Consider the following 57671-nt stretch of genomic DNA (forward strand, 5'->3'; position numbering starts at 1 on the left):
TTGTTTAAGATAACTAAGCATAGATACTGTTTATATAACTATAACAGTTCTTTATAACATAAAGATAAGTTAATTGGAAACATTTCAAGTTTTATAGTAAAATGGCATTACTCAACAATTATTGAAGACTTAAAAAGTCTAAGTCATTGTAAAATTACGAAGCAATTCAATAAAAATGCTATTTTTAATTTTGAATATCATTCTCCTTACAGTTGCTCGCAATAATATCAATCTTTATCTTATAATGCCGGTAAAATTCTTAATTTATCGGGTTGACTAATCAAATCTAAATATGTATTAAATATTAACAAATTAAGGATTGTTTTCTGATTAATAAAAAACTAAATTCAATAAATGAGGAATTTATAGAAGCCGTAAAGATGGTAATATATAGCAAGTTATAGCGCTTTTAGAGAACGGGGCTATTAATTTTTCAAGAGTGTACAGGAAATATAGCCTTTCATTATTCCACTATGAACAACAATTTCCAAATGACTCAATTATTAACTAGATAAAGGGGCGGATCCTAATATTACTAATAATAGATTTATGTGAAACCGCTTACATTTAACATGCACATCCTAAAGTTTGATAATATAAATACGCAAATGAAAGAATTTCTTGAAAAGAATAGTGAAAAATATGACATTCAAGTAACAGAGATAGAACCAACTATTTTTTCACTACAGTTGAAGAAGAAAATATAGAAACACTAACAAGTCTTTTAAAAGAACATAAAATTATTTTAGATATTAGACGCAGCAATTGTGACACTCCTTATGTATAAACAGTTAATAATAAAGAGAGGGTAAAAATACTTATTGAATACGGTATTCAGTTAATATAACAATATAAAGACTATGGTGAACATATTCCTTTAAATATAACACAATCCCGATATAATTTAAATTTCTTATAGAAATAAAATCTCCTATAAATCTTACAAATAAAAATAATCAAACTCCTTTAGATATAACATTATTAAGGGGCATAAAGATATGATAAACTTATTAAGCAGTACAAGTTTATTTAAAGTAAAATTATCTTGTAAAACACATGAGATAGTAATAAATGTTCTCTATACTTAACAATACTACACTAAATAAGGAAGTATTGGATCAGAAAGAGAATAGCCAGACTATGTAAGCCTTTGGCATTCCTTAAAACCAATGCTCTATGGTTTTAGAGCAAAAATTCTATATTAGTTTAGTTGTTGAACATACTACTACACACGAACAAGAGTAGACACTGTCTCACGTATTTATAAAACTGTTCTATTTCATTCCAGCAAAAGCGGAAACCTAGAAAAAACTTAATATAACATATTTGACAAAACAAGTTTTTATATGTTTTGCTAGATTTCAGCCTCCGCAGATATGATATTAGGATAACTTTTGTACTAGAATAATCTATATAACAAAAAAGCTAGAAACATTAATACTTCTAGCTTTAGATTTAGTATAAAAATAAGTTTAAATTCTATTCATCAAACATTTTTTTACGAGCAAATTTTCTTTGTCTTCTCGCTGCTTCTTGTGCTTTACGGACACGCTTTGCTGAAGGCGTTTCATAATAGCGCTGTTCTTTCATCTTACGAAAATAAAGCTCCCTTTGTAGCTTTTTCTTAAAATTCTTAAGCGTGTTATCACAATTACCGGCGTGAACATTCACTAGTATCACTAAATTACTCTCCTTATAAAGATATTGTGGTTTGAATTATATTGAACTATAATAAGTTACATGTCAAGGTTAAAAAATATGACCACCCAGGAAGAACATTATATCAAAAAATTAAGCTTCATACAATCTTTATTAGAATTATTACCTTTTAATGAATGGAATAATAAGCTCCTTGAAGAAGCAGAAGAAAAGTGTAGCTTTGCCAAAGCCTATAGCTTAATACTTTTTCCGGAAGGATTATCTGAAATAGTAGAATTCTTTGAGAACTATTTAGATAAAATTTTATTAGAAAACTTAAGCATAATAGAAGAACCAACAAAAATAAGAGAGAAAATATCTTTAGCTATAAAGATCAGAGTTAAATCGGTACTACCTATTATTCATAGTAAAAACGCTGCTTATTTTGCATTAAACCCAATACAAGGTACTCAGGTTGCATTCCGTAGCTGTGATGCTATTTGGCGTTATGCCGGCGATAAATCTTATGATTTTAATTACTATACTAAAAGAAGCTTATTACTCTCGATTTATGTCTCGTCTATTCTTTTTTATATTCAAGACGAATCAGAAAATTATATTGATACTGATAAATTTATTGCGAATTCTGTAGAAAATATAGTAAAAACTTGCTCACAAATGAAAAAACTACTCGCCCCTTCAAATATTCCCATAGTTAGGATCTTTACTTAAATATATTTTTGTGTAAAATAATTACCTGGTAGGTTTGAAATCAGTGTATGGTGATTTGTATTTTAGAATTTATTAAGTTGTATAGTAATGAAAGCTTTACCTAGTAGCATTAATAAAAAACTGTCGATTATTACCGTATCAAATTAGAAATGCTATGCAACTTTAAGCTAGCTATTCTTTCATTATAAATCAAAGTTAATTATTATTTAGTAACTCTTTACAAAGCATAAAAATAAGGTCAAGGATTATTTGTTGATAAACTTTTAAAACAAAAATATTAAGAAGCAAATGCTAAGTTTTAATTTGTGGTAAAATAATGTCTTCTTATCATGATAAATCTGCGGTTCTTGATTCTACTTCTTTGATAATTGTACTTGCTGGAGAAAAAGGACAAGAAAAAATTAACGTGCTACCTGCTACCATACACTATAGATTGAGTACTATAAATATTACAGCAATGGTAAATTCTTAATAGATAAATTGAAAGGAGCAAATACATAAGCTATACAAAATCTTATTCCCGTTTGATTAGGAGCATGCTTTTTTAAGCTAAGAAGTAAACTAAACAACTATGGATTATCACTTGGTGATAATCCTACCTTGCACTTACACTATCAAAAAATTATCTGGTATATACAGCAGACAAAGCTTGAGCTAGCTTGTAATTTAAAAGTTGTAGTATTGTTTTGATTCGCTAATTTTTATCAAGAAATATTTTAAAGGTCTTCAACACTTTATTTAAGAAACTTTTCTGATTCTTTTAATGATAACCACTGTGTTGGTTATTCAATATTTGTTGATGCTTTTGTTCAATAATTATCTTCAAGATTTTCTCTCCAATCCTTGTATCTTATTTCTTCAAAAGAAAGTTAATTATTTTTCTTATATTTTGAAAATATTTCTCCTATATCAGGAATAGGAGAGAACACAGCTTGGTTATCGTTATTAATTTTCTTCTTATTAAGAATATTAATTTTAGAAAGTTTTGTGGTTTTCATTTGTCTCCTAAAATTAAATAGTTTAGTACAAATTTATGTATTTATCTCTTTATCATTATCTATTATTATAAACCAAGCTATTATAATAATTTCTAAAATAATGACAAATACTAAATATTATACTGAAGTTAGTTCAAATGCTGATTTTGCAGCTATAGAACGAGCAATACTAAAATTGTGGCAAGACAATAATATATTCCAAAAATCTATTGATAATAGAACTAAAGAGGTCGCTTTTATCTTTTATGACGGTCCGCCTTTTGCAAACGGTTTACCGCATTACGGTCACTTGCTTACCGGCTTTATTAAAGACGTATATGCTAGATACCAAACCATAAAAGGTAAGAAAGTCGAGCGTCGTTTTGGCTGGGACTGTCATGGTCTTCCTGCAGAAATGCAATCAGAAAAAGAGCTTGGCATTTCAGGACGTCTTGCAATAACTAACTTTGGTATAGAGAAGTTTAATAGTCATTGTAGAGCTTCGGTAATGAAATACGCCGGTGAGTGGGAGCAATATGTCACTCGTCAAGCAAGATGGGTAGATTTTAAAAATTCTTATAAAACGATGGATAAGAATTTTATGGAATCTGTCCTTTGGGCTTTTAAGGAGCTATATAATAAGGGGTTATTGTACGAATCTATGCGGGTAATGCCTTATTCTTGGGCATGCGAAACACCACTTTCTAATTTTGAAACAAGGCTTGATAATTCTTATCGTGAGAGAGTTGATAAAGCAGTAACAGTGAGTTTCGTGTTAAGAGACAAACTACCACATGGTAAATATAAAGAATATCGTATATTTGCTTGGACCACAACACCTTGGACTCTTCCTTCAAATCTAGCCCTTGCAGTTGGTAGTGATATAGATTATGCATTATTAGCCCCTAACAATGATATTTGTTATATTATAGCTGCTTCATCAGTTTCTAAATATGCTAAAGAATTAGAATTAAAAGGTGATGAGCAATTTACTATTATTAAAGGCTCAGAGCTGCAAGGATTAAGCTACAAGCCTTTATTCAACTATTTCGAGAATCATCCAAATAGCTTTAAGATATTTGCTAGCGATTTTGTCGTTGAAGGTGAAGGCACAGGTGTTGTTCATATGGCTCCAGGATTTGGTGAAGATGACCAAATACTTTGTGAATCAAAAGGTATCAAACTAGTTTGTCCTATTGATAATAGAGGTAGGTTCACTAAAGAAATTCCTGATTTAGAAGGCTTGCAAGTATTTGATGCAAATGACAAAATAATAATCAAACTTAAAGAGCAAGGAAATTGGCTAAAAACCGAGCAGTATATTCATAATTATCCTCATTGCTGGCGTACCGATACACCTCTTATATATAAGGCTGTTCCATCATGGTACGTAAAAGTGACAAACTTTAAAGATAAAATGGTAGAGTTAAATCAGCAAATTAACTGGATACCTTTCCACGTTAAAGATCATTTATTTGGTAAGTGGCTTGAAAATGCTCGTGATTGGTCGATAAGTCGTAATAGATTTTGGGGCACCCCCTTGCCTGTATGGAAGTCCGATAATCCAAAATATCCACGCATAGATGTTTACGGCTCTATAGAGGAATTAGAGAAAGATTTTGGCGTTAAAGTTACTGATTTACATCGTCCGTTTATCGATGCACTTACTCGGGCAAATCCTGATGATCCAACCGGTAAATCAACAATGCGTAGAATAGAAGACGTGTTTGATTGCTGGTTTGAAAGCGGCTCAATGCCTTATTCGCAAGCTCACTACCCTTTTGAAAATAAAAAGTGGTTTGAGGATCATTTTCCCGCTGATTTTATAGTTGAGTATTCAGCACAAACACGTGGCTGGTTCTATACTTTAATGGTACTATCTACCGCTTTATTTGATAGTCCACCGTTTTTAAATTGTATATGCCATGGTGTGATTTTAGACTCTACTGGTCAAAAACTTTCAAAGCGTCTTAATAACTACGCTGATCCGCTAGAGTTATTTGATAAATATGGCTCTGATGCTTTAAGAGTTACTATGCTATCTTCAAACGTTGTTAAGGGTCAGGAGCTGTTAATTGATAAAGAGGGTAAGATGGTATTCGATACTCTGCGTTTATTCATCAAACCTATTTGGAATGCCTACCATTTCTTTACGATGTATGCTAATGCCGATTCACTTAAAGGCAAGTTTGATTTTACTTCTGAAAATGTGCTTGATATTTATATATTATCTAAGCTTAAAATAGCTGTACAAAAAATTGAAGAAAGTTTAGATAATTTTGATACACAAATGGCTTATCATAAAGTATCAGAGTTTTTTGAAGTTTTAAACAATTGGTATATAAGACGCAGCCGAGTAAGATTTTGGAAAAGTGAAAAAGATGCAGACAAACAAAATGCTTATAATACTCTATATTCATGTTTAGAGACCATGGCCATTGCGATGTCAGCACTAGTGCCTATACTTTCCGAAGCAATATATTTGGGGTTACGCAATATTGTCATCCCGTGGCTTGACTCCCAGATCTCAGAAGATAAACCTAGTAGGATACTAGATCCCGTAATCAAGTCACAGGATAACATAAAAGGATGCGGGCATGACAACTTATCCGTCCACCTATGTAACTATCCCGATCTCTCAAACTTTGAGGTAAATCATGAGCTAGTGGCTACTATGGATACTGTGCTTGATATTTGCAGTAATAGTCTATTTATTAGAAGTAATGCAAATGTACGAGTAAGACAACCACTTGCTAGTATAACTATAATCAGTAAACATAATGATAAACTTAAAAATTTTGAAGATTTAATTAAAGATGAAATTAATGTTAAGGCGATAATTTATCGTGATGATCTAGAGAATCATGCAACTAAAAAATTATCGATTAATTTTCCTATGCTCGGCAAACGTTTACCTTATAAAATGAAAGAGATTATAGCTGCTTCTAAAAAAGGCGAGTGGGAAGCTACTGCAAGTAATTTAGCTATATGCGGTGAAACCTTAAATAGTGAAGAATATAAGCTAGTTTTAGAGCCTTACCCACATATTAAAGGAGCAGCAAGTTTTGCGAATAATAGTAGTTTGTTAATACTTGATTTAGAGCTAACGCCTGAATTAATAGAAGAAGGAATAGCTCGAGATATTGTACGCTTCATACAACAAGCTCGTAAAGATGCTGATTTCTCTATAACTGAAAGGATTTTAATTGAGATAATAAGCGAGCCTAACTTATCTAAAATAATCAATATTTATGGAGATTATATTAAAGAACAAACTTTAAGCGAGTTTGCTAAAGACTTTACCCCAGATTATGTCAATGAAATAGAATTAGGAAACCATAAAATACAACTTAAGATCAAAAGATAGTAAATATATCTTATTATCAATTAAGATCTTAATAATTTAATTAGGTTATATTAATAGTACGTTAAATTAATTTAGGTAAATTATGTTGCAAAACTCCTACATAACTCTGAGGGGAAAAGGTTTTTAGATTAAAATTAATTAGCCAAACACTACTAAACCAAAATCAGAAGCCCAAATATAATAACTAACGAATATCTAGATAAATACATTAATGCAATCTATCCTGAAGAAGGTAATGCATTTTATATATTATTTAGTTCAAATAACCCTATGTTATAGCTTAACTTTTAATAATTTAATTTAAGAATCAATAGAACATTAGAAGGAATAGAACAAAATACAAAATATCAACAATCTTTATAAGCAAACCTTCTTTAAAGCAATAAACGAAAAAACTTGAAGTAATTAAAAATTTTGTTTAAACATATGGTTTTGATATAAGGCTAAATACCATCTTACACACCATTAAGTACCGCAATTAATGAAAAAACAGTAAAAATGTTTAAAATATCTTTTACTAAAAATGCTAATTTAGATGACTACAAGAGGTCAAAACATTATTAAATGCAGAGGCAAAAATTAACGATAATGAAGATCCATCATCCTTAACATCAGAACATGGACGTGCCACAGTAGTAAAATATTTACTTGAACACAGGGAACTATAATGTTAGAGGATGGGGAAAAGAAAATTGACATCGCGATGTATTGTTACTATTAATTCAGCTAACTAAGATTTCCAAATATAGTACCATGATTATCACATTTCATGGTACTATACGCTTTTTTATAAATAAATCTAAATCCATATAACTACAGAAGGAAATAATCATTTTAAGAACATAAATACAAAAAAGCTCTAGAAGCTTATAGCACAATAGATAAAAGTATTATTCTTATGCTCTATATTTATATAGTAGAGTGTTACTTTCAACAAGATAAATTTAAAGGTGACCCTGCAGTGCAGAGCGTAGTACAATAAATGAGCAAAGGCGAATTCTCCAAAATCTGATTGTATCAAGTCTTTCTAAAATATGCTGTAATAATTTTGCAAATTAAACGAGTATATCAAGCAAATTCCAATAATATCTGTCCTCTTACAACATTATCCTTTTCATTAACATAAATTTTAGCTATTTTACCGTCACTTTCAGCAAGAATCAGGTTTTCCATTTTCATAGCAGTTAAAACCATAATTTCTTGTCCTGCTATTACTTGCTGCCCTTCCATAACTTTTATTGATGCAATCTGACCACTTAGAGGAGCTTGTAATTCAGTACTTTCTTCTACTACTACTTTTGAGACCATCAACGCTTCAAGTTCTGATATACGAGGAGAGCGAACAAATGCTTTTACACTAATACCGGCATGTGATAATACATAACCGGTCCTGATATTCTCAATCCTCACATTTGTCTTTTTACCGTTAATTATAGCTGTAAAAAGTTCATTACCTAAATTCCAGTTACTACGAATATATATTCGGTCACTTTCGTGACGTATATTATAGCCATTTTCAACAGGTGTAATTAATACAGGGAATAGTTTATCATCAATAGTTACCACCCATCTAGTACCTATTTTATTAGCTTGATTATTAATATTGCCGGAAATTAAAGAAGCACGTCTTTGTTCAGATATATAAATGAAAATAGCTGTTGCTAGAAATACTGTTGTTACTTCTGAGGTTAGACTAGCTCCTGAAAAACCGTCAGGATATTCTTCTTGAATAAAGGCAGTAGAAATATCGCCGCTAACAAAACGCGGATGTAGCATTACTGCTTCTAAAAAACTGATATTATGAGCAATACCGTTAATTATATAAGAACTCAAAGCCGAACGCATTACCTCAATTGCTTGATCTCTTGTTTCACCGTAAGTACATAATTTTGCAATCATCGAATCATAAAACATACTTACTTCACTACCAAGCCCGATCCCTGTATCTATACGGATATTAGGACTCTTTGCAGGTTCGGAATAAGCTATAATCCTACCGCTAGAAGGTAAAAAACCTCGGCTTGGATTTTCAGCACAAATTCGGGATTCAAATGCCCAACCTTTTAATTTTACGTCATCTTGCGTAAAAGATAATTTTCTACCAGCAGCAATTTGTATCATTTCTTCAACAATATCTATACTGGTAATTAGCTCAGTAACAGGATGCTCCACTTGCAACCTAGTATTCATTTCTAAAAAATAGAAATTTTTATTGCTATCTACTATGAACTCAACAGTACCTGCCGAATAATATCCAACTTTTTGAGATAAAGATATTACCTGTCTATACATTTCTTGTCTTACATCTTCGGTAATAAAAGAGCTTGGTGCTTCTTCAATTACTTTTTGATGGTGACGCTGTATTGAACATTCACGCTCTCCAAGACATACACTATTACCGTATTGATCGGCCAGTAACTGAATTTCGATATGACGTGGAGTTTGAATTAACTTCTCAATAAATAATCTATCATCACTAAAACTATTGGCTGCTTCAAGTTTTGCCGACTCAAAAGCATTTGCCATTTCAGCAGGGTTATTCACCACTCTCATACCACGCCCGCCTCCACCGGCAGCCGCTTTTACTATTACCGGAAAACCTATTTCTTTGGCAATATCTACTGCCTGTTTAACATCTTTTATAGTCCCCATATAACCAGGAACGGTACTAACACCCGCCTCTATTGCAATTTTCTTTGCTTCGATTTTATCGCCCATTTTTTTAATGGTTGTAGCACTAGGACCTATTAAAACTACTCCTTCTCTTTTGAGAATATTGGCAAAATTTGAATTTTCCGATAGAAAACCGTAACCTGGATGTACTGCACTTGCCCCACTTTCACGAATCGCCGAAATAATATTTTTAATAGATAAATAACTTTCTGTTGCAGGAGAATCACCTATATAATAAGCCTCATCCGCATGCTGCACATACATTGAGTTTGTATCTGCTTCAGAATATACTGCAACCGACTTTATACCCATCTTTTTTAAGGTACGTATTATCCTAACTGCAATCTCGCTACGATTAGCAATTAAAATTTTATCAAATAATGGTTTATTCATAGTTTTTTATTATAAAATAAGCTTTATTCTTAACTTAGTAATAATCTAAATAATTAAACAACATAGTTATTAATGTAATACATTCCATATGTATTATTAATTTATAATTACTATTTTCTTTCAGGTATAGCATATATTTCTTCTAACATCGTCGAATATACATACATCTTGAACTTTCACAGGTATAAACCGGTGGCACTTCTGTTGGTGCTAAGTTTAATAGATCTAATAAGTTTATACTTCGTATGATATAAATAATTTTTACTTTCCACATAATAACCTTTGTGCTCTAAAGTTGGGCGTATGCGGAGTAGCAGGAGTGACTGAATTCATAGAGACTGTAGATGTATCCTTAATTTCTTTAATATTTCTAATAATTCTAGTGACTGCATGCATATGCAGTCACTAGAATTATTAATATTTTGATCTTTAGGAGTAGGAGTTGTTTTCATATTAACTATCCAATATTTATATTCAAATCTTTTAATTACTGTCATACTACATATCAAGCAAGCTTTGTTGCGTGGTGCTCGATGTCATTCCCGAATAGATCGATTTTTTTTGTCATTGCGAGGAAATGACATAGTAATAGACTAAACAATCCAATTAAAAATACTAATTTTTAAGATTTTTTATTACTTGTTTTTCGATTTCCACCTACACAGGAATGACATTTATAATGGCAAATTATCATGCTTTTTCCAAGGTAATTCTACTTTTTTAGTACGTAAGAAATTTAATGCCTTACATATTCGCCACCTAGTATTTTGTGGTCTTATAATATCATCTAAATATCCCCTAGATGCTGCAACAAAAGGTGAAGTTACTACTTTTCTATATTCATCGATTTTTTGTTTTTTAGCTTCAGGTACTTTACATTCTTCCTTAAATATTATCTCGGCTGCTCCCTCTGCACCCATAACAGCAATTTCAGAATTAAACCAAGCATAGTTTATATCGCCTCTAAGATGCTTAGAGTTCATAACTATATAGGCACCTCCATAGGCTTTACGGGTAATTACGGTAATCTTCGGCACTGTAGCTTCTGCATAAGCATATAAAAGTTTAGCACCGTGTTTAATAATGCCGTCATGCTCCTGAGATGTACCGGGCAAAAATCCTGGCACATCCACAAGACTCACTATCGGAATATTAAAAGCATCACAAAATCTAATAAATCTTGCTGCTTTTCTTGAAGCATTTATATCTAAACATCCAGCCAAATGTAATGGTTGATTAGCAACAAAACCTACCGGATAACCCTCCATATAACCAAAACCAATAATGATATTCTTAGCAAAATCAGGTTGTAGTTCAAAAAATTCTCCCTCATCAACGATACGCTCAACAAGCTCTTTCATATCATAAGGCTTATTAGGAGTATTAGGTATTAATGTGCTAAGAGACATATCAACTCTATCAGCAGGATCAACAGTTGAACGAACAGGAAGAGGACTACGATTGGATGACGGCAGGAAATTAAAGAACCTACGAATTTCAAGCAATGCTTCTATATCATTGTTAAATGCAAGATCGGCAACACCACTTTTAGTGGTATGCATCTTAGCACCGCCGAGCTTTTCTTGACTCACTTCTTCACCTGTAACAGTTTTTACTACATCAGGACCGGTTACGAACATATAAGAACTATTCTTAACCATAAATATAAAATCAGTTAAGGCAGGAGAGTATACCGCACCGCCGGCACAAGGTCCCATAATTAAGGTAATTTGTGGAATAACACCAGAAGCTAAAACATTACGCTGAAATAATTCACCGTATCCGGCAAGAGCATCTACACCTTCTTGAATTCTTGCTCCTCCTGAATCGTTAATACCAATCACGGGAGCAGCGGTTGCTATAGCTTGATCTATAATGTCGCAGATTTTCTTAGCATGATATTCACCGAGTGAACCACCAAGTACAGTAAAATCTTGGCTATAAATAAATACTAACCTACCATTTATCGTACCATGTCCCGTTACAACACCGTCACCTAAAAACTTTTTATCCTGCATCCCGAAATTATCGCATCTATGTGCTACAAACATACCTGTTTCGGTAAAGCTATTTGGATCTAATAATACTTCTATCCGCTCACGTGCAGTTAACTTACCTTTGTGATGTTGTGCATTGATTCTAGCTTCCCCCCCCCCTTGCCTTGCAATATTTTTTCTCTCATCCAATAACTCAGGAGATATTATATTACTTTGATTCATAAATATTTTATAGTTTTATTTTCCAAAATATCGATAGTATAATATAATAATGTTACCCTGAAAAGATAATTATTTATGTCATCTACCGAAGATACAAAAGAAAAACTAAAAAGAGCCAAATTAACGGCTAAATTTAATAACTTATCAACTGCCTTAAAGAAGAATTTACAAAGAAGGAAAAAAATCCACAAAGAAAAGAATAATATCGGCAATAAACCCGATTTGACATATTAATATAAATGGCATTAGTATTTTAATATTATGGACACAAACAAATTATATCTTTTCAAAGATAGACGATTTTTACCGAATTTTATAATACAATTATTTGGTTGTCTTAATGATAATATATTAAAAAATACTCTTGTAATTCTTATTACTTACAGTATTTCAGGAGCTTTAAGTAAATATACTAATCTACTTGTTTTAATTGCTAATGCTACTTTTGTACTACCCTTTATAATATTCGCAAGCATAGCAGGACAAATTGCTGATAAATATGAACGTGCTAACCTTATTAAAATAATTAAGATTTGTGAAATCGGTATAATTGCCCTTACAATTTATGGATTTCACCATAATAATCTGCTAATTCTGTTTTGTTCTACTTGCTTAATGGGTATACACTCTACTTTTTTCGGTCCAATCAAATATAGCGTATTACCTGATCACCTCAATAAAGACGAATTACTTGGAGCTAATGGTTTTGTTGAAGCCAGCACTTTTATCAGTATTTTTATTGGTACTATAATCGGTAGTTATTATACAATTAGCAATAATTTTATAATTTATTCCTTAATTACCATTGCCTTTCTCAGCTTTATTACAAGCCTTTTTGCACCAAAATCGGGTAACGCAAATCATAATATTAAAATAAATTTTAATATTATAGATGAAAGCATAAATATGATTAAATATGCTAAAGCAAAAAAACAGATATATCTAGCTATACTCGGCATTTCATGGTTTTGGTTTATTGGAGCTGCTATAATTTCTCAAATACCTTTACTTGCTAAGATAACTTTTAAAGCCGATGAGAATGTTGCTAACTTATTGTTAGCGGTTTTCTCGCTTGGTGTTGGGGTCGGTGCGTTTTTATGTAGCAAAATATTTGAAGATGAAATTACTGTTAAATATCTATTTATTACAGCACTAGGTATCAGTATTTTCGGTACTGATTTATTCTTTGCAAGTAGAATTAGTTCAGTTAACTACGAACCTACTCAACTAAAAAGTACTTTAATATTTTTATCGAAAAGACATAATTGGCGTATAGTTATCGATTTATTTTTCTTAGCAACAATAGGCGGTCTATATATTGTCCCACTGTTTGCGACATTACAACATTATGCAAACCCTGCTCATCGTAGCAGAATTATTGCCATTAACAATCTTGTCAATTCCATTTTCATGGTAGGATCAATAATTATTTTATCTTTATTATTTTACCTAAATTTTACTATACCCTGGATTATATTATTTATTAGCCTCGCTAATATAATCGTTACTATATATATTTACCGATTAATACCTGAAGTTAAAATTATTCCGTATAAACTATTGCGGAGAATATTTCAAATCTGTTTTGATATTATTTATAAGGTTGAAGTAAAAGGATTTGAAAATTTTCAAAAAGCAGGTAAAAAAGTAGTAGTAGTGGCTAATCATATTTCATATCTTGATCCGCCGCTAATTGCTACTTACTTACGAGAAGAAATGACTTTTGCAATTAGTCCGGATATACAAAAAATATGGTGGATTAAACCATTTTTACGTATGGCCAAAACTTTACCGGTTGATCCAAGTAATCCAATGGCAATAAAGACCTTAGTAAAAGAAGTACAAAAAGATCAAAAAGTAGCAATATTTCCGGAAGGTAGAATAAGCGTTACCGGCTCTTTAATGAAAATTTATGAAGGTCCGGGCATGATCGCTGATAAAGCCGGCGCTACCATTTTACCGGTTAGAATAGACGGAACTCAATTTACTCACTTATCAAAATTAAAAAACATATTAAAAAGAAAAATATTCCCTAAAATTACTATAACGGTTTTACCACCGGTAAAATTTGCTAATATGAATGCTGCAAGTAATCAAGAACGACGCAGTTATATAGCCAGGACTCTTTATGATATAATGGCCGACATGATGTTTGAGAGTTCAGACTATAAAAATACTTTATTTTCGTCTCTTATAGAAGCTGCTAAAATTCATGGATTTAAGAAAAAAATAGTTGATGATTTTGAAAATAATGCAGTTACTTATCGAGATTTAATATTAAAATCTTTTATACTCGGTGATTTAATCAAAACAAACAACATCTTTGGTAGAAATTTAGGCTTAATGTTACCTAATACCACGAATATGTTAATTGCTTTTTATGCTATGCAATCTAGCGATTATGTTCCTGCTATAATTAATTGGAGCAGCAGCATCAGTACTATTATTAACTCCTGTAAACTTGCACAAATTAAAGTGGTATACACTTCAAAACAATTTATCGAGAAAGCAAATTTATATGAATTGATAACTAACTTATTAGATTTCGGTATTAAAATAATATATTTAGAAGATTTTAAAAATCAGATTAGTATCGCTCTAAAACTAAAAGCCAAAATAGGAAGTTATTTTGCACAAACTTATTACAATTATTTTTGTCGTAATCGTGATGACGAAAAACCAGCAGTAATAATTTTTACTTCAGGTACTGAAGGCGAACCTAAAGCCGTATTACTATCTCACAGAAATTTACAAACTAATAGATATCAAATAACTGCTAAAATACCTTTTAGCCCTGAAGATATAGTATTTAACTCATTACCTTTATTTCATTGTTTTGGTCTTGGAGGTGCAATTATTACAACTTTAAATGGTATTAAGCTATTTTTATATCCTTCTCCGCTAAATTATAGTATAATTCCTGAAGTGATATACGATGTCGGAGCAACTATATTAATTTCTACTGATACTTTTTTAAACGGTTATGCTAATTACGCTCACCCATATGATTTTTACTCATTACGCTATATATTTGCTGGTAGCGAAAAATTAAAAGAACCTACAAGACAATTTTGGCTTAATAAATACGGCATACGTATTTTTGAAGGATATGGGATTACAGAAGCCGCGCCTATTATAGCTTGCAATACTCCTATGCACAATAAAGCAGGCACGGTCGGAAGATTATTACCCAAAATTGATTATAAAATTGAGAAAGTAGAAGGAATAAATGAAGGGGGACGTTTATTCATCAGGGGACCTAATATAATGCTTGGTTACTTAGACTTAGAAAATAACCATACTTACAGAGAATGGTATGACACCAGCGATATAGCTAAAATAGATTCTGAGGGCTATATAACAATTTTAGGACGTGTTAAGCATTTTACTAAAATAGCAGGGGAAATGATATCTCTTACAAAAATTGAAGAACTTGCAAGTGAACTTGATCCTAACTCTCTGCATGCCGCTATTTCTGTCCCAGATAAAACACACAAAGAAAAGATTATTTTATTTACTACTGGCTCTATTATAAATAGAGTAAACTTTACAGATGTCGTATCTAAAACGCAAATTTCTTCACTACATTTACCAGCAGTAATTATTACCGATTCAGAAATACCTCTGCTTGTAAACGGTAAGATTGACTATCTTGAAATGATGAAAAATGTGGATAGGTATATACAATAAATTTTAAGGAAAATATATGTCAGTACATAATAGATAACGAGCGAATATCTCATAAGTTTACTAAGAGCTTAACAGCACTATAAGATCACTACTGTAAAATTTTATGAAACCATAGAAATACTTTTTGGTGGTAATACCAAATTTTGGATTAGGAAAATTAAGAAGGTAACTCTGCAACATACGACATTATAACATATTTTAAAATGCTATATTTAGATTTTATAACACAAGAAGATACTGATGACTATTGAATTTACAAATACACCAATAGGAAAAATTAAAGAAGACATAAAAAATTGGAACCATATAAGCATTATACAAGCCTTTGAAGAACGTATAAAAACTGAACAGACAATAAGGAAATATCCTACATATAAGTAACGTAATATTATTTTAACTATTGGGTAGTTTGAAAGTAGGCATTGTTTATAAATTAGCTTCTCCAGCATCATCCCTCGACTTGATCGACAGTTGTTACATAACTTGAAAAATACATCCAATATTATTCCCGCGTAGGTGGGAGAATAAAATTCTGAACATTTGTACACTACGTGTTAATCCACAAATAATTGCTTTAAATATAGCAAACCATAAATAAACACACCTATTATGATAAATATTGGAGTTAAAGGTAGGTTAAAATAGAAAGAGCTAAGTGCCGCACAAAAATTAATAAATAAAGAGATAAGAATTGATATTATAATCATCTGAGATGGACTATACGCCACAAACCGTGCAATCATAACAGGAATAAGTAAAATAGCAGTCACCATAAGTACCCCAACAATCTTTATAGCAGAAAATACCGATAATGAGAGCAGAAGTAAAAATATTAGCTCAATAATATTGACCTTTAAGCCTTTTATGACTGCAATATCTCTATTGATAATTATAAGAAGAATTTGATTATAAAAATATATTATAAAGCCTATAATAGTTATTAGCACTATTGCAAGTATAATCAAATCATTAAAAGATACAGATAAAATATCCCCAAACAACAAATGTACTATATTATTCTGCAAAGAAGTAAAATAATTAATAACTAACGCTATAGCTAACATAAAGCTAGAAATTAAGTTAATAACCGAATTTTTTTCAGAATTATTTTTAAAAATGAACACAAGAAATGAAAAAAGAATCGCAACTATTATGCCTGAATATATTAATGGACAATGTATCATAATACTTATGCTAGCTGCTAAAAAACTGCTATGAGCAAGCCCGTCACTGAAATAAATATATTTCTTCCATAATGCAATGCAGCCAAGGGGGGCAAATATACAGCTAATTAAAATTAAGGCTAGTATTATTAAAATCATCTAAGTATGTTATATATGTTTGTTACACAGTGGGGTAATATTCATGTCATTCCCACGAAAGCAGGAATCCAAGAAAAATGCTAAAATTGTTAGTACTATAAAGTTGTTTCTGGATATCGTGGCAAGCCATGGTATGACATTGGAAAGCATCATATAATATACCTATATCTATAAGATTATGTCATCAATTGATAAAAAAGAATTAGAAAAATTTGAGAAAATTTCCCATAATTGGTGGAATAAGGACGGAGAGTTTGGTATCTTACACCATATAAACCCTATTCGTCTTGAGTATATAATAGAGAAAATAACCTCACATTACAACTCTATTTCTAAATTAGAAATATTAGACGTTGGTTGCGGGGGAGGATTAATTGCAACGCCTCTAGCACTTCAAGATTTTAACGTTACGGCCATTGATGCACTGCACAGTAACATTGAAACGGCAACTGCTTATGCTAAGGAAAAGGGTGTAAAGATAAATTATTTACAATCTACTATAGAAGAGTTAAAGAGCGACAAACTATATGATGTGGTCATTTGTCTTGAAGTTATTGAGCATGTAGAAAACATACAACAATTTATACTAAATTTGGTGAAGCATATTAAGCCAAACGGTATAGCAATAATTTCTACAATTAACCGCATTAAAAAAGCTTATGTACTTGGAATAATAGTTGCTGAATATATTTTAGGATGGGTGCCAAAAAACACTCATAATTATAGTAAATTTTTAAAACCCTCGGAAATTTATGAAATGCTTACGGACACCGGCGTTGAAATTAAGGAGCTGAAAGGTTTGGTATATGATATAGCTAAAAATGAATGGAAGTTAAGTGACAATATAGAAGTAAATTATTTTATGTGTTTAGAAAGAAAAATGCATTAGAACCGTGGCTTAACCACGATATCCAGAAAAAAATTTAAAAAGACTGGATCCCGTGATCAAGTCGTGGAATGACAAGGAGGATATAATAAATGACTAACGTAATTACTAGGTTTGCTCCATCACCGACAGGGTTTTTACATATAGGTTCGGCAAGAACCGCTTTGTTTAACTATTTATTTGCAAGACATCATAACGGTAAGTTTTTGCTTCGCATTGAAGACACTGATAAATTAAGATCAACAAACGAAGCTGTAGAAGCTATATTCTCAGGTCTAAAATGGCTAGGACTTGATTGGGACGGTGAAGTTATATTTCAGTCAAAACGTAATGATCTTTACAAAGCAACTGCAATAAAATTACTGCAAGCAGGTAAAGCATATTATTGTTTTACTAGCCAGGAAGAAATAGAAAAACAGCGACAAAAAGCTTTAGAAAATAAACAGCATTTTATTTTTAATAGCGAGTGGCGTGATAAAGATCCAACTGCCCACCCTACTGATATTAAGCCGGTAATACGTCTAAAAACCGCAAGAGAAGGTAATATAGTAATTCGTGATACTGTGCAAGGCGATGTTGTAATAGACAATTCTCATATTGACGATATGGTGTTACTGCGTAGTGATGGCACTGCTACTTACATGCTAGCCGTTGTAGTAGACGATCATGATATGGGTATAACTCATATTATTAGAGGTGATGATCATTTAACCAATGCAGCAAGACAAATCGCTATTTATCAGGCTTGCGGCTATGCAGTGCCAAGCATGACTCATATACCACTAATTCATGGAGCAGATGGGACAAAATTATCAAAAAGGCATGGGGCCTTAGGTATTGGAGCTTATAAAGATATGGGATATTTACCGGAAAGTTTGTGTAATTATTTATTGCGTCTTGGTTGGAGCCACAGCAATGATGAAATTATTTCAATGGATCAGGCTATAAAATGGTTTAATCTTGATTCCATCGGTAAATCACCAGCTAAGCTTGATTTTGCTAAAATGAATAACCTTAACGTCCATTATTTACGACTACTTGATAATGATAGTTTAACTTCAAAGACTGTAGAGAGATTGAGACAAAATTATAATGTTAGCAAGCAGGAGGTAATTTATATAAATCAAGCCATACAGAGTTTGTTATTAAGAAGTGAAACGTTGCTAGATCTAGCACGACTTGCAAAAATTTATCTAGTAGATACACCTATCATCTACAAACAAGATGCAAAAGAAATTATAGAAAATTGTGATAAAGATTTAATTAAGCAAATTATAGAACATTTAAACAAGCTTGAGCAGTTTGATAAGGAATCCGTACAGAATAAATTTAAAGAAATAGCAACTCATAATGGCTTAAAACTAAATGAGCTTATGAAACCGGTTAGAGCCTTAATAACTGGCATGACAGCTTCACCTAGCGTATTTGAGATTGCAGAAATTTTAGGAAAAGAAAATATTTTAAAGAGATTAAAAATTATATGAAAGATTATGTAAAGAAAATTACTTTTGTTTTTAGTGGGTTATTTATAATAACCGGCACTTTTGTTTTATCTAGAATAGAAAACATCTATGCATCAACGACACCAAAAAAGTATGGAGCTTGGACTTTAAACTGTACTCTTAATACTGAGAAAAAACAACTTTGCTTTTTATCACAACAAATTAATAATCTAGAGAAAGATAAAGAAAAGGAAATATTAGCCATTTATCATATAGGATACTTTAATCAAGAACAAGAAAAACAGGAACTCAAGATAATCGAAATAGTCCCACCAAATGTTCAAATTCCGGCAGGTACAGTTATTAAGAGTGGTGATAAACGAATAGCAGCTGGAAAATATGTAAATTGTACGGTAAATGGTTGTCAGGCTCTAGCTACTATTACGCAAAATGACCTAGATATGATTTTATCAAATAACAATTATGTAGAGCTAATCACTGCAGAAGGTAAACAAGCGAAAATTTCATTGATAAAAGATGGCTTAAAGGAAGGACTACAAGCTTTAAGTAGATAATAATTTGGTAATTTCGTGTACTGTTCTTCATCGTCATTGTGAGAAGAAACTGTAAGTTGTGACGAAGTAATCCAGTTACAAAATACTCATCTTAAGCATTTTCATTTTTTTATGGATTGCTGCAAATGGCTGCTTACAATAACGACTTAGTATCCACACAACAAAAAGCCTTGAATCGCTTACTCATGCGATTTGCTATTAAGTTGACTTAAATCTTAATTAAGCATCGCGATGATGGTGTCCATGTCCAGAGGACTGCACTACCTAAACTTGCTTCATATTCAAGAACTCATGATTGATGAAATGCCATGCGGGTATCAAATAGTAGAACATGCAATCCTGCTTCTTATTGATCTGTAGAAGCAGGTAATGTATGGTTCTAAAATGGTTTATCTTGACTTATATTTTGATAAAATGTCTTAAGCCTGTCAAAAGCTAGTCTTTGCAAAAAATCAGTAATATGATCAGTGATTGCATTTTGTCAGATCAAAATTGTTTCATTGCTGCATTGATATAATAAATGCAATCCCCCGCATCTGCTTTTCCACCACTAAGAAGGTGTTACTATTTAATGACCGGTACAATTACAGGTATCATCAGGAAAATCAATATCACCAGGAAAGGATTGTTTCTCCTTCCATCTCATTATTCTGCCAACGTCCTCTATTAACACCAGATCTCCATAAACCATTACCAATATCGAAATTATATTTAATATAAAAATAGATTGAATAAAATCTTTACAATTAATGCTTGTTAAACTTTTGATATTTTACAAAAAGTTATAAATAAAATTGAAAAATTTTTGAAAATAAATACAAAATCATTCTTCATTTTAGCCAATTTTTTAAATTAAACATATATACATTTAATTTAAAAAATTAGTAGGTTTATGGAAAATATTGATATTTGGCAGAAAAAATTTGAGATTTGTAATCATTAGTACAAAATTAATTGATCGAATTAAATATTTGAATACCATAGTAGACCAACTACAACAAAAATTGCAAAAAGTCTTTAAATATCACGCCTCTCAAATGCGTTAATCAGGGGTATTATTTTCACCCTATAGAAAGTTACAATCATGCTTGTAGATTTTATACCTCTTGAAGCTCCTAAACTTTATAAATCATATCATGATACGAGAGGAGATACAATTACTTACATATGCTGATATCAGTAAAATGTTTAATAAGAATATTGTCAATAGCATAGAATGTTTAACAAGAAATTGAGCTGTAAAATTAGCTCAGGTAAAATGTTAAATTTATTAATTCAAGAACAAAAATGTGATATCACACTTATTAAAGTATTTAATCATCTACATAATTTATAAACTATAAATGTGCTAAATCTCTCGAAAAGGCTTGAGAAAAAGTACATAGACTACAGAACACTTGTTGCTTTTATTTATAGCAGCTTATTTAAATACGCATCATAGAACCAACAACTATTAAATGTTTTCACTATTTTATCAAGCAACATTTCCCTTCAGAACAAAAAGAGATATTTCAAAAAGTCATCTTATGCAATGTCTTTTTAAAACTTTAAAATAATACAAAATCAAAATTCAGCTTTTATGTATATTAGCTAAAAACTATTTTTATATTTCCAGTGTGCAGCTTCACCACTCTCTGCATTACAATGCATCTTATAATCACGTATTTGTACCTCTATTTTATAATTATCCTCAGTTATAATAATAGTATGCAAAGACTGATAGCCATTTGGTTTAGGATTAAGAATATAATTTTTGAATTTATCCTTTTCATACTCATAAAGATTATGAACTACTTTTAAAGCTTTATAACATTTTGCTTCATCTATTACCACTATTCTTATCGCAAAAATATCTGTTAATTCTTCTAACTTTATACCCTTACGATATAATTTATATAAAATTGATATTGGATGTTTAATCCTACCTGTTATTTGAGCAATAATATCACGTTTAGATAAATTATGATGTAAATTTTTAATAACCCTTTGGAGCAAAACTACCTCCTTAATTTATACTAATTCAGTTAATAGTTATACTTTACAATAACTACACACTAATTAAAGCAATAAATGTATTAAGTTCTGTTAACACTGCTAATTGATGTGCTATTTTTAGAAAAATTATGGCAAGGCTCCACCACACTATCCTATTATTTTATCTTTTATCCTAAATGCACATTATTATTTTAGACTTTTTTAGAACTATAATTTTTTAAGTTCTAAACATAAAATTTAAATTATCTTATTTTATTATTTTAGTCTTGCTTAATCTGTATAAATTATAAGATTTTTTAAAATAAGAATAGTAATTTTTCTATAAAAGCTATTTTGTTAACAGTGCAATAGTAAAAAACATTTGCAATCATTTATTGAAATAATTACAAAAAACCTATCATGAGAGAGTGTTATTAAAGAATTTATTTCAAATCAAGGAAAGAAGTGTTTTCAAAGCCATTTGTACAACTTTTACGCTTGTTGTATAAATCAGCTTGCAGTGTCATACCGCGGACTTGACCACGATATGACATAGAGTACATTTTTCAATACACATATTCAAGAGGATGAATCCATACAACAAGACTTAAACTTATCGCATAACTCATCTTATAGAGATATAGACTTAAAAGTCCATACCGCCCATGCCTCCCATACCACCACCACGCATTGGCATTGGTTCTTCCTTATTAGAAGGTTCATCAACAATCAAAGTTTCTGTAGTAATAATTAATGAAGCAACGGAAGCCGCATCTTGTAGAGCAGTACGTACTACTTTAGCAGGATCAATAATTCCTGCTTGGATCATATCGACATATTGCATATCTTGAGCATTAAAGCCGAAATTTTTATCATTGTGTTCTAGTAATTTACCCACTACTACACCACCATTTTCACCGGCATTTTCAACAATCTGTTTTAGCGGATCCTTTAAAGCTTCTATTACTATTTCAATACCTGCTTGTTGATCCTTATTCTCTACTTTAAGCTTTGTTAAAGTTTGTGATGCATGAAGTAATGTTACACCGCCGCCGGCAACAACACCTTCCTCAACTGCAGCTCTTGTAGCAGCAAGCGCATCTTCAACACGGTCTTTACGCTCTTTCACTTCAACTTCCGTAGCACCACCAACCTTTAATACGGCCACACCACCAGAAAGTTTAGCTAAACGCTCTTGTAGTTTTTCTTTATCATAATCAGAAGTAGTTTCAGCTATTTGAGATTTAATTTGTAACACTCTATCTTCAATATTTTTCTTATCACCGCTACCATCAACAATTACGGTATTTTCTTTTGAAATAGTTACTCTTTTTGCAGTCCCTAGACTCTTAATGTTAACATTTTCAAGCTTCATACCTAAATCTTCAGTAATAAGCTCACCTTTAGTTAAGATAGCGATATCTTCCATCATTGCTTTTCTTCTATCACCAAAACCAGGAGCTTTTACTGCTGCAACTTTTAAACCACCACGTAATCTATTGACTACAAGCGTTGCAAGTGCTTCGCCTTCAACATCCTCAGCAATAATTAATAGTGGACGCTGCGATTGCACTACAGATTCAAGTATAGGTAACATCGGTTGTAAATTTGATAATTTTTTCTCAAATAATAAGATGAAAGGGTTTTCAAGCTCAGCAACCATCTTCTCAGAATTTGTTACAAAATACGGTGATAGATAACCTCTATCAAACATCATACCTTTAACTACCTCAACATCAAAGCTAAAATTCTTTGCTTCTTCAACGGTTATCACACCTTCTTTACCAACTTCCTCCATTGCCTTAGCAATTTTCTCGCCGATTTCCTTATCGCCATTTGAAGATATAGTACCGACCTGTGCAATTTCCTCTTGACTATTAATCTTTTTACTAGATTTTTTAATTTCTTCTACTACTGCGTCTACCGCTAAATCCATACCACGCTTTAAGTCCATAGGATTATAACCAGCAGCTACTAGCTTATTACCCTCACGAGCTAAAGCTCTAGCAAGTACTGTAGCCGTAGTAGTACCGTCACCTGCTACTTCCGCAGCTTTAGTGGCGGCTGATTTTAATAACTGAGCTCCTGCATTTCGAATTTTATCTTTTAACTCAATCGATTTTGCAACCGTAACACCATCTTTAGTAATTTTCGGTGCACCAAATGATTGCTCGATAAGTACGTTTCTTCCTTTTGGACCTAAAGTAACCTTTACTGCATTTGCAAGTATATCAACACCTTTTAGCATTTCTGCACGTCCTTCTGAACCGTGTTTAATAAGTTTTATTGCCATATTTAATTTCTCCTTTTACAAATAAACAAATTAATTAATTATACCAAGAACGTCGTTTTCTTTCATAACGATCAGTTTTTCACCTTTAATTTCAATTTCGGTACCTGCCCACTTACCGTATAAAACTTTGTCACCCACTTTTAACTCTAAAGGATAAATTTCACCTTTTTCATTACGAGTACCTGCGCCTACAGCTGTGACAACACCTTGCATAGGTTTTTCTTTAGCAGTATCAGGAATAATAATGCCACCTTTAGTTTTTTCTTCCTGTTCGATAGGCTTGATCGCAATTCTATCATGTAATGGTTTAAAAGACATTTTAACCTCCAATTATTAAATCTTTAAATGTATATAGTATATATATTTTATTTTTGTCAGTTCAAGGGGAAAGAGCAAAAATTTTTTATTATACCTTTTATATAATCTATCTTATCAAGAAGAATTTGAAGAAAGTTAGGAAAAAGGGCTATTCTTTATTAAAATCCTCTCAACTAATTCTATGTTGAGTTTTACTCCATTTGAAAGGACAAAAAATTATTTCAAATACTGTTTTATATGAAGCTACAGTATGTAATATAAAATAACTAGCACATAAGATCAAAGCTACTATAGCTTAAAATTTTACTACTTTTCAAAGCATTCTTTAGTATAGGAATCAAGAATATCTACTTTATAATTCCGGGAGTAGGTTCTTATACTAAACTCAGCATCTTCCGTTACGTTATAAACATCCACCAGTCAAGCTTATGTAATATATCTGTTTTATCAAGAGTGTAGGAAATTTTATAATTCTTTCAAAATATATTCAAACTACAAACTAATATTTTATGTTAAACATTTTGGATTTTCATTGTTATTATAAAAATTAAGCATAGCTTAAAAGCACATTCGGACGACAAATTTATAAATATTGCTAAAACCTTAAGCAATTAATCAGCTTCAGGTTTATCTTCAGCATCGTAAGTCACTAAATATTTTAGAGCATCATTAAGTACTTGCGGTTTAGTTCTAGGTACACTTTTTAGAACAAATACCATATGAGAGTAAGAGTAAATTATATAAAGCTCTTATTAAGTGATCATCATCTTCGATAATTACATCTAACTTATCTTTTAGATAATTAATTAATGAAATATTTTTTATTATTTATCTTAGCGTACTTAATTCTTTATATAACGGGACTAAAATCGTATAAATCGACACAGTTTTTCCTCATTTTGAGCAATTTTTGGTTTCTGCTTATAATCATAGATACTACTCACTCCATCATCCATGCAATGATTATAATGTTTTGAAGACTATAGGAGAAATTACATCTAATAATTATTCCTGTACTCCTCTCTATGTCATTCCCTAAGTAGGCAGGAACCAAAAAAATAACTTTAATATCGGTATAAACATTACAAATTAATTGACAAAATAAACCTAAAAACAAATTTTTATAGGTTTTACTAGATTTCAACCTATTCAGAAATGACACCAAACGTATTTTTTAATCTATACAACAATGCTTTCACTAATAAAATGATATTAAAAGAGCCATGTAACCATACTGAAGGCAATGCTCTTATTGTTAAAGATTTCAAAAAATTGTGCAAAAAATCACTTATTAGTAACATGGAATAAAAACAGCCAATACATCAATATTGTGCTATACACACAACAAAAAACATTATAATATTTCTTGATCGCTTATAACAATGATTTTATTACGATAAACATCTTCATATATAAAATACCTCTTTCACTACACAGGCTTGTATATAAAAAAATAATTATAAATTGAGTAATGAGCTCAAAAAATTTTTAACTGAAATAATATACGAGATTTCTTAATTTCACGCTTATGGAAAGCTTACTTAGGTTGATTAATGTCATTCGTATAATATAGGGTCAAGCCACGGTATGGCATCTAGGACTTCTTTAGAGCCATATATTAAGACCCACGCAGTACCTGATTTTGTAGTTTAAACAATTCTGTGACACCACCTTTAGCAAGGTTTAACATTGCTAAAAATTGCTCTTCGGAAAAAGGATTTTTCTCTGCCGTGCCTTGTACTTCTATTAAATTACCATTACCTGCAAACACAAAATTACTATCCACGTCAGCATCACTATCTTCTAAATAATCCAAATCTAGTATCGCCTCACCTTTATATATACCACAAGAAATAGCTGCAACTTGGTTTATTAACGGGTTTACTTTCAAAATTCTCTTTTTCATCAATAATCTAATAGCTAGGTGCAATGCTATGTAGCTCCCTGTTATTGCTGCCGTTCTAGTACCGCCATCAGCATTAATAACGTCACAATCTATAATAATTTGTCTTTCACCAAGTGCTTTTAGGTCAATTACACATCGCATCGCCCTACCTATCAAACGCTGTATCTCTTGCGTTCTTCCACCTTGTTTTCCGAGTGCCGCTTCTCTTTTTATACGCTGTGATGCAGAGCTTGGAAGCATACCGTACTCAGCAGTAACCCAACCTTGATTCTGCCCACGTAAAAACGGCGGCACAGTAGTTTCGCAAGTAGCACTACACATGACATGCGTATTACCTATTTTAATAAGACATGAAGCTTCTGCATTAACAAGCGGTGATAATTCTAATAAAATAGGACGTAATTGGTTACTTTTTCTTCCTGACTGTCTCATAATACTATAATATATATTGAAAATTTTAGATTTTTTATTATATCTTATTAATCTAAAAATAAAAAGTAGATAATATGACGGATAATAATATAGAAAATAAAGAAGAAGAACTAAGTGCTAACAATAATGAGGAAATAACAGAGTTAAAAGCACAAATTGAAGAGCTAAAAGATAAACTAATAAGAACTACTGCTGAAATAGACAATACAAGAAAGCGTTTAGAGAAAGCACGTGACGAAGCAAAAGATTATGCGATTACTACATTTGCTAAAGAGCTACTAAATGTTAGTGATAATCTTTCAAGAGCATTAGCACATAAACCGACAAATCTTGATGTTGAAGTTACAAATATTATTGAAGGCGTTCAGATGACTAAAGATGAGCTGGATAAAATCTTTCATAAACATCATATTGAAGAAATAAAGCCGGAAATAGGATCAATGTTTGACTATAATCTACATAACGCAATTTCACAAGTAGATAATACGGAGTATGAACCGAATAGCGTTATTACTTTAATGCAATCAGGATATAAAATTAAAGATAGACTGCTTCGCCCTGCTACCGTGCAAGTTACTAAAAAACCTAAGCAAGAAGAATAATATGAATAAAACTGCTATATTTTGGCTAGTTTTTTCAGGACTTTTTATAAGCGGCTTGATGTTAATCTCAGATGCAGTAAAACCATTTTTTATTGCATTTATAATATCTTACTTACTACAACCTGCTATCGATTTTATTGCATCAAAATTTAAAATATCAAACAAATTTGCATCGAACATAATTTATCTAATATTTTTGAGCATATTTTTCTTAAGCATAACTATTTTAGTACCGATAATTTATGGACAAATTTTTACTTTTATAAAAAATATTCCGAAATATAAAAATTATTTTCAAGGCGAAGTATTGCCGCATATAATGATAAAAATTTATTCGATAGAACCGGATATTGCCTATAAAATCAAAAATTCTTTAAGCAATTTTATAAATAGTATATTTACTATACTTGGTAGTATTGCTCATAACTTTTGGCATTATACTATTATCACTCTTAACATATTTGTTTTATTTTTACTTATACCTATAATATTATTTTATTTCCTACGTGATTGGACTAATATTATTGAAAATATGAAATCATTATTACCTATCAAAAGCAGAAAAAAAATCCTTGAAATATTATCGGCAATTAATAATTTGTTATCTGCCTATATAAGAGGACAGTTAAATATTTGCTTATTATTATCTACTTATTATAGTATTGCATTCACCATACTAGGTATTGATCTTGCTCTTTTACTTGGTATTTTAACAGGGTTTTTAGTTATTATTCCTTTTATTGGTACTTTTATATTATTTCTCTTAACCCTAATTATCGGTTATTTCACTTTTGGCATGAATATAAAATTATTATATATAATGATAATTTATTTAGTCGGGAATATTTGTGAATCTTATATTTTAACACCTAAAATTATCGGTGATAAAATAGGTTTGCATCCGCTTTGGATTATATTCTCAATTTTTGCTTGCGGTAGTCTATTTGGAATGATTGGAATATTTTTTGCCATACCAATTGCCGGTATTACTAAAATTTTACTCTTGAATCTAATAAAATTGTATAAATTTAGTAAGTTCTACCTATGAGAGGGATAAGTATAGTATTGTTGTATGATTTTTAAAAAGCGATCAATATCATTCCCACTAAAGTGGGCATCCAGTAAAACCTATAAAAACCTTGTGTTGTTAGGTTTATTTTGTCAATTAATATGTAATGCTACTGGTGGTATTAAAGTTATTTTTCTGGATTCCTGCTTTCGTGAGAATAACACCCTCAACCAACAACGCTGCTAAGGATTAATAATGCAGCAATATATATTTCGATTTAATACTCCTAATAAATATCATCCTGATGAATTTATTGTTTCTAGTTCTAACAATCAAGCTTATAATATTATACAAAATTGGCAACACAGCTTTGGCGTTAATCCTTATAAATTTACTTTATTAATTAAAGGTCCTTCTTCTTCAGGCAAAACTTATTTAACCAAAATATGGCAAAATTTAAGCAATGCCTATATTATTAAAGATATCTTTTTTAATGAAGAAATTTTAGAAAGATACAATGCTTTTATTATTGAAGATATTGAAAACTGGCAAGAACTGGCATTACTTCATATATTTAATATTATTAACGAAAAACAAAAATATCTTTTACTTACCTCATTTGATAAAAACAGAAATTTTGCTTTACCTGATTTATCTTCACGTATTAAATCAGTGCTTAGTATATTATTAAACTCCCCTGATGATGAATTAATCAAAGTGCTAATATTTAAACATTTTTCTATTTCTTCAGTAATAATATCCAGGCAAACAATAAATTTTCTTTTAGTAAATTTACCTAGGGAACATGCTAAAATCATAGAAATATTAGAGAATATAAATCAATTTGCTTTAACTTCCAAAAGAAAAATCACCACTTCATTAGTTAAAGAAGTGTTAAATAGTCATATAATATTGTAACTCTTTCCTTGACTTTAACTTTTACCAATATTTAGAAAAAATTGTGCTGGGATATAAAAAAGAACAAAAAAGTTTAAATAGATAATAAAAATGTGCCATAGGTCTATTATCTATAGGTACTTTTGTAGAGTAATTTTTGCTATATGTTCATATGGCAGTATTACTTAATAAGCTTTGCTTTCCAGATACTCCTGCTTAACTAATTTTAATGACTACATGAATTGTATTAACAAAAAAAGTTATTCTAGTACACTATTAAAAGCTAGAACAATTATATTTTTAATTGTATACCCTATAATATTTACTTATTAAAAAAAATAATGCTAAAACCTTTTCATTGGTGGGCGATGAGAGATTCGAACTCCCGACATTCTCGGTGTAAACGAGATACTCTACCAGCTGAGCTAATCGCCCATATTTTTTATTAATTAGTAAAACAACATTATTATAATAATAACCAGAAGATGTATAAAGACTTTAGTAAAATTTTATTAGTTTTTGCTTTTAAATTATCTATAGAGTGTTATTTACTTTCACCCATACTTTTTATTTGTCTTGATAATCTACTGATTTTTCTTGAGGCAGTATTTAATTTAATTATATTTTTTTTTACACCTTGCATCACCTTAGATTGAGCAACAGCTAACGCTAAGTTAGCATTTTCTTTATTACCAAGACTGATTTCATGTACAACTTTTTTGATAAAAGTTTTTATTGCACTAGATCTTTTTTTATTGATTAGCGTTCTTTTTACTGTTTGTCTAGCAGCTTTTTTTGCTGAAGAATGATTAGCCATTACCGAGTCCTTTATATTTAATTTTTAATATTTTCATTAACATCCTGCTGTATATTTCCTTTAGCATTAACATCTCTATCTACAAATTCAATATATGCTATCGGTGCTAAATCACCATAACGAAACCCGGCTTTTATTATTCTAGTATAACCACCAGGTCTATCTTTATATCTAGTACCTAAAATACTTATAAGCTTTTCTACTGCTTTTTTATCTTTTATTTTTGATAAAACGCTTCTTCTAACCGCTAAGTCAGCTTTTTTAGCTTTAGTGATTAGAGTTTCAATGTAAGGTCTTAATTCCTTAGCTTTTGGTAGAGTAGTTTTAATTTGTTCATGGATTACAAGTGCTACAGCCATATTAGCAAGCATTGCTTGCCTATGACTACTTGTTACATTTAACTTTCTACCTTTAATTTTATGTCGCATTTTTATTAGTCCTTAATTATCAGAATCTTCATAACGTTTAGATAATTCCTGAATATTTTCTGGTGGCCAATCCGGTATATCCATACCAAACCTTAAATTAAATTTTGCTAATATTTCTTTAATCTCATTTAAAGATTTTCTACCAAAATTTGGAGTTCTCAGCATATCAGATTCTGTTCTCTTTACTAGATCACCTATATATATTATATTATCATTTTTCAAACAATTTGCTGATCTAACCGATAATTCTAATTCATCAACTCTTTTAAGTAAATACGGTGAAAACGGTAAAACATCAGTTTTAACCTGCTTATCTTCTTCCTGTTCTTCAAAAGAAATAAAGAATTGTAATTGTTCTTGTAAGATACGTGCAGCTAACCCTACAGCCATTTCAGGTAACAAATCACCGTTAGTTTCTACAAACATAATTAACTTATCATAGTCGGTAACCTGACCTACTCTAGTATTTTCTACCTTATAAGTAACACTCTTTACTGGATTAAATAAAGCATCTACAGCTATTTCACCAATAGGTAAATTATCCTCATAACTATTTGTGCTAAGTACGTATCCTTTACCAACCTTACAAGTTAATTCCATTTCAAGCTGCTTATTTTTAGCAAGATTACAAATTACATGACTCGGATTCAGTATTTCTACATCATGCCCTGTTTCAATCATACCGGCCGTTACAACACAAGGTCCTGTTGCTTTTAACTTCATGATACGTTTTTCCGCAACATGCATCTTTACTTCAATACCTTTAATATTTAAGATCATCTCCGATACATCTTCTTTTACACCAGGTATAGAAGAAAATTCATGTTCTATAGCAGGAATTTTTATAGAAGTGATGGCCGCCCCTTGTAAAGAAGAAAGTAACACCCTTCTCATAGCATTACCTAAAGTTAAACCAAAACCTCTTTCTAAAGGTTCGACTACAACTTTAGCTTTATTATTGTTTTCCGCAAAATTTTCATAAGCGACTTTATTCGGCTTTATTAAAGCATTCCAATTTTTACTTAACGATAACATTTAATACCTATGACCTCTTATACTCTTCTTCTTTTTGGCGGTCTTACTCCATTATGAGCAATTGACGATACATCTAAAATTGATGTAACTACAAAATTTTGCCCGAATAAAGCTCTCATTGCTGATTCACGCTGAGCCCCAGGTCCTCCAATCCTAATAGAAATAGTTTTTAGACCATATTCTTTTGCTTTTTCTGATGCTCTATCAATTGTTACTTGAGCCGCATAAGGTGTTGCTTTTCTTGCCCCTTTAAACCCATTACCTCCTGCTGATGCAGAAGAGATAGTATTACCTTGAATATCAGTAAATGTTACTATAGTATTATTAAACGATGCTCGGATATGCACAACACCAAGAGTGATAGTTTTTTTCTTTTTCTTAACTTTAACCGTCTGATTCATTATTTATACTCTATACTTAAACTATTATTTAACAGCTTTTTTCTTGCCGGCTATTGCAATAGCTTTGCCTTTTCTAGTTCGAGCATTAGAATGCGTGTTCTGCCCTCTCACCGGCAATTTACGTATATGTCTAAGCCCTTTATAACATCTTATATCTTTCTTCTTCTTAATATTAAGTGTCACCTCTCGTCTTAAATCACCTTCGACTTTATATTCACTTTCAATAATATTACGTAAACTTATTAACTCTTGATCCGTAAGTTCTTTAACTTTTTTATCTTTCGATACTTTTGCTTTGCTACAAATCTCTGCTGCCATAACAGGCCCAAGACCATAAATGTAAGTTAAACTCACAACTAAACGTTTATTATCGGGAATATTAACACTTGCAATTCTTGCCACAAATAATCTCCAAATTTACTATAGTAACTAGAAAATAATATAAAAATCTTTAATAAAGTCAACTTATTTTTAGTATTTTCTGTATATCAATTTCTATTTCTTGTTCATTTTTACTTCCATTAACTATATAAAAATTACCACTATTTTTATAATAATCTATTAACGGATATGTTTCTGTTTTATATACTTCAATTCTTTTTTGTATTACTTCTTCAGTATCGTCTTTCCTATAATCAAACATACTTGAACCACAAACATCACATACATTGTTAGTTTTAGGCTGTAAGAAGTAACTATTATATATTTTACCGCAATTTTTACAACTATATCTCCCTACAACTCTCTTAATTAACAATTCATCTAAAACATTAAAATATATTATTTTAATGTTTTCTGTAATAAATGACTCAAAGAATTTTGCTTGCTCTAAATTACGCGGATATCCATCTAATATATAACCGTTTTTATATTCAGGAGATAATAAAAAACTTTTGATTACTTGATTAACTATTTCATTAGGTATAAGCTCCCCTTGCCTAACATAATTATTAATTAATTCTGCTTCACTAGTTGATGTTTTTATAATTGTTCTAAATATATCACCGATTGCTATATGTGGTAAATCAATTTTTTTAGCTATCTTTTTTCCTTGTGTTCCCTTTCCAGCTCCTGGAGGACCTAAAAAAATTACTATCACTACTTAAGCTCATTTTTAATTTTTCAATTTTACTTTCTTCATTAAACCTTCATACTTACTACTAAATAAGTAAGTTTGAATCTGAGTCATAGTATCAAGTACCACATTCACTACAATTAAAAAACTTGTACCTCCTAAAGAAAGAGAGATTACATACTTATTCATTAATAGCTCCGGAATTACACATATTACACTTAAATACCCCCCCCCTATAACCGTAAGTCTTGTAAGTATATAATCAAAATAATCAGATGTATTTTTCCCTGGTCTTTTACCGGGAATATAAGCGCCATATTTTCTTAAATTATTAGCAGTATCTTCAGAATTAAATACTATTGCAGTATAAAAAAAACTAAAAAACATAATTAACGCTACATACAATAAAATATATACAGGTTTGCCATGCCCTAAATAATAAGTAAGCATGCCCATAGTTTCTGAATTACTACTAGAAAAATTAGCAAGCGTAGCAGGAAATAGTAAGATTGAACTAGCAAATATTGGAGGTATTACACCCGAAGTATTTAATTTAAGAGGCATATGCGTTGCTTCTCCCCCATAAATTTTATTGCCTATTTGCCTTTTAGGATATTGAACCAATAATTTTCTTTGGGCTTTTTCAAAAAATATAATTATAGCTATTAATATAACTACTCCAATACAAACAGTGATCGCTATTAAAGGTGATAGTACTCCTTTTCTTGATAATTCAAACATACTAATAATAGCACTAGGTACTCCCGAAATTATACCTATAAATATAATTAAAGATGTACCGTTACCTATTCCACGTTGCGTAATTTGTTCTCCTAACCACATTAACAGCATGGTACCTACAACCAAAGTAATTACAGTTGTAACTCTAAAGAACAAACCTGCTAAAATTACTACAGGACCAGTATTTGTTACAATTGACTCTAAACTTATAGCAACTCCGTAGGCCTGAAAAGAAGCGAGGAGAACTGTTAAATATCTCGATAACTGATTTACTTTCCTTTTACCGACTTCCCCTTCTTTTTTTAAATTTTCCAAAGGTTTATATGCTACTGACATTAATTGAATAATAATTGAGGCGGTAATATACGGCATAATTGCTAAAGCAAAAATAGACATTCTACCTAGTGATCCTCCAGATAGCATATTAAACATTCCGAGTATTCCGGATTGATTCTTTTCAGCTATACTACTTAAAACAATTGAATCTATACCAGGTATAGGTATAAAAGACCCAAATCTACATACTACAAGAATGAGAATAGTAAAAACAATGCGGCTAACTAAATCATTACCAGACTTTTTAGAAAAATTTTGACGCATATATTATAACAACTTTCCACCTGCTTTCTCAATGAAATCCTTAGCTTTTGAAGAATATGCATCTAATTTTAATGATAGAGGAGAATTAAAATCACCACTACACAGAGATAATAATTTCACCAATTTTTTATTGTTTTTATTATTTACTACTCCAGCTTCTATTAACTTTGCCTTAGTAATGGTATCAGTAATACTTAAACGCCCATCGGCTAATGCTGCCTCAATATTGTAAATATTTATTATATTGTATTTTTTAGTTGAAATACAATTAAATCCTCTTTTAGGCAGTCTTTTTATTATAGGTGTTTGACCACCTTCAAAACCTTTTATTGCAACGCCGGATCTAGATCTTTGACCTTTAACCCCTCTACCACCGGTTTTTCCTTTACCACTACCAATACCACGTGCTATTCTTTTCTTATTTTTTTTAGCACCTATATTATTATATAATTCATTTAATTTCATTTACAAACTCTAACTACATATTTTCTATTTTTAACAAATGCTTTACTTTTTTAACCATTCCTTTGATTGAATTAGTATTTTCAAGAATAACAGTCTTATTAATTTTGTTTAAACCAAGCCCCACTAATGTCAGTCTTTGATCATATTTACGACCTATAGCACTTTTAACTTGGGTAACTTTTATATTATTGATTTTATTATTCATAACTTCACCTTACTTCACAAGATTATGCATCAACTGAATATCAGAAGATTTTACAGATATTTCATTTACTTTTTTATCTCTTCTCATAGCAATCGATTTTGGTGATGCAAGTTTATTTAATGCATCAAATGTTGCAGAAATCATTGCATAAACATTAGTTGAACCTATTGATTTAGCAACAATATCATGAACACCTAAAGAATCAAAAATTGCTCTCATAGACCCTCCAGCTATAACACCGGTACCTGCTTTAGCTCTTCTTAAAATCACTTTAGCAGCCCCACTTTTACCAACAACATCATGGTGAATAGTTCTATTTTGATATAAAGGCACTTTCATCATCCTCTTTTTAGCAGCTTGTTTTGCCTTTCCACGAGCTTCGTTTACTTCTTTAGCTTTTCCATGTCCCGCTCCAACTCTGCCGGCTTTATCACCAACAACTACATAAGCAGAAAAAGCAAATCTTCTACCGCCTTTTACTACTTTTGTAATTCTATTCACATCAACTAAAACTTCGCTTAAAGCCTCTTCATTTTTTTTAACTTTAGACATTACTATAACCTTATAACCTAAAATTTTATTTTCTCTCTAGCTGCATCAGCTAGAGCTTTTACAACACCGTGATACTTATATCCGCCTCTATCAAATACTACTTCTTTTATTCCTACAGAATCAGCTTTTGTTGCTATTTCTTCACCTACTTTGATAGCATTTTCAACATTACAATGAGATTTTTTTATTTTTTTAATTTTAGCATCTAAAGTTGAAGCGGAGGCAATCGTTATAGACTTAGAATCATCTATAATTTGCGCATATATATGTCTACCTGACTTAAATATTGATAATCTAAACCTATTAGATATTTTAGATATTTTATGTCTTATTCTATTTCTTCTTTTTTCAAATTTTAGCTTAGCACTACGCATATTTAACTCTTAAGTTTAATTTTTCTTACCTTCTTTACGCGGTATAAATTGATTTTCAAATTTAATTCCTTTTCCTTTATAAGGCTCAGGCGGTCTCTGTTTTATAATAATTGAAGCAAATTGTCCTAACTTTTCTTTATCTGTCCCCTCAAGAATAATAATATTTTGCTTAGGCACATCTATTTTAATATCTGAAGGTATTTCAATTTTTGTATTATGGCTTTTAGCAAGCATTAAATTTAAATACTTACCTTTTACCATTGCCCTATAACCGACTCCGTTAATTTCGAGTTTAAGTTTAAACCCTTCTTTAACTCCGGTAACCATATTCGATATTATACTTCTTGCAGTACCCCACATAGCACGTGCATTTTTACTTGCTGCTAAAGGTTTTACTAAAAGCTTATTTTCTGCCAATAAAATTACTATATTACCTTTAAAAGTTTTTGATAATTCACCTTTAGGTCCAGATATTTTTACTTCTAAATCATTTAAACCAACTTTTACACCTTCAGGTATAGTAATCGGCAATTTTCCAACACGTGACATTTTTTTACCTAAAATACTTTACAAATTACTTCACCGCCAACATTTTTAATATGAGCTTCTCTATCAGACATAACACCGTAAGGAGTAGAAAGTATATAGATACCCATATTATTATAATATCCTTTCAAATCTTTAATAGCAGAATATACTCTTTTTCCAGGCTTTGATACTCTATGAATTTCACATATAGACGCATTACCATTAACAGAGTATTTTAAAGTTACCTCAGTATAACTAATATTATTTTTTTGAGTAATTACATAATCCTTTATATAACCTTCTTTTTGCAAGACATCTAAAATTGAAGTTTTAATTTTAGAACTAGGAAAAGAAACATTTATCAATTTACTTTTATAAGCATTTCTAATTCTAGTTAACATATCTGCTACATTATCCGTCATTGACATATTCTTTACCTATCAACTTTTACCAACTTGACTTAACTACACCAGGAACCAAGCCTCTACCTATTAATTCCCTAAGCTTATTCCTCGATATCCCAAATTTTCTTGTCACACCTCTTGGTCTACCTGTAAGCTCACATCTATTTCTTATTCTAGTAGGTGATGAATTTCTAGGTAATTGTGCAAGCAACATTACCAAAGAAAAGCGCTCTTCTAATGAAATACTTTTATCATAAATTTTACTTTTTAGTGCTAAACGTTTATTATGCAAACTTTGTGATTTTTTTTTCCTACTTTCATTTTTTTTTATCGAACTTACTTTTGCCATTGTATATATCCTAAAAATTAATTATAAAAAGGTAAATTAAACCCTGATAATAAAAATTTACTTTCTTTATCCGTTTTAGCAGATGTAACGATTGTAATATCCATACCCCTTATTGTATCGATTTTATCGTAATTAATTTCAGGAAAGACTATCTGCTCTTTTAATCCAAAAGTAAAATTTCCTTTTCCGTCAAAGCTTTTATAAGAAAAACCACGAAATTCCTTAACACGAGGTAATGCAACAATTACTAGCCTTTCTAAAAAATCATACATTCTATCTTTACGTAACGTAACCTTACAGCCTATTTTCATATTTTCACGTAACTTAAAGGTTGCAATAGATTTTCTTGCTAACGTTACAACTGGCTTCTGGCCAGAAATCAAGGTAAGATCATTTACTGCATTATTAATCACTTTGGAATCGGCTATTGCTTCCCCTACCCCCATATTTATAACAATTTTCTTAATTTGCGGTATTGCGTGTTTATTTTTATAAGAAAATTCTTTTTGTAAGCTTTCAATAATTTTGTGCTGATATAATTCTTTAAACCTTAACATTACTTACCTTCTTTACCGATAATTTCCCCTGATTTCTTTGCTACTCTAACCTTAGAACCATCTTCTAAGAATTTAAAAACTACTTTGGTAGGTCTACCAGTTTTTGGATCGATGTGTGCAATATTTGAGATATGTATAGGTAATTCTTTAGTTATTATTCCGCCTTCGCTCATTTGATTAGGCTTAGTATGCTTTTTTACTAAATTTACTCCAGCAACAATTACCTTACTATCTTTAGGAAACACTCTTAAGATTTTACCTTTTTTTCCCTTGTGCTTTCCGGCAATAATAATAACTTCATCACCTTTCTTTACTTTTAATTTAATCATTTATAACACTTCCTCTGCAAGCGACATTATTCTAACATATTTTTTTGCTCTAAGTTCTCTTGTAACAGGACCAAAAACTCTAGTACCGATAGGTTCGTCTTGTTTACTCAAAAGCACTAATGCGTTTTTATCAAATTTTATTGTACTACCGTCAGGTCTTACTACTCCAGTCTTTGTACGAACTATCACACCTTTATAAACATCACCCTTTTTCACCTTACCGCCAGGTATAGCTTCTTTAACAGATACAACTATAACATCACCTAGCTTTGCTACCATATGGTGAGAACCACCTAAAACTTTAATACACATAACTTTTTTAGCACCGGAATTATCTGCAACTTCCAAGATGCTCTGCATTTGAATCATAAACTACTTCCAATTTTTTACACACGAGAGGTAAAATAAACAATCTACCTTAAAAGTCAAAGATTAAAAAACTTTATTCTCCATTTACCACTATCCATGTTTTGGTTTTTGATATAGGACGACTTTCAATTATACTAACTTTATCTCCTTCTTGATATCTATTTTCTAAATCATGAGCAGCATATTTTTTAGATACTTTCACGAATTTTTTATAAATAGGATGCTTAAATTTTCTTTCTACTTTTACTTTCACTGTCTTATCAGCTTTTGAACTTACAACTACGCCTTGTAACACTCTTTTCGGCATTTTAATATCCCTCACCATTAGATCTTTTTGTTAATTCAGTTTTAATACGTGCTATAGACTTTTTGACTAACGAAAACCTACTAGTATTTTTTAACTCACCTAAAGCTTGCTGAAATCTTAAATTAAATAATTCTTTCTTTAACAGATTAAGGTGTTTATACAGCTCCTCTATTGTTTCAGTAGAGAACTTACTTCTTAATAATTTCAAATCATTCATAACGTCTCACTATCCTTGTTTTAACAGGTAATTTCGCACTTGCGAGTTCCAAAGCTCTAAGCGCAACATTTTCTTCTACCCCTTCAATTTCAAACATAATTCTTCCAGGCGAAACTCTAACTGCAAAAAATTCAGGAGAACCTTTACCTTTACCCATTCTTACTTCTGCAGGCTTTTTAGAAACAGGAATATCTGGAAAAATGCGAATCCATAATCTTCCTTGCCTTTTCATAAATCTAGTCGCAGCTTTCCTTCCTGCTTCTATTTGTCTTGCAGTAACACGCCAACCATCTACAGATTTTAGACCAAATGATCCAAAAGCAAGCATCGTACCTGCTTTTGCTTTTGAAGCAACTCTACCCTTATGAGCTTTTCTAAATTTTTGTTTTTTCGGAGCTAACATTTTTAATACTTAATTTTATTTTCTATATATTCACCTTTATAAATCCATACTTTAACCCCTATAACTCCATAAGTAGTTATAGCCTCAGCTGTCGAATAATCAATATCAGCTCTTAAAGTATGTAACGGCATCCTTCCTTCTATATACCACTCAGTTCTAGCAATTTCAGCACCTCCAAGCCGTCCTGAACAACTCACTCTTATACCTTGTCCACCTTGTTTAAATGAAGCCTGAATTGCTGTTTTCATGGCCTTTCTAAAAGAAACTCTTTTTTCAAGCTGTAACGCTACAGTTTGAGCTACTATAGCAGCATCTACATTAAACTTTCTCACTTCATGAATATTGATATAAACTTCCTTTAAAGAAGTTATTTTCTCTATAGCTTTTTTTAGCTTATCAATTTCACTACCGTTTCTACCAATAATTATATTTGGTTTTTTGGCATTAATATTAATTATAATACTTTTGTTAGAAGGACGTTCAATTAAAACTCTGCTAATCTGAGCTTGATTAGACCCCTTATTTATTAAATCTCTAATTTTTAAATCTTGTATAAAAAGAGTTTTATAATGTTTTTCTGCATATAATACAGAATCCCAACCTTTAATTAAAGTCGGCCCCACTCTAAAACCATGTGCACAAACTTTCTGCCCCATTCTAATTATCCTCTTTTTCTGTAACAGTTATATAAAGATTACTAAGAAACTTATTTATTCTAGTAGCTCTTCCTTTTGCTCTCGGCATAACTCTTTTCATTACTAAAGCTTTACCTACCGTTGCTTTAGTAATAACCAACCTATCTATATCTAGACCTAAGTTATTTTCAGCATTTGCAATAGCAGATTGTAAGCAAGTTTTTACAACCTTTGAAATTCTTTTAGGAGAGAAAGCCAACTGCACTAATGCTTCAGATACTTTCATATTTCTAATAAAAGCCACAACTAAATTTAACTTTCTTGGGCTTACTCTAATAGATTTAGCTTTTGCCGTAGCAAAATTTTTGTTTTCCTGTACCATATAAATTTTTATTTTCTTTTGACTTTTTTATCTGCTCCATGACCATAAAATGTTCTCGTAGGAGCAAATTCACCTAATTTTCTTCCAACCATTTCCTCATTTACAGAAACCGGAATAAATTTATTGCCATTATGAACAGAAAAGGTAAACCCTACAAAAATAGGTAAAATTGTTGATCTTCTAGACCAAGTTTTAATCATTTCAGATTTACCTGATTCCATTAATTTTTGAACTTTCTTTATTAAATAACCATCTACAAAGGGCCCTTTCCATATTGAACGCGCCATGCTAATACCTAATTAATTTAAAATCTATTTTCTTTTCTTTACGATAAATTTTGAAGTACGTTTATTTTTACGTGTCTTCTTACCCTTTGTTGGGAATCCCCAAGGAGTAACAGGATGGCGTCCCCCTGAAGTTTTACCTTCACCACCACCATGAGGGTGATCTACAGGGTTCATTGCTACACCTCTAACATGCGGTCTCCAACCAAGCCATCTATTTCTACCTGCCTTACCTAAATTAATATTTTTTTGATCGGGGTTAGATATACTACCTATAGTAGCTTTACAGTCTAAAGGTACCAACCTAAATTCACCTGATCGTAATTTAATCTGAGCATACCCTGAATCTTTACCTACTAAATCTACTGAAGTACCTGCAGATCTTGCAATTTGACCTCCTTTACCGACTTTCATTTCAACATTATGCAAAGTAGTACCGATAGGAATAAACTTTAAAGGTAAACAATTTCCTATTTGGATATCAGCACCTTGACTTGATATTACTCTATCACCTACAGATAATTTTTGCGGTGCTAAAATATATGAATATTCCCCATCTTCATATTTTATTAAAGCAATAAAAGCAGTTCTATTAGGATCATACTCTATTCTTTCGACAATAGCAGCAATATCTATTTTATTTCTTTTAAAATCAATAATACGATATAATTTTTTATGTCCTCCCCCTCTATGCCAAGAAGTAATTCTACCCTGATTATTGCGTCCACCGGTTTTAGATATACCTTTGGTCAAAGATTTTAAAGGTCTACCTTTCCATAAACTAGCTTTGTCAACTTGCACTAGCTCTCTAAGAGAAGGAGTAATTGGATTAAAATTTTTTAAAGCCATTTTATTTAATTCCTCCGGTAAAATCGATATTATTGTCTTTTTCTAATGTAACAATAGCTTTCTTTCTATTGATTTGAGTCCCTATAATTCCTTTAAATCTTTTCTTCTTACCTTTAACGTTTAAAATATTGACCTTTTTTACTCTTACTTTAAATATTTCTTCTATAGCCTTTTTAACAGTCAGTTTTTCAGCGCATTTATCTACATAAAAAGTGTATTTATTTTGTTCTGAAAGAGTCGTAGTTTTTTCTGTAATAATAGGTTTTCTAATTAAATCGTAATATTTATAAGAACTCATCTTAACCTCTCTTCTAAAACACTTACTGCTTCTTGTGATAATAGGACATATTCATGGCGTATTATATCATAAACATTTGCTCCTAGCTGTGGAACAATCACAGTATTATAAATATTTTTTGCAGCCAAAACAAAATTAATATCTACCTCGTTTCCATCTATTACAAAGAAACTTTTCCCTTGAAATTTGCTTAATATCTTTACAAGACTAGAAGTTTTAGGCTTATCTAGCTTTAAAGAATCTATGACCAATAATTTTCCTTCAGCGAATTTCTCGGATAAAGCATGAATTAAACCAAGTTTTCGTACTTTTTTAGGCAATTTTATTGCATGACTACGTACTCTAGGTCCGTGAGCGACACCACCACCACGCATTTGTACCGATCTAAGTGAACCTTGTCTTGCATTACCTGTACCTTTCTGCTTAAAAGGCTTTTTTGTGGTTCCTGATACTTCCGATACTGTTTTAGTTTTGTGGTTACCAGACATTGTTTTAGCTCTCTGCCAATCAATAACCTGCTTTATTATATCACCTCTAATAAATTTAACAGCAAATATATCTTCATTTAAGCTAATCTCACCAACTTCTTCATTAGCAAGACTTAATATTTTAGTTTTCATCTTTATTTAACCTTAATACAGCCTTATATAAAATTTTTATAAAATTATTGCATGGCATTATTTTATTAACTTGATAATCTTTGAATCTCAACAAACATGTCTAAATATCTATTATAAAGTTATTGACACCTTTTTTATTGCATCTTTTATTGAAAGATACGAATTTTTGTGACCAGGTATACTACCCTGAATCATAATAAGCTTACGCTCTTTATCAATAGCAAATATTTTTAAATTTTGAATAGTGACTTGGTTGCATCCCATATGACCAGCCATTTTTTTACCTTTAAAAACCTTTCCTGGATCTTGTCTTTGGCCTGTAGAACCGTGCGAACGATGAGATATCGACACACCGTGAGAAGCCTCAAGACCTCTAAAATTATGTCTTTTCATACTACCGGCAAATCCTTTACCTATAGTAGTCGCTGTTATATCTACAAACTGTCCTGCCATAAAATGGTCTACTTCTAGACTTACTGCTATATCAATAAAATTCTCTTCAGAAATTCTAAATTCTTTTAATTTAGTTTTAGGAGATATTTTAGCATTAGCAAAAACCTGTTTCATAGGTTTGGTTACTCTAGATATTTTTTTATCTTTTACACCGATAACTAAAGCATTATATCCATGTTTTTCTAGAGTTTTATGCCCTACTACTTGACAATCATCAACTTTTACTAATGTTAAAGAAATTCTTTCTCCTTTATCATTAAAAACACTAGTCATCCCTATTTTTTGAGCAATTATACCGGTTCTCATTTATTCCCCACTCTCTAATTCAATCACTACATCAACACCTGCTGCTAAATCAACTTTACTTAAAGCATCAACAACCGCTGGATTCGGGTCATCTATAACTAATAATCTTTTATGCTTTCTAATTTCAAATTGTTCTCTTGACTTCTTATGTACATGAGGAGACCTATTTACAGTAAATCTTTCAATTTTTCTAGGTAAAGGAATAGGACCATTAATGTTAGCAAACGTTCTTTTAATAGCACTAACTATTTCTTTTGTAGCTTGATCAAGACTACGATGATCAAATGATTTTAAACGAATTTTAATTTTATTTTTCATTTAGCAAACCTATGTTTTAAACAGCAAGATGTTTTAATAGACACCCTAAAATATAAATACCTATTATTTTTTAATAATAGGTATTTATAAAATCAATTAATTATTTATTTTAGTTACTACACCAGCACCCACTGTTCTACCACCTTCACGTATAGAGAATTTTAACCCTTCCTGCATAGCAATTGGTTTAATTAATTCCACTGTAAAACTAGCATTATCGCCAGGCATAACCATCTGCTTATCAGCAGGCAATTTTATTGTACCGGTAACGTCTGTTGTTCTAAAATAGAATTGCGGACGATAATCATTAGTAAACGGGGTATGACGTCCACCTTCTTCTTTACTAAGCACATATACTTCAGCCTCAAACTTATCATGCGGTTTTATACTACCTGGTTTTGCAAGAACTTGTCCTCTTTCAACTTCTTCTCTTTTTGTACCGCGTAGTAATATACCAACATTATCTCCGGCTTGCCCTTCATCAAGTAACTTTCTGAACATTTCTACACCGGTACAGGTAGTTTTTTGCGTATCTTTTAGACCAACTATTTCAATTTCCTCACCTACCTTAATTATTCCTGACTCTACTCTACCGGTTACAACAGTACCTCTTCCTGAAATAGAGAATACATCTTCTATCGGCATTAAGAAAGGCTTATCTGTAGCTCTTACAGGTTGTGGTATATAGCTATCCACTGCCTCCATTAACTCATTAATAGCTTTTTCACCTTCAAACTTTCCTTCTAAAGCTTGAAGTGCAGAACCTTTAATAATAGGTATTTCATCACCCGGGAAACCATATTTTGATAATAATTCCCTTACTTCCATCTCTACTAGTTCTAATAGATCAGGATCATCCACCATATCTACTTTATTCAAGAATACTACCATAGCAGGTACACCTACCTGTTTTGCGAGTAATATATGTTCTCTTGTTTGAGGCATAGGACCATCAGCAGCAGACACTACTAATATTGCACCATCCATTTGAGCAGCACCTGTGATCATGTTCTTTACATAGTCAGCGTGTCCCGGACAGTCTACGTGTGCATAGTGTCTATTTTGAGTCTCATATTCTACGTGTGCAGTAGAAATAGTTATACCTCTTTCTTTTTCTTCAGGAGCAGCATCAATTTGATCATACGCTGTAGCCTTTGCTCCACCTGTCTTAGCAAGCACTATAGTTATTGCTGCTGTTAAGGAAGTTTTACCATGATCTACGTGACCAATCGTACCTATATTAACGTGCGGTTTAGTTCGTTCAAATTTTGCTTTTGCCATATTATTACTCTCTACAATTTTCTAGGTTTAATACAAGTTAATTTTTTATAAGTGCATTTTTTTGCTAAATTTATTTATTACCACTAATTTCTGGAGCGGGTGATGGGAATTGAACCCACATAGCCAGCTTGGAAGGCTGGAACTCTACCATTGAGCTACACCCGCATTGTGGCACTGTTAGCAAAATAATTATTAAAACTATTTTGTTAAGAGTGCAGTGCTATATCAACTTTATTCAGATTTATAAATATATACAATTATGTTTTATTTTTAAATAAAAAATATATACTTGAAATTTTTTAAAATAAAATGATATGCTTCCCTGACCCATTTAAGTGGTGGAGGGAGAAGGATTCGAACCTTCGAACGCTTACGCGGGCAGATTTACAGTCTGCTGCCATTGACCACTCGGCCATCCCTCCTAAAGAACTTTACTGTATTAAATAGACTAATTCACTGTAAAATACAATATACTAATTAGTATTAGGACTTAATAAAACTTCATTGCCGAATCATCAAATAAACAAATAGCAGCTTGCACATTTATTTAGTTGTAACTTTCTATAATAAATAGTAGTTTCTGTCAAGAACAAATTACTAATGGTGTTCAATAAGATGCAAAATAAAAAACTTGATTCTAAAAATTGTTATTATATGTACGGGAAACATCCTGTATTTTCTGCTCTAAATAATCCAAAACGTCAAATTGAAAATATTTTATGCACTAGGGAAATTTTTGATGAAAACAGAAAATTAATAGCTACTAGATCTTATGAAATTGTTAATAACAATATTTTATCTAAATTACTAGAAAATCAAACACATCAAGGAATAGCTGCAAAAGTGAGGCCAATTTTTTCTTACAATCTAGAGGACATAGATATAAAAAACCCAAAATGTAAAGTTACAATTCTTGATCAAATAACAGACACACAAAATATTGGAGCAATTATTCGCAGCGCTGCTGCTTTTGATATAAATGCTATACTATTACCTCAAGATAATTCTCCAAACGAAAACGGTGGCATTGCTAAAGCGGCTTGCGGTACTTTAGAATTAATACCTATCATTAAAGTTACTAACTTACGCTCATGTATGAATTATCTTAAAAAACATGGCTTTTGGATTATAGGTCTAACAGGTTCTGCAAATGATTACTTTACCGATAAATTAATTGCCAATAAAATAGCAATAGTATTTGGTGCGGAAGATAAAGGCATACGAAGATTAGTCGAAAAAACCTGCGATTATTTAGCCAAAATCCCTATGTCTAAAAGAGTGGAGAGTCTTAACGTATCCAATGCCGCCTCTATAATTTTTCACTTATTATATTAGAGATTACATCTAAAAAATTTTTAATAAATCAAATATTGTTTTTTGTTTACTTTGATATAAATAAATATTTAGTCTACTTAAGTAACTAAGTTCTGTGGAAAAATTATTTCTATAATAGTTATTGCTATTTCAAAAAATCTTAATAATGTAACCAAAAAGAGCAACAATAGATTAATTATACCATATGCAAGAAAGAACCTAAATTTTAAATCATAGCTTAGTTATACCAATTAATTTGAGAGAAACGTTATAAAAAGGTGACCAAATAAACAAATTAATTGAGAGTTTTGAAACAAATTTACAGAGGTTACAACAATTACAAAAATGCAAAATTAATAATACTATATTTTAGTATATCATAGGTAAAGCAATAAATAATTATATCAACTCTTCTGAACCTAAATATTAAAGAACATTAGAAAAAATTTTATAGTTTTTATTGTAATATTATGATAGAAAACACATTAGTATTTATTGCCAAGAATCTAAGAAAAACTTCTTTAAAAAATAAATTACATCATAGCTTTGCTAAATTAGCCAAGAAATAAGATTTAAATGGCAGTAAGTAATCATTTTATGAAAAAAATAGATGATTAATATAATATTTAACAATTTATGAAAAATTACAGAACTGAAAGCGATTCTTTTGGAGAAATTCAAATAGAAGAAAAATTTTATTGGGGGGCTCAAACTCAAAGATCTTTAGAAAATTTTAAAATAGGCAGGCAAAAAATGCCCGAAATTTTAATTCGTGCTCTTGCTATTTTAAAAAAATGTGCAGCACAGGTGAATCATGAGTTTGGTGATTTAGAAACTAAAATAGCTACAAGTATTGATAAAGCTACGACTAGAATTCTCAGCGGGGAGTTTGATAATAATTTTCCTTTAGTAGTGTGGCAAACAGGTTCAGGTACACAAACAAACATGAATATGAACGAGGTTATTGCCTCTATTGCCAACGAAGAATTAACAGGTAAAAAAGGGGGCAAATCTCCAGTACATCCTAACGATCATGTTAATAAAGGACAATCATCCAACGACTCTTTTCCCACCGGTATGCATATAGCAACCGTACTTGCAACTAAGCAACAACTTATACCGGCTTTAAATAATTTACTTACCTCTTTACAAGATAAGTCCAAAGATTGGGATAAAATTATAAAAATAGGACGTACCCACTTGCAGGATGCGACTCCTTTAACTCTTAAACAAGAATTCTCCGGATATATTACACAAATAGAATATGCTTTAGAACGCATAGAAGATGCATTAAAAAAAGTTTATCTACTTGCTCAAGGAGGCACGGCAGTCGGTACAGGTATTAACTCAAGGATAGGATTTGATATAAAATTTGCTGAGAAAGTAGCAGAGTTTACCAAACAACCTTTTAAAACAGCTCCTAATAAATTTGAAAGCCTAGCTGCCCACGACGCACTAGTAGAATTTTCGGGCACTCTTAATACTATAGCAGTTAGCTTAATGAAAATAGCAAATGATATAAGACTGCTTGGTTCGGGTCCAAGATGCGGTCTTGGTGAGCTGCATTTACCTGAAAATGAGCCAGGTTCTTCAATCATGCCAGGTAAAGTAAATCCTACGCAAGTCGAAGCTTTAGCAATGGTATGCAGTCAGGTTATGGGGAATCATGTTACGGTTACTATTGCCGGCTCAAATGGGCACCTTGAACTTAACGTATTTAAACCCGTAATAATATATAATATCCTACAATCTATTGAGCTACTATCTGATAGCATAAATAGCTTTGTTACTCACTGTATTAAAGGTTTAGAGCCTAACATCGCACATATCAATGATTTACGTGATCAATCTCTAATGCTTGTTACAGCTCTTAATCCACATATCGGCTATGATAATGCTACAAAAATAGCTAAAGAAGCATATAAACATGGAATCACTTTAAAAGAAGCTGCTAAAAAACTCAATTTTTTATCGGAAGAAGAATTTGACAAAATAGTAGTTCCTGAAAAAATGGTTGGACAATATTAAATTCTCTTTACTTATATTATAGTATTACACTAGTCTGTTTTGTGTGTACTCCTGTGACATGAATAGTTGGGAATACGAAGTTCAACTTAGAAAAGAGCAAGGAGTCTTTAAACTAAAGAGCGCAGCGTATACTAAATACGTGAGCATCTAAGGACTTAAAGACAATATAGTCAATGTTTTAAGTTCAACTAGATATTATCTATAGAAACAACATCTACCTAACTAAATCAATTGATTTAAAGCAAAAATCTATGCCTCAAGCCTTATACAATGTGTATAAAATTACTATCTGTAAGCATAATACGCGGGGCACCAAGCTGATACCTATAACAGCAAGACCTAAAATAGAAAATATTGTGAAAAAATTTGCTGAATTTAAAGGCAAGACATTAGATCTTTTACTCTTTTTAAGAGCTTAGGATGAAGAAGGGCAAGGGTAGCAGATGAATAACCATTCTCTTATATTTAGACTGTAGCTATAACATAGTGTGTTGAAGATAAAAATAACTAATATTCAAAATGTGTCGTATGAATCATGGAGCTACATAATATTTGGAGACATGAAACAACCAATATACTATTTAGTATCAGAAAAACATAATAGATTATATAGCAGATACTGTTAAGCTTATAGATTTATATAATTCTTTACCTATGAACATATCAAATTTTAATTTGTCCATACATGAAATCACACAAGCTGCAAGAAGCAACAATCTTACTACATATGATATTAACCTATTTATTAACTGCAATATGCATGAAAAACTTCCTATAGCTATTAACGATAAAGCATTAATCAATGTCATAATAACTGCATTCCGTTATTAAAAGAAAATAATCTGCATTTTTCATAAAAGACTATGGAAATTTTAAAATCTTTTATTATACTTAAACATAATTATATAAATAAAAAATTATCATGGTTCTAAATATAAAAGCTCCTGAAAATATAATATTAAAGCCAACTATTATGGTTTTCGGCGTTGGAGGCGCAGGTAGTAATGCGGTAAATAATATGATTAATGCTAATCTGCAAGGTGCTAATTTCGTAGTAGCTAATACCGATGCACAATCACTAGAACATTCTTTATGCACCAACAAAATACAACTTGGTGTTTCTACAACTAGAGGTCTTGGGGCAGGAGCTTCTCCTGAGGTCGGAGCACTCGCTGCACAAGAATCGGAGAACGAAATCCGTAGTTACCTTGAAAATAGCAATATGGTATTTATTACAGCAGGTATGGGAGGTGGTACAGGTACCGGTTCTGCACCGGTTATTGCACGCATTGCTAAAGAACTAGGAATTCTTACTGTCGGAGTAGTAACTAAACCTTTCCACTTTGAAGGTGGTCATCGTATGAAAACTGCCGATACAGGGCTTATTGAGTTACAGCAATTTGTTGACACTTTAATTGTAATACCGAACCAAAATCTATTTCGTATTGCCAACGAACAAACAACATTTACCGATGCGTTTAAAATGGCAGATGATGTATTACATGCAGGAGTTAGAGGCGTAACAGATTTAATGATTATGCCCGGACTTATTAATCTTGATTTTGCTGATATTAAAGCAGTAATGAGTGAAATGGGCAAAGCAATGATGGGTACAGGTGAAGGTAACGGCGAAGATAGAGCAATTAAAGCAGCAGAATCTGCAATTTCAAATCCTTTACTGGATCATAGCTCAATGTGTGGTGCAAGAGGAGTATTAATTAATATTACCGGTGGTGCTGATATGACCTTATTTGAAGTCGACAATGCCGCTAATAGAATTAGAGAAGAAGTCGATAATCCTGATGCTAATATTATTTTCGGTTCAACATTTAACCCGGAACTAAAAGGGATTATTAGAGTATCGGTAGTTGCTACCGGCATTGATGCCGATAAAGTCACAACATATACACACTCAATAGCTAAAACTACCAATACAGTGCCTGAAGAAGCCTATAATGAAGTTATAGCACAACCTACTCAAATAGAAGAAATTCCTGATTTTAACAGCTATAGTACTGAAAATATCGAAATTACCGATTCTCCAATGAATCAAAATTTTATTGGAAATGAAGATGTAGAATTACAGATAAACACTTTCAACAAATCTGAAGAAGAATCACCAAAACCATCATTTTTAGGGAAAATATGGGGTTCTCTGCGTGCTTCAAATAATTACACTTTAGAACGTAAAAATGTCGTGAGTACGCTAGATCAAGATAATAAAGAGTCTGATATTCATGACATACCAGCTTTTTTACGAAAGAAACGAAATTAGATTAGAATACCTATATAATTTCAGAACAACATAAAAAAGAATTACTAAAAATAACTGGAAATTCTCCCGCAGATATTACAGCACTATTAAACAATATAGATAAAACAGCGCAAGCTCTCTTGAGCTTATCTTAATTTGATAGAAACATTAACTTCTGGTATTAGTGACGAATAAAAATATTATAAGACTGTACTGGCATTTATAGAATTAAAACAAAATAATTTTGTGAATATATTTGGAAAATCAACTATAATGTCTCTCAAAGTATTCTTAATTTCAAATATACAAAATAATCACAACAATTAAATATTATTTCCCAAAAGGATCAACCTTAAAGAACAAGTTACTATAAATGTATTATTATATTGGTGCAAACGTAATTTTTTTGAATCTAATAAAGGATCAAAGTATATTTTAGATTACCAAATAATGAAATGTTTGCTATAAAAGTTTTTAGTTAAAAAAATCAACCTATATTAAAAGAAAATGTGTTAACTACGTGAATGCCTTAGTGCTGTGATATAGCCGGTGGCAAAATAAATTTTTCTTATAAACTTCCTTTAGGTGAGATGGATTTTAATTAAAAAATAACCATATGCTCAGAAAACTATATTATTTCTTATATTATATTTTTAAATACTCATTGACTAGCTAATACTGATAAGATACTACTCCCTCCTCTACGCAGATAATCAAAAGCGATATATAATTCATTTACTTACCGAGTCCAATGAAAAAACGCAAAAAGTAGAATTGCAAGCAACAAAAAACGTAATGAAAGATTTATAACAATGTTTGGTTCGGTAGTACGCTGGTAGAAATAAAAACCTCAGAAGGATGTGGATATAATTATTATGTAATTGATCAGCCTGCTAATACAATATGGCATACCCAAAAGTTAAGGCAGCAATGCAACTGGTAAGTATATTTTATACCAAAAATAGTATATGCTCCAAAAGATATTAAATTGCGTTACGTTATTTGGAATCGATATAAAACAATTAATTCTGCAAATGAAGAATAGTATACAAATACTATTCTTCAGAAAAAATTTAATCTCCTATATGGCATTACTAATTAAGTATAGATATAGCCGAGCTTAAGCGACTGAACAAAGTGTAACAATCAAGAAAAAATAATAAAAAATTCTGTAAATCAGAATTTTTACTGGGTTGCTTAGTCAATTTATCAGTATAAATTTCTTCACAATAACTGTTCAATTCTTATAGTTAGCAATAATAACAACTTATTAAAAATCTTCCTCTACAGCTTCCACTTCTTGCACTTCCGGCACAAAATGTTTAAGCATAGACTCAATACCGTTTTTTAAGGTTATAGTAGAGCTTGGACATCCAAGGCATGCACCGCGAAGAGCTAATTTCACTATACCGCTTTCAAAGCCTTTATATATTATGTCACCACCATCTTGAGCAACAGAAGGACGCACCCTAGTTTCAATAATTTCTATGATTTGTTTCTCTATTTCTGAAAACCCATCAAGGTTATGCTTTACATTATCTGCCTTTGTGCTTTCTTCAAATACCGGAAATCCTGAAACAAAATGATCCATAATAACCATTAAAATTTCAGGCTTTATAATTTGCCAATTACTTTCAGCTTGTTTAGTTACTGTTATAAAATCCCTACCGAAAAACACTGATTTTACATTATTAATATGAAAGAGTAATTCTGCAAGTTTACTTTTTCCTTTTACTTCAGCAAGGTCACTAAAAAATATAGGCCCTGCGCTACTTACTTCCTGTCCAGGGAAAAATTTTATTGCATCAGGATTTGGAGTATCTTCAGTCTGAATAAACATAATTAAAGCACATTAAAAATTTTTAACTATTATAATATAATAGAGTAATATTATGATTTAGGTAAATATCTAAATTAATAATAAGCCGGTATAAAAAAACCTGCTACAACAAAAAAAAATAAATCCAACCTAAATAAGTAGCTGCATAACCCAAAAAATACTATAAAGCATTATAGTACTAATATAAACAATGTAATTAAAGCAAAATTTGGATTATACAATATAATAGAGCTATAATAGTTTAATTGATAGAAAAAATGCAACTAACCAAAGCAAGAATTAAACAATATTTATATCCTTGCTTACTTAAAGGAGCAAAACTTACTTTTTTTCAAGTAAAGGGCCCCCTAAACATTTAAATATATGAACAAAATTAACTAAACTAAAAAGACCTATAGTTATTTAATCAAAACCGGATGCTTGAAGCCCAAACGAAAGAGTTGAACCGGTAGTAAATTAAACCTCTGGGCAAAGAAATTATTAATATAAAGCAAATGTTATATATTGAAATCGTAAAAAATTCAAATTTATAAATTTTTCCTCAGTATATAAAAGGATTTGATGACATTCTTGTAAAATCTATGTCATTTCTGCTTTCGCAGGAATGACATCAGAGCCATAAAAAGACGTCCTACAAACTACGATACTTTCTGTCTTTTATTACTGTAACTGTTACCATCAAAAGTTCTTCTTCGGTTATTATTAAATGAATTAAACTCTTTACTATCACCACCGGTCCTTTTACTAAATAATCTTTTACGATTATTTTTATTTCTAAACTCACTGTGTGGGGTAGATTCTCCTTTATTCACTAAACGATCAATTGCACGCCATCTAATAACATCCTCAGGAGAAATAAAAGATAACGCATGTCCAATAGCCCCTGCTCTACCTGTCCTACCTATTCTATGTAAATAATCTTCAGGACACATAGGTAAATCATAATTAATAACATGCTGTGTATGAGGAATATCAAGCCCTCTAGCAGCTACATCAGTTGCCACCATTATTCTATGGTTTGACTTACGAAACGATAAAATTACTCTTTCACGTTGACGTTGACTTAAATCACCGTGTATAGCTTCTGCTTTATGATTCTCATATTTTAACATCTTAGCTAATTGAGCAGCAGAGCGTTTAGTCTTCACGAAAATAATTACCGACCCTTCCCTATTATCAAGTTGTTTAGTTAATTCACTAAATTTCTCTTTATCAGCAATATGTATTGATTCCTGTTTTATTTCTGCAGCTGCTTTATTAGTAGCACCTACCGTAATACGCACCGGATTATTGAGATATTTTTGAGAAAGATCCATAATATGCTTTGGCATAGTAGCAGAAAACATTAAAACTTGTCTTTTTTCCGGTAAAAATTTATTGATTTCTTCTAACTGTGCTTTCATCCCCATATCAAGCATTCTATCCATTTCATCAAGCACGGTTATGCCTATGCGATCAATTTTTAGACTTCCCCTATTTAAGTGATCAATAATACGCCCCGGGGTACCTATAATCACTTTTGGATTCCTTTTTAATTGGATACATTGTTTAAATATCGGTTCACCGCCTATCAAAACTGCACTATTCATTTTATAGGATGTAGTGACTTTGTTGAAAGTACTGTATATTTGCGTTGCTAATTCTCTAGTCGGAACAAGAATTAAAGTAGTAGTTTTATTTTTAATAAATGAATCAATTACTGGCAATAAGTAAGCAAGTGTTTTTCCTGAACCTGTCTGACTAGAAGCAAGTATATCCGAACCTATCATTGCAATCGGAATCGATTGCTTTTGTATTTCAGTCGGCTCAGTGATATTCATTGTCTCAAGAGCAATAATTAATTCTTCAGATAAATTAAAGTTTTTCATTATATAATCCAATATAGTTTTAAATCAAAATATGCACATTATTGATTAGACCTGTTACACAACCCATTGCTAAAGATAATTAAGACATTAACTCTGCCCTCTCATCCTCACACACTTAACCAGTGTACACTGTACACTGCGTATAATAGAAGCATCGTATTCCCATTATTAAGATATTAAGTTATGCAAGATTTCTATTGTATAAAAAATAAGTTAAATTAAAATAACTACTTAATATATAATAATTACCCTGAATCAAAAAACATGCTTCACTAGATTACAAAACACCAACTAAATATAGAAAACGATAAGAACGGATGAAACTATTTTAAAATTTTATTCAAGCCAGAATAATACTATTAGATTTGGACATTTTCATACCCTCCCCTCAATTTATTATACTTAATAAAGTATATAGGTTATTATTAAGACAAAAACAAAACATTTACTATTTTGATAAAGATGACCAGGTAACTAAATTATAAAAAATTTTGGATAGATGCTTTTGGTTTTTGGTATTATAATATATTTATTTAATTCTGAGGTTAATAGCATAGGCTTTCCCTTGCTTTTCGTCAAGATCAAAAATTACACCTTGTCCTTCCTTAAGGCTATGTAAACCTGCTGCATCTACAGCTGATTTGTGTACAAACACATCTTTGCCACCATTTTCCTGTTCAATAAAACCAAAATTCTTCGTAGCATTATACCACTTAACTTTACCTGCTATATTTGTAGCCATAAAAACCTTTATTAGATAGAAATTACTTATTTGAACTTAAATCACACTTATAAAACTAAAACTTATTTAAGCCTTACCTCTATATAAAGAGCCGAAAATTCATTACGTAAATGCTACCTTACCTTACGGCATTTGTCAATAAACATGTCAATAACATGCAAAAGAAAGTATTACCTTCTGCAGTGAGTCTATCATATTATTACTATTTTGTCACTATTTAAGTTAATTATCTAACAAATAAAAATAAGCTGATGCTTTAAGTTTCATATTTATATTAGTATCATAATATTTATTATTTAGTGCTATATAATTTAGATTTAACAAGATTTAATTTTACTGCAAATTATAAGTTTTTTCAAAATAGGAATAGCTATTCCTACACAATACTGATTAATTTTCACTAAAAAATAATTTATATTTCATGTGCAGAACCTAATAAAAATACTTGCTTTTTTTCATTTTTTTTATTAATCTACACCCACTTAGCAAGTGCAACCTCAATATCCACAGCTGCCCGCGTGATGGAATGGTAGACATAACGGACTTAAAATCCGTGGAGCGTAAGCTCTTGCCGGTTCAAGTCCGGCCGCGGGTACCATTAAAATTAAATGCACAAGTCTCTACTTTCAACTGTAATGCTAAAGCATTGAATAAAGAACCAGTATTATCAAAACTTGGATTTCCTTTGCGATAAAATAATTTTAATGTGCTTCTTTAGATATTTTTACTACCTATCCTCTTGCTATAAAAACAGCAAAAAATAACTCCCTGTTATGTATCTAACAAAAATATTTCTCCAAAGCTTCATTAATATAAGCTACTAATATAGTAAAAGTTAAAAAATATTTGTTATTACAACTTTTGCTTTAATTATAATCAACTATTATTAACAAAAATAAGAAATAACTTTTATGGAAGAAGATATAAGCTCTTGAAATGATTAAATTATATTTCAAGTTCAAAACCATAAGATTTCTATCATAATAGAAGAAAAAGCAGTAGAGTATAAATTACAACAAGAAGCAGAAGCCAAAAAAATTAGATAAAGCTAAATATAAAATAAGACGTGAGCTTATAAATACAAATTTACTAAATTCAAGTTATAATATTTCACAAGTAGCAATCCTCAAATAATCTTGAGGAGTAAGATTTTCAGCACGATCATTATCATTGATTTTCAGCTGAGTTAGTAATGCATTTTGAGCAGGTGCAAAATTCTTCAACGACGATTTGATCATTTTACGTCGCCCTGCAAAAGCAAGTTTTGTTATTTGCTCAACTTTATTTATCACAACAATAGACGGCAGAGTTTCTAAAGGTATTAATTTAACTATAGCAGAATATACTTTAGGAGGTGGATAGAAAGCAGTCGGCGCTACGTCAAAACATTTTTCCACTTTAGCTATTAACTGACATATTACTGATAACCTGCTATATGCTTTAGTTGAAGGCATAGCACAAATACGTTCTACTACTTCCTTTTGCAACATTAGTGTCATACTAGTAATTAGCCTAGCTTCTTTCAGCCATCTAATGACTAATTCCGTACCTATATGATACGGTAAATTAGAAATTATAGTTACTTTATCATAACCTAAATCAGTCAAATTTATTTTAAGAGCATCCTGCTTAATAATACTTAGATTAGGATAATATTCTTTAATCTCATTGAGTAATGGAATACATCTCTCATCTGTTTCTATAACAGTTAAGGATTTAGGATTTTTCTGTAATATCGATCTAGTTAACCCTCCGCTACCAGGACCTATTTCTAATACTCGGCTATTTTCTTCAAGATTACTCACACGTACGATTTTATCACATAAACTACTATCAAAAATAAAATTTTGTCCGTGTTTTTTAAGAGGATAAATTTGATGTAAGGCTACATGTTTTGCAATTGAAGGGAGCATAGATTAATGTTGTTCTAAAAAGTAGAGTTTTTGCATTGATCAGAAAATGCTACTGGTATCATCCCTACGAAAGCAGGAATGATACTGACCATATAAACAATTAAGACGGCAACATTATTTTTATAGATGCCTTTTTACGCATATTTTCAAACATTTTTCGCGCTTTTTGTGAAATCTTTTTATTGGTTAAGAAGTTTACTACATAATTATTTTCATCTTCATTAACATTTAAGATTTTTTTGCTGCACACTAATATTATTTCAAATTTGTTATTTACTTTAAAAACATTACTTGCTTTATCAGGAGTTAAATCCTTTACAATAGTTTGTTGTACATCGTCTATTTTACTAAGTTTATCGGTAATAATTTGCATAGTAGCAAAATTATCATAAAGCGATTTTTTGACGTCGGCACATTTTTTTAATCGATTTTTTAAATTATTCATCTGTGTAAATGCTTTATTGCCAATATCTTTAGATGTAAATACTTGCATTGAAATTTCTACGTCTTTTTGATCACTAGATAAAATTGCAACATCTATTTCTTTATTACTTACTTGCACCGACCTTGATAAGGTTGACAAAATATTCATTTTAATCAACTCAGATTTAATTTGAGCAATAAAACTATTAGGATTGACTGATCTACTTTTTAGATACTGAAGAAGAGAACCATTAGGCATTTTATTACGATCTTCAATAGATTTAATAGCATTATCTATTTCTTCTTGCGGGATTTCTCTATCTCTAGCATATTGAAAAAGCAAAGATTCGTCAATTAAACTC

The 57671-nt window shown here is 31.0% G+C and carries 61 protein-coding genes, 4 tRNA genes and 1 pseudogene (2 of these 66 running past the window's edge); 16 read left to right on the plus strand and 50 right to left on the minus strand.

Translation table 11 applies throughout. From position 1 onward, the window contains the following. A protein-coding gene (locus AAGW17_RS00080; protein WP_347938935.1) for a sensor histidine kinase NtrY-like crosses the window boundary here: on the minus strand, positions 1-21 show its 5' portion. It extends 1770 nt beyond the left edge of the window; 21 of the gene's 1791 nt are visible here — the first part of the coding sequence; its start codon is at positions 19-21; its stop codon lies off the left edge, out of view. A gap of 551 nt (positions 22-572) precedes the next feature. Here AAGW17_RS00080 and AAGW17_RS00085 point away from each other — a divergent pair. Then, positions 573-707, plus strand: a complete 135-nt coding sequence (locus AAGW17_RS00085) for a hypothetical protein (RefSeq protein WP_347938936.1) — start codon at positions 573-575, stop codon at positions 705-707. 772 nt (positions 708-1479) lie between these two features. Here AAGW17_RS00085 and rpsU read toward each other — a convergent pair. Further along, positions 1480-1680, minus strand: coding sequence for a 30S ribosomal protein S21 (gene rpsU / locus AAGW17_RS00090; RefSeq protein ID WP_012148483.1), 201 nt, complete (start codon positions 1678-1680; stop codon positions 1480-1482). 78 nt (positions 1681-1758) lie between these two features. Between rpsU and AAGW17_RS00095 the strand changes: the two genes are divergently transcribed. Both AAGW17_RS00095 and AAGW17_RS00100 read left to right on the plus strand, forming a co-directional pair. Further along, positions 1759-2370 carry a COQ9 family protein gene (locus tag AAGW17_RS00095; RefSeq protein WP_347938937.1) on the plus strand — a complete coding sequence of 204 codons (612 nt, stop codon included), beginning with the start codon at positions 1759-1761 and terminating at the stop codon, positions 2368-2370. A gap of 316 nt (positions 2371-2686) precedes the next feature. Beyond that, entirely contained in the window at positions 2687-2842 is a 156-nt protein-coding gene (locus AAGW17_RS00100) for a hypothetical protein (RefSeq protein ID WP_347938938.1), read from the plus strand. A gap of 397 nt (positions 2843-3239) precedes the next feature. Here the strand turns inward: AAGW17_RS00100 and AAGW17_RS00105 are convergent, their stop codons facing one another. Continuing rightward, complete coding sequence (locus tag AAGW17_RS00105) at positions 3240-3368, minus strand: hypothetical protein (protein WP_347938939.1); 129 nt, start codon at positions 3366-3368, stop codon at positions 3240-3242. Between the two features lie 100 nt (positions 3369-3468). Here AAGW17_RS00105 and ileS point away from each other — a divergent pair, with 100 nt between their 5' ends. After that, complete coding sequence (gene ileS, locus AAGW17_RS00110) at positions 3469-6714, plus strand: isoleucine--tRNA ligase (protein ID WP_347938940.1); 3246 nt, start codon at positions 3469-3471, stop codon at positions 6712-6714. Between the two features lie 1068 nt (positions 6715-7782). On the opposite strand, the gene AAGW17_RS00115 is transcribed toward ileS, so the two are convergent. The 3 genes from AAGW17_RS00115 to AAGW17_RS00125 form a co-directional block, all read right to left on the minus strand. Next, positions 7783-9780 (minus strand): acetyl/propionyl/methylcrotonyl-CoA carboxylase subunit alpha, encoded by a 1998-nt coding sequence (locus AAGW17_RS00115; RefSeq protein ID WP_347938941.1) that lies wholly within the window; start codon positions 9778-9780, stop codon positions 7783-7785. A gap of 329 nt (positions 9781-10109) precedes the next feature. Beyond that, entirely contained in the window at positions 10110-10277 is a 168-nt protein-coding gene (locus AAGW17_RS00120; RefSeq protein ID WP_347938942.1) for a hypothetical protein, read from the minus strand. Between the two features lie 177 nt (positions 10278-10454). Then, positions 10455-11999: an acyl-CoA carboxylase subunit beta gene (locus AAGW17_RS00125; protein ID WP_347938943.1), complete on the minus strand. Its 1545-nt coding sequence runs from the start codon at positions 11997-11999 to the stop codon at positions 10455-10457. A 75-nt stretch (positions 12000-12074) separates the two neighbouring features. Here AAGW17_RS00125 and AAGW17_RS00130 point away from each other — a divergent pair, with 75 nt between their 5' ends. After that, positions 12075-12233 (plus strand): hypothetical protein, encoded by a 159-nt coding sequence (locus AAGW17_RS00130; RefSeq protein ID WP_347938944.1) that lies wholly within the window; start codon positions 12075-12077, stop codon positions 12231-12233. Between the two features lie 27 nt (positions 12234-12260). Then, entirely contained in the window at positions 12261-15689 is a 3429-nt protein-coding gene (locus tag AAGW17_RS00135; RefSeq protein WP_347938945.1) for an acyl-[ACP]--phospholipid O-acyltransferase, read from the plus strand. A gap of 554 nt (positions 15690-16243) precedes the next feature. Here the strand turns inward: AAGW17_RS00135 and AAGW17_RS00140 are convergent. Further along, positions 16244-17011: a metal ABC transporter permease gene (locus AAGW17_RS00140; protein ID WP_347938946.1), complete on the minus strand. Its 768-nt coding sequence runs from the start codon at positions 17009-17011 to the stop codon at positions 16244-16246. Positions 17012-17189: 178 nt separating this feature from the next. On the opposite strand from AAGW17_RS00140, the gene ubiG reads away from it, so the two are divergent. From ubiG to AAGW17_RS00155, 3 genes are all read left to right on the plus strand, one after another. Then, positions 17190-17900, plus strand: coding sequence for a bifunctional 2-polyprenyl-6-hydroxyphenol methylase/3-demethylubiquinol 3-O-methyltransferase UbiG (gene ubiG, locus AAGW17_RS00145; RefSeq protein ID WP_347938947.1), 711 nt, complete (start codon positions 17190-17192; stop codon positions 17898-17900). An 89-nt stretch (positions 17901-17989) separates the two neighbouring features. After that, complete coding sequence (gene gltX, locus AAGW17_RS00150) at positions 17990-19381, plus strand: glutamate--tRNA ligase (RefSeq protein ID WP_347938948.1); 1392 nt, start codon at positions 17990-17992, stop codon at positions 19379-19381. Next, positions 19378-19914 carry an invasion associated locus B family protein gene (locus AAGW17_RS00155; protein WP_347938949.1) on the plus strand — a complete coding sequence of 179 codons (537 nt, stop codon included), beginning with the start codon at positions 19378-19380 and terminating at the stop codon, positions 19912-19914. The genes gltX and AAGW17_RS00155 overlap by 4 nt, the downstream gene beginning before the upstream one ends. Positions 19915-21504: 1590 nt before the next feature. Here AAGW17_RS00155 and AAGW17_RS00160 read toward each other — a convergent pair. The 4 genes from AAGW17_RS00160 to rph all read right to left on the minus strand — a co-directional run bounded on the left by AAGW17_RS00160 (position 21505) and on the right by rph (position 26837). Further along, positions 21505-21909 carry a bifunctional (p)ppGpp synthetase/guanosine-3',5'-bis(diphosphate) 3'-pyrophosphohydrolase gene (locus AAGW17_RS00160; RefSeq protein WP_347938950.1) on the minus strand — a complete coding sequence of 135 codons (405 nt, stop codon included), beginning with the start codon at positions 21907-21909 and terminating at the stop codon, positions 21505-21507. A gap of 625 nt (positions 21910-22534) precedes the next feature. Continuing rightward, positions 22535-24181, minus strand: coding sequence for a chaperonin GroEL (groL, locus tag AAGW17_RS00165; RefSeq protein WP_347938951.1), 1647 nt, complete (start codon positions 24179-24181; stop codon positions 22535-22537). A gap of 30 nt (positions 24182-24211) precedes the next feature. Then, positions 24212-24499 (minus strand): co-chaperone GroES, encoded by a 288-nt coding sequence (locus AAGW17_RS00170; protein WP_347938952.1) that lies wholly within the window; start codon positions 24497-24499, stop codon positions 24212-24214. A gap of 1618 nt (positions 24500-26117) precedes the next feature. Beyond that, on the minus strand, positions 26118-26837 hold the full coding sequence (rph, locus tag AAGW17_RS00175) for a ribonuclease PH (protein ID WP_347938953.1): 720 nt from the start codon (positions 26835-26837) through the stop codon (positions 26118-26120). A gap of 74 nt (positions 26838-26911) precedes the next feature. Here rph and grpE point away from each other — a divergent pair, with 74 nt between their 5' ends. The 3 genes from grpE (at position 26912) to AAGW17_RS00190 (ending at position 29366) form a co-directional block, all read left to right on the plus strand. Beyond that, complete coding sequence (gene grpE / locus AAGW17_RS00180) at positions 26912-27439, plus strand: nucleotide exchange factor GrpE (RefSeq protein ID WP_347938954.1); 528 nt, start codon at positions 26912-26914, stop codon at positions 27437-27439. A gap of 1 nt (position 27440) precedes the next feature. Beyond that, positions 27441-28487 carry an AI-2E family transporter gene (locus AAGW17_RS00185; RefSeq protein WP_347938955.1) on the plus strand — a complete coding sequence of 349 codons (1047 nt, stop codon included), beginning with the start codon at positions 27441-27443 and terminating at the stop codon, positions 28485-28487. Positions 28488-28703: 216 nt separating this feature from the next. Next, positions 28704-29366, plus strand: coding sequence for an HdaA/DnaA family protein (locus AAGW17_RS00190; RefSeq protein ID WP_347938956.1), 663 nt, complete (start codon positions 28704-28706; stop codon positions 29364-29366). A 338-nt stretch (positions 29367-29704) separates the two neighbouring features. Here AAGW17_RS00190 and AAGW17_RS00195 read toward each other — a convergent pair. From AAGW17_RS00195 to AAGW17_RS00350, 32 genes are all read right to left on the minus strand, one after another. After that, positions 29705-29780: transfer RNA gene (locus tag AAGW17_RS00195), tRNA-Val, on the minus strand. A 109-nt stretch (positions 29781-29889) separates the two neighbouring features. Further along, a complete protein-coding gene (rpsT, locus tag AAGW17_RS00200) occupies positions 29890-30162 on the minus strand; it encodes a 30S ribosomal protein S20 (RefSeq protein WP_347938958.1) in 273 nt (90 codons plus the stop codon). Positions 30163-30179: 17 nt separating this feature from the next. Then, on the minus strand, positions 30180-30590 hold the full coding sequence (gene rplQ / locus AAGW17_RS00205; RefSeq protein ID WP_347938959.1) for a 50S ribosomal protein L17: 411 nt from the start codon (positions 30588-30590) through the stop codon (positions 30180-30182). Between the two features lie 12 nt (positions 30591-30602). Next, entirely contained in the window at positions 30603-31625 is a 1023-nt protein-coding gene (locus AAGW17_RS00210; protein ID WP_347938961.1) for a DNA-directed RNA polymerase subunit alpha, read from the minus strand. A gap of 17 nt (positions 31626-31642) precedes the next feature. After that, positions 31643-32026, minus strand: a complete 384-nt coding sequence (gene rpsK / locus AAGW17_RS00215; RefSeq protein WP_008580920.1) for a 30S ribosomal protein S11 — start codon at positions 32024-32026, stop codon at positions 31643-31645. 24 nt (positions 32027-32050) lie between these two features. Beyond that, positions 32051-32428: a 30S ribosomal protein S13 gene (rpsM, locus tag AAGW17_RS00220; RefSeq protein ID WP_347938962.1), complete on the minus strand. Its 378-nt coding sequence runs from the start codon at positions 32426-32428 to the stop codon at positions 32051-32053. Positions 32429-32486: 58 nt separating this feature from the next. After that, positions 32487-33125: an adenylate kinase gene (locus AAGW17_RS00225; protein WP_347938963.1), complete on the minus strand. Its 639-nt coding sequence runs from the start codon at positions 33123-33125 to the stop codon at positions 32487-32489. A gap of 15 nt (positions 33126-33140) precedes the next feature. Further along, a complete protein-coding gene (gene secY / locus AAGW17_RS00230; RefSeq protein ID WP_347938964.1) occupies positions 33141-34442 on the minus strand; it encodes a preprotein translocase subunit SecY in 1302 nt (433 codons plus the stop codon). Between the two features lie 3 nt (positions 34443-34445). Continuing rightward, complete coding sequence (gene rplO / locus AAGW17_RS00235; RefSeq protein ID WP_347938965.1) at positions 34446-34907, minus strand: 50S ribosomal protein L15; 462 nt, start codon at positions 34905-34907, stop codon at positions 34446-34448. Between the two features lie 13 nt (positions 34908-34920). Next, positions 34921-35112: a 50S ribosomal protein L30 gene (gene rpmD / locus AAGW17_RS00240; RefSeq protein ID WP_347938966.1), complete on the minus strand. Its 192-nt coding sequence runs from the start codon at positions 35110-35112 to the stop codon at positions 34921-34923. Between the two features lie 9 nt (positions 35113-35121). Then, complete coding sequence (gene rpsE, locus AAGW17_RS00245; protein WP_347938967.1) at positions 35122-35664, minus strand: 30S ribosomal protein S5; 543 nt, start codon at positions 35662-35664, stop codon at positions 35122-35124. Between the two features lie 17 nt (positions 35665-35681). After that, positions 35682-36038 (minus strand): 50S ribosomal protein L18, encoded by a 357-nt coding sequence (gene rplR, locus AAGW17_RS00250; RefSeq protein WP_347938968.1) that lies wholly within the window; start codon positions 36036-36038, stop codon positions 35682-35684. 15 nt (positions 36039-36053) lie between these two features. Next, positions 36054-36587: a 50S ribosomal protein L6 gene (gene rplF, locus AAGW17_RS00255; RefSeq protein WP_347938969.1), complete on the minus strand. Its 534-nt coding sequence runs from the start codon at positions 36585-36587 to the stop codon at positions 36054-36056. Between the two features lie 8 nt (positions 36588-36595). After that, positions 36596-36994 (minus strand): 30S ribosomal protein S8, encoded by a 399-nt coding sequence (gene rpsH, locus AAGW17_RS00260; protein ID WP_347938970.1) that lies wholly within the window; start codon positions 36992-36994, stop codon positions 36596-36598. 19 nt (positions 36995-37013) lie between these two features. Further along, positions 37014-37319, minus strand: a complete 306-nt coding sequence (rpsN, locus tag AAGW17_RS00265; protein WP_347938971.1) for a 30S ribosomal protein S14 — start codon at positions 37317-37319, stop codon at positions 37014-37016. A 17-nt stretch (positions 37320-37336) separates the two neighbouring features. Beyond that, positions 37337-37876, minus strand: a complete 540-nt coding sequence (rplE, locus tag AAGW17_RS00270; RefSeq protein WP_347938972.1) for a 50S ribosomal protein L5 — start codon at positions 37874-37876, stop codon at positions 37337-37339. Then, positions 37876-38205 carry a 50S ribosomal protein L24 gene (gene rplX, locus AAGW17_RS00275; RefSeq protein WP_347938973.1) on the minus strand — a complete coding sequence of 110 codons (330 nt, stop codon included), beginning with the start codon at positions 38203-38205 and terminating at the stop codon, positions 37876-37878. The genes rplE and rplX overlap by 1 nt, the downstream gene beginning before the upstream one ends. Continuing rightward, the gene (rplN, locus tag AAGW17_RS00280) at positions 38206-38574 is read right to left on the minus strand and encodes a 50S ribosomal protein L14 (RefSeq protein ID WP_347938974.1); all 369 of its coding nucleotides are present in this window, start codon (positions 38572-38574) and stop codon (positions 38206-38208) included. Positions 38575-38647: 73 nt separating this feature from the next. Beyond that, on the minus strand, positions 38648-38881 hold the full coding sequence (rpsQ, locus tag AAGW17_RS00285) for a 30S ribosomal protein S17 (RefSeq protein WP_347939376.1): 234 nt from the start codon (positions 38879-38881) through the stop codon (positions 38648-38650). Position 38882: 1 nt separating this feature from the next. Then, a complete protein-coding gene (gene rpmC / locus AAGW17_RS00290) occupies positions 38883-39098 on the minus strand; it encodes a 50S ribosomal protein L29 (RefSeq protein ID WP_347938975.1) in 216 nt (71 codons plus the stop codon). After that, positions 39091-39501, minus strand: a complete 411-nt coding sequence (gene rplP, locus AAGW17_RS00295; RefSeq protein ID WP_347938976.1) for a 50S ribosomal protein L16 — start codon at positions 39499-39501, stop codon at positions 39091-39093. The genes rpmC and rplP overlap by 8 nt, the downstream gene beginning before the upstream one ends. 2 nt (positions 39502-39503) lie before the next feature. Next, positions 39504-40157 carry a 30S ribosomal protein S3 gene (gene rpsC, locus AAGW17_RS00300; protein WP_347938977.1) on the minus strand — a complete coding sequence of 218 codons (654 nt, stop codon included), beginning with the start codon at positions 40155-40157 and terminating at the stop codon, positions 39504-39506. A gap of 1 nt (position 40158) precedes the next feature. Beyond that, positions 40159-40518, minus strand: a complete 360-nt coding sequence (gene rplV, locus AAGW17_RS00305) for a 50S ribosomal protein L22 (RefSeq protein ID WP_347938978.1) — start codon at positions 40516-40518, stop codon at positions 40159-40161. Positions 40519-40526: 8 nt separating this feature from the next. Then, entirely contained in the window at positions 40527-40805 is a 279-nt protein-coding gene (gene rpsS, locus AAGW17_RS00310) for a 30S ribosomal protein S19 (RefSeq protein WP_012148990.1), read from the minus strand. A 24-nt stretch (positions 40806-40829) separates the two neighbouring features. Beyond that, positions 40830-41651, minus strand: a complete 822-nt coding sequence (gene rplB / locus AAGW17_RS00315; RefSeq protein ID WP_347938979.1) for a 50S ribosomal protein L2 — start codon at positions 41649-41651, stop codon at positions 40830-40832. Between the two features lies 1 nt (position 41652). Further along, positions 41653-41949: a 50S ribosomal protein L23 gene (rplW, locus tag AAGW17_RS00320; protein ID WP_347938980.1), complete on the minus strand. Its 297-nt coding sequence runs from the start codon at positions 41947-41949 to the stop codon at positions 41653-41655. After that, complete coding sequence (gene rplD / locus AAGW17_RS00325; RefSeq protein ID WP_347938981.1) at positions 41946-42569, minus strand: 50S ribosomal protein L4; 624 nt, start codon at positions 42567-42569, stop codon at positions 41946-41948. The genes rplW and rplD overlap by 4 nt, the downstream gene beginning before the upstream one ends. 111 nt (positions 42570-42680) lie before the next feature. Continuing rightward, positions 42681-43328 carry a 50S ribosomal protein L3 gene (rplC, locus tag AAGW17_RS00330; protein ID WP_347938982.1) on the minus strand — a complete coding sequence of 216 codons (648 nt, stop codon included), beginning with the start codon at positions 43326-43328 and terminating at the stop codon, positions 42681-42683. Next, a complete protein-coding gene (rpsJ, locus tag AAGW17_RS00335) occupies positions 43329-43646 on the minus strand; it encodes a 30S ribosomal protein S10 (RefSeq protein ID WP_347938983.1) in 318 nt (105 codons plus the stop codon). Positions 43647-43742: 96 nt separating this feature from the next. Continuing rightward, positions 43743-44927 (minus strand): elongation factor Tu, encoded by a 1185-nt coding sequence (tuf, locus tag AAGW17_RS00340; RefSeq protein WP_347938984.1) that lies wholly within the window; start codon positions 44925-44927, stop codon positions 43743-43745. 91 nt (positions 44928-45018) lie between these two features. Next, positions 45019-45092: transfer RNA gene (locus tag AAGW17_RS00345), tRNA-Gly, on the minus strand. Positions 45093-45263: 171 nt separating this feature from the next. Continuing rightward, positions 45264-45349 (minus strand) — tRNA-Tyr (locus AAGW17_RS00350). A 193-nt stretch (positions 45350-45542) separates the two neighbouring features. Here AAGW17_RS00350 and rlmB point away from each other — a divergent pair. Next, positions 45543-46262 (plus strand): 23S rRNA (guanosine(2251)-2'-O)-methyltransferase RlmB, encoded by a 720-nt coding sequence (rlmB, locus tag AAGW17_RS00355; RefSeq protein WP_347938985.1) that lies wholly within the window; start codon positions 45543-45545, stop codon positions 46260-46262. Positions 46263-46877: 615 nt separating this feature from the next. After that, on the plus strand, positions 46878-48269 hold the full coding sequence (gene fumC, locus AAGW17_RS00365) for a class II fumarate hydratase (RefSeq protein ID WP_347938986.1): 1392 nt from the start codon (positions 46878-46880) through the stop codon (positions 48267-48269). 605 nt (positions 48270-48874) lie between these two features. Here fumC and AAGW17_RS00370 read toward each other — a convergent pair. Then, complete coding sequence (locus AAGW17_RS00370) at positions 48875-49078, minus strand: hypothetical protein (RefSeq protein ID WP_347938987.1); 204 nt, start codon at positions 49076-49078, stop codon at positions 48875-48877. A gap of 113 nt (positions 49079-49191) precedes the next feature. Between AAGW17_RS00370 and ftsZ the strand changes: the two genes are divergently transcribed. Continuing rightward, positions 49192-50544: a cell division protein FtsZ gene (ftsZ, locus tag AAGW17_RS00375; protein WP_347938988.1), complete on the plus strand. Its 1353-nt coding sequence runs from the start codon at positions 49192-49194 to the stop codon at positions 50542-50544. A gap of 1249 nt (positions 50545-51793) precedes the next feature. On the opposite strand, the gene AAGW17_RS00380 is transcribed toward ftsZ, so the two are convergent. From AAGW17_RS00380 to AAGW17_RS00395, 4 genes and pseudogenes are all read right to left on the minus strand, one after another. Then, entirely contained in the window at positions 51794-52363 is a 570-nt protein-coding gene (locus AAGW17_RS00380; RefSeq protein ID WP_347938989.1) for a NifU family protein, read from the minus strand. Between the two features lie 247 nt (positions 52364-52610). After that, positions 52611-52898 (minus strand): annotated as a pseudogene (locus AAGW17_RS00385) (MFS transporter); the annotation flags it as partial. A gap of 103 nt (positions 52899-53001) precedes the next feature. Then, positions 53002-54231: a DEAD/DEAH box helicase gene (locus AAGW17_RS00390; RefSeq protein ID WP_347938990.1), complete on the minus strand. Its 1230-nt coding sequence runs from the start codon at positions 54229-54231 to the stop codon at positions 53002-53004. Positions 54232-54760: 529 nt separating this feature from the next. Then, positions 54761-54973 (minus strand): cold-shock protein, encoded by a 213-nt coding sequence (locus AAGW17_RS00395; protein WP_347938991.1) that lies wholly within the window; start codon positions 54971-54973, stop codon positions 54761-54763. Between the two features lie 512 nt (positions 54974-55485). Here AAGW17_RS00395 and AAGW17_RS00400 point away from each other — a divergent pair. Beyond that, positions 55486-55571: transfer RNA gene (locus AAGW17_RS00400), tRNA-Leu, on the plus strand. Between the two features lie 502 nt (positions 55572-56073). Here the strand turns inward: AAGW17_RS00400 and rsmA are convergent. Beyond that, positions 56074-56886 (minus strand): 16S rRNA (adenine(1518)-N(6)/adenine(1519)-N(6))-dimethyltransferase RsmA, encoded by an 813-nt coding sequence (gene rsmA / locus AAGW17_RS00405; protein ID WP_347938992.1) that lies wholly within the window; start codon positions 56884-56886, stop codon positions 56074-56076. Between the two features lie 100 nt (positions 56887-56986). Next, positions 56987-57671: the 3' portion of a SurA N-terminal domain-containing protein gene (locus AAGW17_RS00410; RefSeq protein WP_347938993.1), read on the minus strand. The gene runs 203 nt beyond the window's last position; only the last 685 of its 888 coding nucleotides appear in the window; its start codon lies off the right edge, out of view; it ends in the stop codon at positions 56987-56989.

Source organism: Rickettsia sp. Oklahoma-10, assembly GCF_039954865.1.
Classification (GTDB): Bacteria; Pseudomonadota; Alphaproteobacteria; order Rickettsiales; family Rickettsiaceae; genus Rickettsia; species Rickettsia oklahomensis.

What these genes read in the sequence shown, in the direction of transcription:
- AAGW17_RS00085 (WP_347938936.1), top strand. Translation starts at nt 573, where the DNA reads ATGCACATCCTAAAGTTTGATAATATAAATACGCAAATGAAAGAATTT.
- AAGW17_RS00095 (WP_347938937.1), top strand. Translation starts at nt 1,759, where the DNA reads ATGACCACCCAGGAAGAACATTATATCAAAAAATTAAGCTTCATACAA.
- AAGW17_RS00100 (WP_347938938.1), top strand. Translation starts at nt 2,687, where the DNA reads ATGTCTTCTTATCATGATAAATCTGCGGTTCTTGATTCTACTTCTTTG.
- AAGW17_RS00105 (WP_347938939.1), bottom strand. Translation starts at nt 3,368, where the DNA reads ATGAAAACCACAAAACTTTCTAAAATTAATATTCTTAATAAGAAGAAA.
- ileS (WP_347938940.1), top strand. Translation starts at nt 3,469, where the DNA reads ATGACAAATACTAAATATTATACTGAAGTTAGTTCAAATGCTGATTTT.
- AAGW17_RS00115 (WP_347938941.1), bottom strand. Translation starts at nt 9,780, where the DNA reads ATGAATAAACCATTATTTGATAAAATTTTAATTGCTAATCGTAGCGAG.
- AAGW17_RS00120 (WP_347938942.1), bottom strand. Translation starts at nt 10,277, where the DNA reads ATGACAGTAATTAAAAGATTTGAATATAAATATTGGATAGTTAATATG.
- AAGW17_RS00125 (WP_347938943.1), bottom strand. Translation starts at nt 11,999, where the DNA reads ATGAATCAAAGTAATATAATATCTCCTGAGTTATTGGATGAGAGAAAA.
- AAGW17_RS00130 (WP_347938944.1), top strand. Translation starts at nt 12,075, where the DNA reads ATGTCATCTACCGAAGATACAAAAGAAAAACTAAAAAGAGCCAAATTA.
- AAGW17_RS00135 (WP_347938945.1), top strand. Translation starts at nt 12,261, where the DNA reads ATGGACACAAACAAATTATATCTTTTCAAAGATAGACGATTTTTACCG.
- AAGW17_RS00140 (WP_347938946.1), bottom strand. Translation starts at nt 17,011, where the DNA reads ATGATTTTAATAATACTAGCCTTAATTTTAATTAGCTGTATATTTGCC.
- ubiG (WP_347938947.1), top strand. Translation starts at nt 17,190, where the DNA reads ATGTCATCAATTGATAAAAAAGAATTAGAAAAATTTGAGAAAATTTCC.
- gltX (WP_347938948.1), top strand. Translation starts at nt 17,990, where the DNA reads ATGACTAACGTAATTACTAGGTTTGCTCCATCACCGACAGGGTTTTTA.
- AAGW17_RS00155 (WP_347938949.1), top strand. Translation starts at nt 19,378, where the DNA reads ATGAAAGATTATGTAAAGAAAATTACTTTTGTTTTTAGTGGGTTATTT.
- groL (WP_347938951.1), bottom strand. Translation starts at nt 24,181, where the DNA reads ATGGCAATAAAACTTATTAAACACGGTTCAGAAGGACGTGCAGAAATG.
- AAGW17_RS00170 (WP_347938952.1), bottom strand. Translation starts at nt 24,499, where the DNA reads ATGTCTTTTAAACCATTACATGATAGAATTGCGATCAAGCCTATCGAA.
- rph (WP_347938953.1), bottom strand. Translation starts at nt 26,837, where the DNA reads ATGAGACAGTCAGGAAGAAAAAGTAACCAATTACGTCCTATTTTATTA.
- grpE (WP_347938954.1), top strand. Translation starts at nt 26,912, where the DNA reads ATGACGGATAATAATATAGAAAATAAAGAAGAAGAACTAAGTGCTAAC.
- AAGW17_RS00185 (WP_347938955.1), top strand. Translation starts at nt 27,441, where the DNA reads ATGAATAAAACTGCTATATTTTGGCTAGTTTTTTCAGGACTTTTTATA.
- AAGW17_RS00190 (WP_347938956.1), top strand. Translation starts at nt 28,704, where the DNA reads ATGCAGCAATATATATTTCGATTTAATACTCCTAATAAATATCATCCT.
- rpsT (WP_347938958.1), bottom strand. Translation starts at nt 30,162, where the DNA reads ATGGCTAATCATTCTTCAGCAAAAAAAGCTGCTAGACAAACAGTAAAA.
- rplQ (WP_347938959.1), bottom strand. Translation starts at nt 30,590, where the DNA reads ATGCGACATAAAATTAAAGGTAGAAAGTTAAATGTAACAAGTAGTCAT.
- AAGW17_RS00210 (WP_347938961.1), bottom strand. Translation starts at nt 31,625, where the DNA reads ATGTTATCGTTAAGTAAAAATTGGAATGCTTTAATAAAGCCGAATAAA.
- rpsK (WP_008580920.1), bottom strand. Translation starts at nt 32,026, where the DNA reads ATGAATCAGACGGTTAAAGTTAAGAAAAAGAAAAAAACTATCACTCTT.
- secY (WP_347938964.1), bottom strand. Translation starts at nt 34,442, where the DNA reads ATGCGTCAAAATTTTTCTAAAAAGTCTGGTAATGATTTAGTTAGCCGC.
- rplO (WP_347938965.1), bottom strand. Translation starts at nt 34,907, where the DNA reads ATGAAATTAAATGAATTATATAATAATATAGGTGCTAAAAAAAATAAG.
- rpmD (WP_347938966.1), bottom strand. Translation starts at nt 35,112, where the DNA reads ATGAATAATAAAATCAATAATATAAAAGTTACCCAAGTTAAAAGTGCT.
- rpsE (WP_347938967.1), bottom strand. Translation starts at nt 35,664, where the DNA reads ATGTCTAAAGTTAAAAAAAATGAAGAGGCTTTAAGCGAAGTTTTAGTT.
- rplR (WP_347938968.1), bottom strand. Translation starts at nt 36,038, where the DNA reads ATGCGTAGTGCTAAGCTAAAATTTGAAAAAAGAAGAAATAGAATAAGA.
- rplF (WP_347938969.1), bottom strand. Translation starts at nt 36,587, where the DNA reads ATGTCACGTGTTGGAAAATTGCCGATTACTATACCTGAAGGTGTAAAA.
- rpsH (WP_347938970.1), bottom strand. Translation starts at nt 36,994, where the DNA reads ATGTCAATGACGGATAATGTAGCAGATATGTTAACTAGAATTAGAAAT.
- rpsN (WP_347938971.1), bottom strand. Translation starts at nt 37,319, where the DNA reads ATGGCAAAAGTAAGTTCGATAAAAAAAAATGAAAGTAGGAAAAAAAAA.
- rplE (WP_347938972.1), bottom strand. Translation starts at nt 37,876, where the DNA reads ATGTTAAGGTTTAAAGAATTATATCAGCACAAAATTATTGAAAGCTTA.
- rplX (WP_347938973.1), bottom strand. Translation starts at nt 38,205, where the DNA reads ATGATTAAATTAAAAGTAAAGAAAGGTGATGAAGTTATTATTATTGCC.
- rplN (WP_347938974.1), bottom strand. Translation starts at nt 38,574, where the DNA reads ATGATTCAAATGCAGAGCATCTTGGAAGTTGCAGATAATTCCGGTGCT.
- rpsQ (WP_347939376.1), bottom strand. Translation starts at nt 38,881, where the DNA reads ATGCCGAAAAGAGTGTTACAAGGCGTAGTTGTAAGTTCAAAAGCTGAT.
- rpmC (WP_347938975.1), bottom strand. Translation starts at nt 39,098, where the DNA reads ATGAATGATTTGAAATTATTAAGAAGTAAGTTCTCTACTGAAACAATA.
- rplP (WP_347938976.1), bottom strand. Translation starts at nt 39,501, where the DNA reads ATGTTAGCTCCGAAAAAACAAAAATTTAGAAAAGCTCATAAGGGTAGA.
- rpsC (WP_347938977.1), bottom strand. Translation starts at nt 40,157, where the DNA reads ATGGGGCAGAAAGTTTGTGCACATGGTTTTAGAGTGGGGCCGACTTTA.
- rplV (WP_347938978.1), bottom strand. Translation starts at nt 40,518, where the DNA reads ATGGTACAGGAAAACAAAAATTTTGCTACGGCAAAAGCTAAATCTATT.
- rpsS (WP_012148990.1), bottom strand. Translation starts at nt 40,805, where the DNA reads ATGGCGCGTTCAATATGGAAAGGGCCCTTTGTAGATGGTTATTTAATA.
- rplB (WP_347938979.1), bottom strand. Translation starts at nt 41,651, where the DNA reads ATGGCTTTAAAAAATTTTAATCCAATTACTCCTTCTCTTAGAGAGCTA.
- rplW (WP_347938980.1), bottom strand. Translation starts at nt 41,949, where the DNA reads ATGAGTTCTTATAAATATTACGATTTAATTAGAAAACCTATTATTACA.
- rplD (WP_347938981.1), bottom strand. Translation starts at nt 42,569, where the DNA reads ATGAAAACTAAAATATTAAGTCTTGCTAATGAAGAAGTTGGTGAGATT.
- rplC (WP_347938982.1), bottom strand. Translation starts at nt 43,328, where the DNA reads ATGAGAACCGGTATAATTGCTCAAAAAATAGGGATGACTAGTGTTTTT.
- rpsJ (WP_347938983.1), bottom strand. Translation starts at nt 43,646, where the DNA reads ATGAAAAATAAAATTAAAATTCGTTTAAAATCATTTGATCATCGTAGT.
- tuf (WP_347938984.1), bottom strand. Translation starts at nt 44,927, where the DNA reads ATGGCAAAAGCAAAATTTGAACGAACTAAACCGCACGTTAATATAGGT.
- rlmB (WP_347938985.1), top strand. Translation starts at nt 45,543, where the DNA reads ATGCAAAATAAAAAACTTGATTCTAAAAATTGTTATTATATGTACGGG.
- fumC (WP_347938986.1), top strand. Translation starts at nt 46,878, where the DNA reads ATGAAAAATTACAGAACTGAAAGCGATTCTTTTGGAGAAATTCAAATA.
- AAGW17_RS00370 (WP_347938987.1), bottom strand. Translation starts at nt 49,078, where the DNA reads ATGACATTGATTAATGCTTTATCGTTAATAGCTATAGGAAGTTTTTCA.
- ftsZ (WP_347938988.1), top strand. Translation starts at nt 49,192, where the DNA reads ATGGTTCTAAATATAAAAGCTCCTGAAAATATAATATTAAAGCCAACT.
- AAGW17_RS00380 (WP_347938989.1), bottom strand. Translation starts at nt 52,363, where the DNA reads ATGTTTATTCAGACTGAAGATACTCCAAATCCTGATGCAATAAAATTT.
- AAGW17_RS00390 (WP_347938990.1), bottom strand. Translation starts at nt 54,231, where the DNA reads ATGAAAAACTTTAATTTATCTGAAGAATTAATTATTGCTCTTGAGACA.
- AAGW17_RS00395 (WP_347938991.1), bottom strand. Translation starts at nt 54,973, where the DNA reads ATGGCTACAAATATAGCAGGTAAAGTTAAGTGGTATAATGCTACGAAG.
- rsmA (WP_347938992.1), bottom strand. Translation starts at nt 56,886, where the DNA reads ATGCTCCCTTCAATTGCAAAACATGTAGCCTTACATCAAATTTATCCT.